Origin of the sequence: Rhizobacter sp. Root1238, assembly GCF_001425825.1 — a bacterium.
Classification (GTDB): Bacteria; Pseudomonadota; Gammaproteobacteria; order Burkholderiales; family Burkholderiaceae_C; genus Rhizobacter.
In genome coordinates this window covers 1-57671 of the sequence record NZ_LMDM01000022.1, presented here as the reverse complement: position 1 = coordinate 57671, position 57671 = coordinate 1, and the positions used below count along the sequence as shown (strand labels likewise).

The window sequence follows — 57671 nt, the reverse complement described above, 5'->3', positions numbered from 1 at the left end:
CGTGAACCCGCTCGCCGAGCTGGGCGACAAGGTCACCAAGCTGACCACCGAACTCGGCATGAAGGCCTTCGGCAACGCCGACGAAGTGGGTGCCGCGGCGGTCGACTACCTGCGCGTCGCGGGCCACCTGGTGTTCGCGTACTTCTGGGCCCGCATGGCCAAGGTGGCGCTGGCCAAGCTCGACGGCGGCGACCCGTTCTACAAGGCCAAGCTCGCGACCGCGCGCTTCTACTACGCGAAGCTGTTGCCCGAGACCGCGTCGTTGATCCGCACCGCGCGCTCCGGCCTGAAGCCGCTGATGGAGATGGACGAGGCGCTGTTCTGAGCGGCCCGGCCTCCATCGATCGAATCAAAAAACAATCAGGAGAGACAACGCGATGAAGCAACTGCTGTTGGCCCTGGCCGCCACGCTGACCCTGTCGGGCGCTTACGCGCAGAGCACGCCTGCGGGCCTGTGGAAGACGATCGACGACAGCACGAAGAAAGAGCGCTCGCTGGTGCGCATCGTCGACACCGACGGCGTGCTCAGCGGCAAGCTCGAGAAGCTGCTGGACCCCGACGCGAAGCAGGACGCCGTCTGCGACGAATGCAGCGACGACCGCAAGGGCCAGCCGCTGGTCGGCCTGCCGATCATTCGCGGCGCGAAGAAGAGCGCCGACACCGACGGCCTGTGGGACGGGGGCACGATCCTCGACCCGGCCAACGGCAAGACCTACAAGCTGCGCCTGAAGCCGGTCGAGGGCGGCAGGAAACTGGAAGTTCGAGGCTATGTCGGCGCGCCGCTGTTCGGCCGCACGCAGACCTGGGTCCGCGTCGAGTAAACACCATCAAAGGAGAAGAAACATGAGTCGCTTCAACGTCCGCAAGGTCGCCGTCCTCGGCGCCGGCGTGATGGGCGCGCAGATCGCCGCCCACCTGGTCAACGTCAAGGTGCCGGTCGTGCTGTTCGACCTGCCGGCCAAGGAAGGTCCGAAGAACGGCATCGTCACGAAGGCTGTCGAGGGCCTGAAGAAACTGAAGCCGTCGCCGCTCGGCATTCCGGAAGACGCCGCGCTGATCCAGCAGGCGAACTACGAAGAGCACAGCGAGCTGCTGAAGGACTGCGACCTGATCATCGAGGCCATCGCCGAGCGCATGGACTGGAAGCTCGACCTGTACAAGAAGATCGCGCCGTTCATCGCACCGCACGCGATCGTCGCGAGCAACACCTCGGGCCTGTCGATCACCAAGCTGTCCGAGGTGCTGCCCGAAGAGATCAAGCCGCGCTTCTGTGGCATCCACTTCTTCAACCCGCCGCGGTACATGTACCTGGTCGAGCTGATCCCGACCCCGACGACGCGCCCGGAGATCCTGGACCAGCTCGAGACCTTCGTGACGACCGCGGTCGGCAAGGGCGTCGTGCGCGCGAAGGACACGCCGAACTTCATCGCCAACCGCGTCGGCATCGCCGGCATGCTGGCGACCATCAAGGAAGCCGAGAACTTCGGCCTGACCTACGACGTCGTCGACGACCTGACCGGCAAGAAGATGGGCCGCGCGAGCTCGGGCACCTTCCGCACCGCGGACGTGGTCGGCCTCGACACGATGGCCCACGTCGTGAAGACGCTGCAGGACAACCTCGCCGACGATCCGTTCTTCCCGAGCTACGCGACGCCGCCGGTGCTCGCCAAGCTGATCGAGCAGGGCGCGTTGGGCCAGAAGAGCGGCGCCGGCTTCTACAAGAAGGTCGGCAAGGACATCCTGCGCCTCGACCCGGCCAAGGCCGACTATGTGCCCGCGGGCGGCAAGGCCGACGAGATCGTCGCGCGCATGCTGAAGAAGGCCGCGCCGGAGCGCCTGAAGCTGCTGCGCGAATCGACCAACCCGCAGGCGCAGTTCCTGTGGGCGATCCTGCGCGACAGCTTCCACTACGTCGCGGTGCACCTGGCCGACATCGCCGATTCGGCGCGCGAGGTCGACTTCGCGATGCGCTGGGGCTTCGGCATGCAGCAAGGCCCGTTCGAGCTGTGGCAGGCCGCCGGCTGGAAGCAGGTGGCCGAATGGGTGAAAGCCGACATCGACGCCGGCAAGGCGCTCAGCAAGGCGCCGCTGCCGGCCTGGGTGTTCGACGGACGCGACGGGGTTCACACCGCCGAAGGCTCGTGGAGCGCCGCGCAAGGCAAGTACATCGCCCGCAGCACGCTGCCGGTGTATGCCCGCCAGCACTTCCCCGAGGCCGTGCTCGGCTCGGGCGCGACCGACCCGCTGAAGGCCGGCACCGAAGAGTTCAAGAACGAGGAAGTGCGCGTCTGGTCGCTCGACGGCGAGGTGCTGGTCGCCAGCATCACCGCGAAGCTGCACCTGATCAGCCCGACCGTCACCGAAGGCCTGCTGAAGGCGGTCGAGATCGCCGAAGCCAAGTACAAGGGCCTGGTGATCTGGTCACCGGACGACGTGTTCTCGGCCGGTGCCAACCTCGAGGCGCTGATGCCGGTCTTCATGAAGAGCGGCGCCAAGGGCATCGCGCCCGAAGAGAAGAAGCTGCAGGACGCGATGCTGCGCATCCGCTATGCGCAGGTGCCGGTCGTCTCGGCGATCCGCGGCATCGCGCTGGGCGGCGGCTGCGAGCTGTCGGTGTATTCGGCGAAGCGCGTCGCCGCGATGGAGAGCTACGTCGGCCTGGTCGAGGTGGGCGTGGGCCTGATCCCGGGCGGCGGCGGTCTGGCGTACATCGCGCGCCGCGCGGCCGAGATGGCGAGCGCCGCGAACGCGAACGCCGACATCCTGAAGTTCCTGACCGACGGCTTCACGAATGCCGCGATGGCCAAGGTCGGCACCAGCGCGATCGAGAGCCGCAAGCTCGGCTACCTGCTGTGGAGCGACGTGATCGTCCCGAACAAGGACGAGTTGCTGTTCGTCGCGATCCAGCAGGCCAAGGCGATGTTCGACAGCGGCTACCGCGCACCGGCGAAGACGCTGTTCCCGGTCGCGGGCCGCAACGCCATCGCGACCATCAAGGCGCAACTCGTCAACATGCGCGACGGCGGCTTCATCAGCGCGCACGACTTCCACATCTCGGCACTGATCGCCGACGTGGTGTGCGGCGGCGATGTCGATGCCGGCTCGCTGGTCAGCGAGGAGTACCTGATGGCGCTGGAGCGCAAGCATTTCTGCGGGCTGCTGGAACACCCGAAGTCGCAGGAACGGATCATGGGCATGCTGCAAACGGGCAAGCCTGTTCGCAACTGAGCGGAGAACACAACATGAGCAAGCAAGTGCAAGACGCCTACATCGTCGCCGCGACCCGCACCCCGATCGGCCGCTCCGGCCGGGGCTATTTCAAGAACACCCGCCCGGACGACCTGCTGGTCAGCGCGATCCGCAGCGCGATGGCCCAGGTGCCGACGCTGGACCCGAAAGCGATCGAGGACGCCATCATCGGCTGCTCGTTCCCCGAGGGCGAGCAGGGCATGAACATGGCCCGCATCGCGGTCGCGCTGGCCTTTGCGCACCCGGTGGGCGGCGTGACGGTCAACCGCTTCTGCGCGTCGGGCGTCACCGCGATCCAGATGGCCGCTGACCGCATCCGCGTCGGCGAGGCCGACGTGCTGATCGCCGGCGGTGCCGAGTCGATGAGCCTGGTGCCGATGGGCGGCAACAAGCCGTCGTTCAACCCCGAGGTGTTCGCGAAGGACGAGAACGTCGGCATCGCGTACGGCATGGGCCTGACGGCCGAGAAGGTCGCCGCGCAATGGAAGGTCAGCCGCGAGGCGCAGGACGCGTTCGCGTACGAATCGCACATGCGCGCGCTGAAGGCGCAGAAGGCGGGCGAGTTCACGGACGAGATCACGCCGATCGAGATCGTCGAGCGCTTCCCGAACCTGCTGACCGGCGAGCAGGGCGTGAAGACCCGCACCGTGAGCCTGGACGAAGGCCCGCGCCCCGACACCTCGCCGGAAGGCCTGGCCAAGCTGAAGGCGGTGTTCGCCGCGAAGGGCAGCGTGACGGCCGGCAACAGCTCGCAGACCAGCGACGGTGCCGGTGCGCTGATCCTCGCGAGCGAGAAGGCCGTCAAGCAGTTCGACCTGAAGCCGCTGGCCCGCTTCGTCAGCTTTGCCGCGCGCGGCGTGCCGCCGGAGATCATGGGCATCGGTCCGATCGAGGCGATCCCGGCCGCGCTGCGCTATGCCGGCCTGAAGCAGCAGGACATGGACTGGATCGAGCTGAACGAAGCCTTCGCGGCGCAGTCGCTGGCGGTGATCAACAGCGTCGGGCTCGACCCGGCGAAGGTGAACCCGATGGGCGGCGCGATCGCGCTCGGCCATCCGCTGGGGGCGACCGGGGCCATCCGCGCCGCAACGGTGATCCACGCGCTGCGCCGCCACAACCTGAAGTACGGGATGGTGACGATGTGCGTCGGCACGGGTCAGGGCGCCGCAGGCATCTTCGAACGCGTCTGACGACCCACCCCCGAGGCGCTGACGCGCCTCCCCCTCAAGGGGGCGACCCCAGTGGCCTGGCGGAGCCAGTTCCACGGGGTCCGCTGGATCGGGCCGCTGCGGATCGCGAAGGAGTGCGTCATGGAAACACTGAAGCTCGAGACCGATGACGGCAGCCGCCTGTCGCTGCGCCTGTACCCGCCGACCGGCACCGCGAAGGCCGCGGTGCTGATCGGCGGCGCGATGGGCGTGCGGCAGGACTACTACCAACCGTTCGCGCAATGGCTGGCCGGGCAGGGCTACGCGGTCGCCACGTTCGACTACCGCGGCATGGGCGAGTCGCGCGTGACGCGGTCGCTGCGCGGCCTGAAGGCCGACCTGTTCAGCTGGGCCCGCGACTACGACAGCGCGATCGACGCGCTGCGTGAAGCGTCGCCCGGCGTGCCGCTGTACCTCGTCGGCCACAGCCTCGGCGCACAACTGCCCGGCCTGCTGCGCAACCGCGCGCAGGTCGACGGCCTGATCTCGGTGGCCGCCGGCAGCGGCTACTGGCGCGACAACGCGCCACCGCTGCGGCGCATGATCCTGTACTTCTGGTACGTGCTGGTGCCGGTCGCGACCGCGCTGTTCGGCTACTTCCCCGGCAAGCGGCTGCGCAAGGTCGGCGACCTGCCGAAGGGCGTGATGCTGCAATGGCGGCGCTGGTGCCTGCACCCGCGCTACCACGTCGGCGCCGAAGGTGCGGCGGTGCGCGAGCAGTTCGAGGCGGCGCGCTTCCCGCTGGTCGCGCTGTCGATCACCGACGACGAGTTGATGACCGAGCGCGGCACCCGCGTGCTGGTCGACTGCTACCCGAATGCGCCGCGCCGCATCGAGCGCATCGCGCCGGCCGACGTGCAGGCGAAGCGCATCGGGCATTTCGGGCTGTTCCGCGAGCAGTTCCAGGCGACACTCTGGCCGCGCATGACCACCCTGCTGAACACGATGAAGGAGACGACATGAGCATCAAGACGGCCGTGCTGAACGGCGTATTCACCCTGGAGATCGCGCGCCCCGAAAAGAAGAACGCGATCACCATCGACATGTACCAGGCGATGGCCGACGGGCTGAAGGCCGCGCAGGCCGACGCTGCCGTGCGCGCGGTGCTGATCACCGGCCAGCCCGGCATCTTCACGTCGGGCAACGACCTCGAGGATTTCATGAAACGCCCGCCGAGCGGCGCCGATTCGCCGGCCTACCAGTTCATGCAGGCGCTGAACGGCTGCGAGAAGCCGGTGGTGGCGGCCGTCACCGGCGCGGCGATCGGCATCGGCACGACGATGCTGCTGCACTGCGACCTGGTCTACGTGGCCGACGAGGCGCGCCTCGCGATGCCGTTCGTGAGCCTCGGCCTGGTGCCGGAGTTCGCGTCGAGCCTGGTGGTGCCGCAGCTGATGGGCCGCGTGAAGGCGGCCGAGAAGATCCTGCTCGGCGACCCGTTCACCGGCGCCGAGGCGGTCGAACTCGGCATCGCGAACGCGGTGCTGCCGACCGGCGAGGTCGCGCTGCATGCGCGCCGCGTCGCCGAGCGCTTCAACGCGATGCCGCCGGGGGCCGTGCGCGACACCAAGAAGCTGCTGCGCCGCGCGAGCACCGAGGCCACCTGGCAGGCCATCGAGGCCGAGGCGGCGGTCTTCGGCGCGCGGCTCACCAGCCCCGAGGCGCGCGAGGCCTTCAGCGCGTTCTTCCAGAAGCGCAAGCCCGATTTCTCGCAGTTCAGCTGAAGACGGCCCGCTCGATGCTCTCCGCGGCCAAGGTGCTGCTGTCGCCGCTGCTGCTGTGGCAGGGCGCCCGCGTGCGGCGCCTCGCGCTGCGCCTGCCGGAGGCCGAAGGCTCGCGCGAAGGCGTGGCCGGCACCGGCCGCGTGCGGCTGCGCGTGCTGATCGTCGGCGATTCGTCGGCGGCCGGCGTCGGCGCGCCGACGCAGGGCCAGGCGCTGGCCGGCCGGCTCAGCGAGGCCTTGTCGCAGCGGCTGGGCGGTGCGGTCGTGTGGCAACTGGTCGCCCACACCGGCGACACCACCCGCGACGCGCTGATCGCGCTGGAGAGCGCGGCGCTGCACCCGGCCGACGTGATGGTCACCGCGCTGGGCGTCAATGACGTGATCTCGCAGGTGCCGGTGCGGCGCTGGCTGGCCCAGCTCGACGAACTCGACGGCGTCGCGATCCGGCGTGCCGGCGTGCGCCAGGTGGTGCACAGCGGCGTGCCGCCGATCCATTCGTTTCCGTTGCTGCCCAACCCGCTGCGCTGGGTGCTGGGGCGCGATGCGCGGCGCTACAACCGGGCGCTGGCCGACTGGATCAAGCGCTGGCCCGATCGCTGGTGGCTGCCGGTGCCGTTCGAGAACGAGCGCATGTCCGACAGCATCCTGATGGCCGACGACGGCTTCCATCCCGGCCCGGCGGTGTATGCGCTGTGGGCCGAACAACTGGCCGGCATGATCGCGACCGATCTCGCGCCGCGCCTGCCTGCCACCACCCCCACGCGGAGACCTGCATGAGCCAGTCCAGCAACCTGTCGGGCAAGACCTTGTTCATCACCGGCGCATCGCGCGGCATCGGCCTCGCGATCGCGAAGCGCGCCGCGGCCGATGGCGCGCGCATCGTGATCGCGGCCAAGACGACCGAGAGCAATCCGAAGCTGCCGGGCACCATCCATTCGGCCGCCGCCGAGATCGAGGCGGCCGGCGGGCAGGCGCTGCCGGTGCAGACCGACATCCGCGACGAAGCCAGCGTGCTGGCCGCGGTGGAACAGGCGGTGGCGCGCTTCGGCGGCATCGACATCCTCGTCAACAACGCCAGCGCGATCAGCCTGACGCCGACGACGGCGACGCCGATGAAGCGCTTCGACCTGATGTTCGGTGTCAACGTGCGCGGCACCTACCTGGTGACGCAGGCCTGCCTGCCGCACCTGGCGAAGGCGGCACAGGCGGGGCGCAACCCGCACGTGCTGAACATGTCGCCGCCGCTGTCGATGCGCGAGCATTGGTTCAGCCCGCATGTCGCGTACACGATGGCCAAGTACGGCATGAGCGAATGCACGCTGGGCCATGCCGGCGAGTTCCGGCCGCTGGGCATCGGCGTCAACAGCCTGTGGCCGCGCACCGCGATCGCGACGGCCGCGCTGCAGATGATCCCGGGCGCCGACATCGCCCGCTGCCGCACGCCGGAGATCCTCGCCGATGCGGCGTACCTGGTGCTGACGAGCGATGCGCGGCAGACCAGCGGCAACTTCTTCATCGACGACGAGCTGCTGGCGCGGCACGGCGTGACCGACCTGGAGAAGTACAGCGTGACGCCGGGGACGACGGAGTTCGTGCCGGACTTCTTCGTCGACTGAGGAGATCTCCGTTCGGGCTGAGCTTGTCGAAGCCTGGGTGGCTTGCGAGCAGGCCCTTCGACAGGCTCAGGGCGAACGGGTTGGGGCGGCGATCAACAGGTGTTCAACCGGTCCCAGGCCATCCGCGCCGCGGCCAGGTCCCACGCCGCGCTCCCCACGCTCTTGAACACCACCGGCGCATCGCCTGCGTCGGCAAGCTCCGCGGCTTGCGCCAACCCGCGCACCTTCGACCAGTCGACACCCGCCTGGATCAGGTCGCCGGCCTCTTCCTTTGCACCGTCGAGGTCGTCGACCAGCAACGCAGCCCGCCGCACCAGCGCGGCCGGCAGCTCGCACATCGCCGGCGTGAACGCGCCGACCGCGAACACCCGCGCGCCCGGGCGCAACGCATCGGGGATCACCGCCGAGCGGCTCGTCGTCGCGGTGACGATCAACCCGCAGCGGCCGATCTCGGCGCCGATGTCGTCGACCGCATGCGCCTTCACACCGTGCGCCGCGAGCGTCGCCACCAGCCCGTCGGCCGACATGCGCGAGCGCGCCGCGATGCCGATCCACGCCGGTGCCAGCCCCGCATCGAAGGCCAGCGCATGCGCCAGCGCCTGCGCGCCGGCACCGACGATCAGCAAACGCTCGCCGGCCGGCACCTTCAACGCCAGGGCCGCGGCCAGCGACACCGCCGCGGTGCGGCGCGCCGTGATGGTGACGCCATCGAACATCGCGAGGCGCTCGCCGGTCGCGCGGTCGATCAGCAGCACCTCGCCCTGCACGCGGTCGCGCCCCTGCGCCGGGTTGCCGTGGTTCACCGTCACCAGCTTGACGCTCGCGTAGTACGCATCGCTGGCCGGCATCAGCAGCAGCCTGTCGTCGCCCGACAGCGCGAAGCTGCTGCGCAGCGGCGCCTGCAGCCGGCCTTCATCGCGTTCGATCGCCGCGCGCATCACCGCGTCGGCCAGCGGCCGCCACGGCAGCAGCGCGGCCGTCTGCGCCGCGTCGACCAGGCGCATCGCGCTCAGTCCCTCGGGATCACCCGCGGCTGCCCGTCGCGGTCGATCGCGACATAGGTCAGGTTGGCCTCGGTGACCTTGACCACCTTCAGGTCGGCCGGGTTGCGCTCGGCATACACCTCGACGTGCACCGTGATCGAGGTGCGCCCGATGCGGTCGACGCGGGCGTAGAAGCTCAGCAGGTCGCCGATCGACACCGCCTGCTTGAACACGAACTCGTTGACGGCGACCGTCACGACCCGGCCCTTCGCGATGCGCGCCGGCAGCACGGAGCCGGCGAGGTCGACCTGGGCCATGATCCAGCCGCCGAAGATGTCGCCGTTGCTGTTCGAATCGGCCGGCATCGGCATCACGCGCAGCACCAGGTCGAGGTCTTTCGGCAGGCTGACCGCCAACGCGGGGTCGTGCCGGGGCTGGCTTGTATTCATACTGGACGCCTTCAACTGGGTGCAACCCCACGATTCTTCCACGATGCGATCCCTCTCGACCCCTGTGCCGGCGCCCGATGCCGTGACGCCTGCCGCACCCCGCTCCGATGCGGCCACGCTGCGCAAGCTGCTGCCCTACCTGTGGCGCTACCGCTGGCGCGTCGGCATCGCGCTCGGCTTCATGGTCGGCGCCAAGCTGGCCAACGTCGGCGTGCCGCTGCTGCTGAAGCAGCTGGTCGACAGCCTGTCCCTCAAGCCGGGCGACCTGCAGGCGGTGCTGGTCGTGCCGATCGGGCTGCTGGCGGCCTATGGGCTGCTGCGGCTGTCGACCTCGCTGTTCACCGAGCTGCGCGAGCTGATCTTCGCGAAGGCCACCGAAGGCACCGCGCGCAGCATCTCGCTGAACGTGTTCCGCCACTTGCATGCGCTGAGCCTGCGCTTCCACCTCGAGCGCCAGACCGGCGGCATGACGCGCGACATCGAGCGCGGCACGCGCGCGGTGCATTCGCTGATCTCGTACTCGCTCTACAGCATCGTGCCGACGCTGGTCGAGATGGTACTGGTGCTGACGCTGCTGGCCGTCAAGTTCGACGCCTGGTTTGCCTGGATCACGCTGGCGGCGCTGGCGGTGTACATCAGCTTCACGATCGTCTTCACCAACTGGCGCACGCAGTTCCGCAAGCAGATGAACGAGCTCGATTCGACCGCGCACTCGCGCGCGATCGACTCGCTGCTGAACTACGAGACCGTCAAGTACTTCAACAACGAGGACTTCGAGGCCAGCCGCTACGACGAGAGCCTGGAGCGGCTGCGCCGCGTCGCGCTGAAATCGCAGGCCACGCTGTCGATGCTGAACACCGGGCAGCAGCTGATCATCGCGGCCGGCCTGGTCGCGATGCTGTGGCGCGCGACGCAGGGCGTGGTGGCGGGGCACATGACGCTCGGCGACCTGGTGATGATCAACGCGTTCATGATCCAGCTCTACATCCCGCTGAACTTCCTCGGCGTGATCTACCGCGAGATCAAGCAGAGCCTGACTGACCTCGACAAGATGTTCGCGCTGCTCGAGCGCGAGCGCGAGATCGCCGACACGCCCGGCGCATTGCCGCTGCAGGTTCCGCACGGGCAAGTGCGCTTCGACCACGTCGACTTCTCGTACGAGCCGAACCGCCAGATCCTGCACGACGTCAGCTTCGAGATCCCGGCCGGCAAGACGGTCGCGGTGGTCGGGCCGTCGGGCTCGGGCAAGAGCACGCTTGCGCGGCTGCTGTACCGCTTCTACGACGTGCAGGCCGGCGTGATCACGATCGACGACCAGGACCTGCGCTCGGTCACGCAGGGCAGCGTGCGCCAGCGCATCGGCATCGTCCCGCAGGACACCGTGCTGTTCAACGACAGCGTGGCCTACAACATCGCGTACGGCCGGCCCGGCGCGAGTGCGGCCGAGGTCGAGGCGGCGGCCCGCGCGGCGCGCATCCACGACTTCATCGTGTCGACGCCGAAGGGCTACGAGACGACGGTCGGCGAGCGCGGGCTGAAGCTCAGCGGTGGCGAGAAGCAGCGTGTCGCGATCGCGCGCACGCTGCTGAAGGACCCGCCGATCATGATCTTCGACGAGGCCACCTCGGCGCTCGACTCCGCCAACGAGCGGGCCATCCAGGCCGAACTGCAGGGCGTCGCGCGCAACAAGACCGCGCTGGTCATCGCGCACCGGTTGTCGACCGTCGTCGATGCGCACCAGATCCTGGTGATGGAGCAGGGCCGCATCGTCGAGCGCGGCACGCATGCGCAGTTGCTGGCGCTCGACGGCCGCTACGCCGACATGTGGCGCCTGCAGCAGAGCAGCACCGACGATGCGCTGGCGTGACATCGGTCCGGCCTGGACGCGGCGCCTGTAGGACAGCCGTTCAGGTTCTTGGCCGTTTCGTGACAAACGAGCGTGAAGTCTCGGGCAGTTGTGAGCAATCGTTACGGCGCCGGCGTGCACACATCTTGTTGCACTTCTAGAGTCGCGGCACCGATTCACCCACAGAGGACGGATGCGATGACTGCTCAGAAACTCCCGATGACTTTGAAGACGATGGTCCTGTTTTCGCTGCTGGCGGCTGCCGGCGCGATCTGGACGTCGGCGAGGGCGGCGACGCCCGATGCCGTGTCCTCCGCCAGCCTGCGCCTGCCCGACGCCAAGGTGGTGTGGGTCGACAACGAGAGCTTTGCGTTCGACACCTGCTCCGCCGCCGGCAGCGAGCACGTGGCGGCGGTGATGGGCGCGTTGCGCGAGCGCCTGATGAGCGACCTCGGCCCGATGATGCTGAACAACGGCGTGACGCCGGCGAGCCAGCAGTTCGTCACGCTGACGCCGGTGGACGGCGGCCAGGACTGCAACACGCTGGCCAGCCGCGTGGTGTTCCGCGTCTCGGGTGTCAGCGCGAAGTCGGGTGGCGCGTGGAATGCCGACGTCGTCGCGCAGACCCACGGCCCCACCGCCGATTCGCGCCAGGCGTCGACGCAGCTGGTGAACGACCTGGTCCACGAATTGGACCTGACGCTCAGCCGCAAGTAGGGATCGGCCCCGTCGTTACACTGCCGGCCGTGGAAACCAAGTGGCTTGAAGACTTCGTGAGCCTGGCCGAGACGCGGAGCTTTTCGCGCTCGGCGCAGATGCGGCATGTGACGCAGCCGGCGTTCTCGCGCCGCATCCAGGCGCTGGAAGCCTGGGCGGGGCTGGACCTGGTCGACCGCTCGTCGTACCCGACCCGCCTGACGCCCGCCGGCGAGACCTTCCATGCGCAGGCGCTCGACATCCTCGGCGCGCTGCAGACCACGCGCAACATGATGCGCGGCCACCAGGTCGCCGCGCAGGACATGATCGAGTTCGCGGTGCCGCACTCGCTCGCGTTCACCTTCTTCCCGCATTGGGTGATGGACCTGCGCAAGCGCTTCGGTGCGTTGAAGAGCCGCCTGATCGCGCTCAACGTGCACGACGCGGTGATGCAACTGACCGAAGGCAGCTGCGACCTGCTGATCGCCTACCACCACCCGTCGCAACCCTTGCAGCTGAGCCCCGAGCGCTACGAGATGCTGAGCCTCGGCCACGAGACGCTCGCGGTGTACGCCAAGGCCGACCCGAAAGGCGAGCCGCTGTTCCGCCTGCCCGGCTCGCCGGGCGAGCGCGTGCCCTTCCTCAGCTACGGCACCGGCGCCTACCTGGGCCGGCTGGTCGAGCAGATCGTCAAGCTCTCGCCGGCGCCGCTGAACCTCGACCCGATCTACGAGACCGACATGGCCGAAGGCCTGAAGGCGATGGCGCTCGAAGGCCATGGCCTGGCCTTCCTGCCGGTCAGCTCGGTGAAGAAGGAACTGAAGAGCCGGCGCCTGGTGCGCGCCTCGGCACCCGGCACGCTCGAGCTGACGATGGAAGTGCGCATGTACCGCGAGCTGCCCGAGCTGTCGCGCCACAACGGCAAGCCCGGGGCACGCGCGCTGTGGAACTTCCTGAGGCCCGCGGGCTGACGCGAAGCCAGAGGGTTTTCCCTGGCGCGGCATGCATTCGATGCATGGCTTGCCCGCGAATCCGCATTGGCGTTCCGGCAGGCACGCGCATACAGTCCGCGCCCATCGCCTCTCGAACCTTCATCCGCCTCCATGCCCCGCCGACACTGCGCAAGCGTGATCGATCTCACGCCCACTTGCAGGCACACTGGCGTCCGGCCGTGCGCTGATCGTGGCGGCTTTCACCCACCCCCGCCGACCCGGCTTGTGGCACGAAGGTTGCGAGATTCACCCCATGAAGTACCGCCTGTTCCGCTCCTCGGCATTCGCGTCTGCAGCACTCGTCGCGCTCGCGGCGCTGACCCTTGCGATGCCGGCCGGCGCGGCGCCGCCGGTGGCGGCACCGGTCCCCACGGGCCCGGTGCTCGACCGCATCCGGCAGACCGGCAAGATCCTGATCGCTCACCGCGAATCGTCGGTGCCGTTCTCGTACCTCGATGCCGACAAGAAGCCGGTGGGCTATGCGGTCGACCTGTGCCTGAAGCTCGCCGAGGCGGTGCGCAAGCGGCTCGAGATGAAGGCCCTCGCGCCGGAGTTCGTGCTCGTCACCGCCGGCAACCGCATCCAGAAGGTGGTCGACGGCCAGGCGGACCTGGAATGCGGCTCGACGACCAACAACGCCGAGCGCCGCCAGAAGGTGGCCTTCACGATCCCGCACTACATCACCGGGGCGCGCTACATGGTGCTGGCCGACAGCCCGATCGCCGAGCTGCCGATGTTCGAAGGCAAGAAGCTGGTGTCGACCAAGGGCACGACGCCGCTGAAGGAGGTGGACCGCGCGAACCGCGAACGCCTGCTGCGCATCACCATCCTGGAAGCGCCCGAGCATGCCAAGGCGATGCAGATGGTGCTGGCCGGCGAGGCCGATGGCTTCGTGATGGACGACGTGCTGCTCTACGGCCTGATCTCGTCGAGTGCCGACCCGGGCAAGCTGAAGGTGGTGGGCAAGTTCCTGACCATCGAGCCGCTCGCGATCATGATGCGCAAGGACGATCCCGAGTTCAAGAAGATCTGCGACGAAGAAATGAAGCGCCTGATCCTCAGCCGCGAGGCCTATGCGATCTACGATCACTGGTTCAACAAGCCGATCCCGCCGAAGAACCTGCCGCTGAACCTGCCGATGAACTACCTGCTGCGCGACTTCTGGAAGTACCCGTCGGACCAGGTGCCCGGCTGACCCCGCCACGGCCGGCCCGTCTACGTGGAAGTGCGTAGACCCCGTGTCCCTAGAATTTCGTTGTAGGGGGGTCCCCCCCAACCCCCTCTTTTCCACCCTGAAGGAGATCGTATGAAAAAGGCATGGCTGAGCGTTGCCGTCCTGTTGGCCGTCGCGGGCGTTGCCCAGGCGCAGCAGAGCGACACGCTGAAGAAGATCAAGGACAGCGGCACCGTCACGATGGGCGTGCGCGAATCGTCCGGCGCGCTGGCCTACACGCTCGGAGACGGCAAGTACGCCGGCTTCCACTACGACGTCTGCCAGAAGGTGCTGGCCGACGTGCAGAAGCAGCTGGGCCTGGCCAAGCCGCTCGACATCAAGTACCAGCCGGTGACCTCGCAGAACCGCATTCCGCTGGTGCAGAACGGCACCGTCGACATCGAATGCGGTTCGACCACCAACAACGCGACCCGCCAGAAAGACGTCGCGTTCGCCGTCACCACCTATGTCGAAGAGGTGCGCATCGCGGTGAAGGCCAACTCCGGCATCACCGCCATCGCCCAGCTGGCCGGCAAGACGGTGGCCACCACCACCGGCACGACCTCGGTGCAGACGCTGCGCAAGCACGAGCGCGCCACCGGTCTCGACTTCAAGGAAGTGTTCGGCAAGGACCACGCCGACAGCTTCCTGCTGCTCGAATCGGGCCGCGCCGATGCGTTCGTGATGGACGGCCAGATCCTCGCCGGCAACATCTCGCGCGCGAAGAACCCGGCCGACTTCAAGATCGTCGGCGAAGTGCTGAGCGTCGAGCCGATCGCGATCATGCTGCGCAAGGACGACCCGGCCTTCAAGAAGGCGGTCGACGACAGCATCAAGGCGCAGATCAAGTCCGGCGACCTGGCGAAGACCTACGACAAGTGGTTCAACCAGCCGATCCCGCCCAGCAACACCAAGGTCGGCCTGCCGCTGTCGGAAGCCACCAAGGCGGCCTGGGCGAATCCGAACGACAAGCCGATGGAAGACTACGCCAAGAAATAAGGCGGGCTCTTGCGATGGAGGGGGACTGAGGTAAGCCCTGACGCCACTGGGCGCGACACTTGCTTACAGTCCTCCCAGCGCGGCGCGGGTGACCTGCGTCGCGCTTTTTCTTGGGGCAGCGCGATCGTGCTGCGACCCCTCACAAGAATTGGAGCAACGCCTTGGGCAAGTGGGACTGGCAGATATTCCTGCAGGACACGGGGGGCGGGCAGACCTACCTTGAATGGTTGATGTCTGCCTGGGGCTGGACGCTGTCGGTGGCATCGCTGTCGCTGGTGGTCGCGTTGGTGGTCGGTTCGCTGGTGGGCATCCTGCGCACGGTTCCCAGCAAGACGCTGGTGTTCCTCGCCAATGCGTGGACGGAGTTGTTCCGCAACATTCCGCTGCTGGTGCAGGTCTTCCTCTGGTACCACGTGATCCCCTCGCTGTTCCTGAGCCTGCGCGCCGTGCCGAGCTTCGTGCTGGTGGTGTTCGCGCTCGGGTTCTTCACCTCGGCACGGGTGTCCGAGCAGGTCAAGGCCGGCATCCAGGCGCTGCCCAAGGGCCAGCGCTATGCCGGCCTCGCGATGGGGCTGACGCTGCCGCAGACCTACCGCTACGTGCTGCTGCCGATGGCGTTCCGCATCGTCATTCCGCCGCTGACCAGCGAGTCGATGAACATCATCAAGAACTCGTCGGTGGCGTTCGCCGTGAGCATTTCCGAGATGACGATGTTCGCGATGCAGGCGCAGGAAGAAACCTCGCGCGGCATCGAGGTCTACCTCGCCGTCACGGGGCTGTACTTCATCTCCGCGTTCGCGATCAACCGCCTGGCCTTGTTCATCGAGAACAGGGTGCAGGTGCCCGGCATGATCGGAGGCGGCAAATGAACCTCGACTTTGCCTTCCTGAACTGGAACGTCGTCTCGGCGTTCATCGCCAAGGGCATGATCTTCTCGGTGCAGCTGACGCTGGTCGCGATGATCGGCGGCATTGCGCTCGGCACGCTGCTCGCGCTGATGCGGCTGTCGGGCAAGAAGTGGCTGGTGATGCCGGCGGCGTTCTACGTCAACACGCTGCGCTCGATCCCGCTGGTGATGGTGATCCTGTGGTTCTTCCTGCTGATCCCGCTGCTGATCGGCCGGCCGATGGGCGCCGAGCTGTCGGCCATCATCACCTTCACGGTGTTCGAGGCCGCCTACTACTCGGAGATCATGCGGGCCGGCATCCAGAGCGTGCCGCGCGGGCAGGTGTATGCCGGCTACGCGGTCGGCATGACCTACCGCCAGACGATGCAGCTGATCGTGCTGCCGCAGGCCTTCCGCAACATGCTGCCGGTGCTGCTGACGCAGACCATCATCCTGTTCCAGGACACCTCGCTGGTCTACGCGATCGGTGCCTACGACCTGCTGAAGGGCTTCGAGGTGGCGGGCAAGAACTTCAACCGCCCGGTCGAGACCTACCTGGTCGCCGCGGTCGTCTACTTCGTGATCTGCTTCTCCCTGTCGATGCTGGTGCGTCGCCTGCAGAAGAAGATCGCCATCATTCGCTAGAAATGGAACCCCCGGCTGCGGTGTACCGCAGCCGCCCCCCGAGGGGGCGCTCGGCCGGCTTGGGACGGCCCGGCGCTCGTCCGAGGCGCTAACAAGGAGATTGCCAAGTGATCCAGATCAACAACGTTTCGAAGTGGTACGGCAGCTTCCAGGTGCTGACCGATTGCACGACCAGCATCGCGAAGGGCGAGGTCGTCGTCGTCTGCGGCCCGTCGGGCTCGGGCAAGTCGACGCTGATCAAGACGGTGAACGCGCTGGAGCCGATCCAGAAGGGCGACATCGTCGTCGACGGCATCTCGATCTCCGACCCGAAGACCAACCTGCCGAAGCTGCGCAGCCGCGTCGGCATGGTGTTCCAGCACTTCGAGCTGTTCCCGCACCTCACGGTCACCGAGAACCTGACGCTCGCGCAGATCAAGGTGCTGAACCGCAAGCCCGACGAGGCGAAGCAGCGCGGCATGAAGATGCTCGACCGCGTCGGCCTGAGCGCGCACAAGGACAAGTACCCAGGCCAGCTGTCGGGCGGCCAGCAGCAGCGCGTCGCGATCGCCCGCGCGCTCAGCATGGATCCGATCGTGATGCTGTTCGACGAACCCACGTCGGCGCTCGACCCGGAGATGGTCGGCGAGGTGCTGGACGTGATGGTGCAGCTGGCCAACGAAGGCATGACGATGATGTGCGTCACGCACGAGATGGGCTTCGCGAAGAAGGTCAGCAACCGCGTGATCTTCATGGACGCCGGCAAGATCGTCGAGGACTGCAGCAAGGACAGCTTCTTCGGCAAGCCAGAAGAGCGCACGCCGCGTGCGAAGGATTTCCTCTCGAAGATCCTGCAGCACTGAACGGGCGGGCCCGGGTGTCAAAATCGGCCGATGACGACCGATTCACTCACCCTCACCACGCCCGACGACTGGCACCTGCACCTGCGTGACGGCGCCGCGCTCGCCGCGGTGCTGCCCGACACCGCGCGCCAGTTCGCCCGCGCGATCGTGATGCCCAACCTGCGCCCGCCGGTCACCACCGCGGCACAGGCCGTCGCCTACCGCGAGCGCATCCTCGCGGCGCGCCCTGCGGGCTCGGCCTTCGAGCCGCTGATGACGCTGTACCTCACCGACCGCACGCCGCCCGACGAGATCCGCCGGGCGAAGGACGCCGGTGTCGTCGCGCTGAAGCTCTACCCGGCGGGCGCCACCACCAACAGCGACGCCGGCGTCACCGACCTGCGCAAGACCTACGCCACGCTGGAGGCGATGCAGCGCGAGGGCATCCTGCTGCTGGTGCACGGCGAGGTCACCGATCCGGCGGTCGACGTGTTCGACCGCGAGGCCGTCTTCATCGACACCGTGATGCAGCCGCTGCGCCGCGATTTCCCCGAGCTGAAGGTGGTGTTCGAGCACATCACCACGCGCGAGGCGGCGCAGTACGTCGCGCAGGCCGATGCGCACACCGCCGCCACCGTCACCGCGCACCACCTGCTGTACAACCGCAACGCGATCTTCCAGGGCGGCTTGCGGCCGCACTACTACTGCCTGCCGGTGCTCAAGCGCGAACTGCACCGCCAGGCGCTGGTGCAGGCCGCCACCTCGGGCAGCACGAAGTTCTTCCTCGGCACCGACAGCGCGCCGCACGCGTCGCACCTGAAGGAGCAGTCGGTGTGCGGCGCCGGCTGCTACACCGCGCTGTCGGCGTTGGAGCTGTATGCCGAGGCCTTCGACGCGGTGGGCGCGCTCGACAAGCTGGAGGCCTTCGCGAGCTTCAACGGCGCCGATTTCTACGGCCTGCCGCGCAACGCCGGCCGCGTGACGCTGCGCCGCGAAACATGGACACTCCCCGAAGCCCTGCCGTTCGGCGACGCCACGCTGAAGCCGCTGCGCGGCGGCGAGACCCTCGGCTGGAAACTGGAGACCGCATGACCCTGCTCGACAAGCCCGCCCGCATCGCGCTGCTGATCGATGCCGACAACTCGCCGGCCAGCAAGATCGACGTGATCCTCGCGGAGCTGGCCAAGGTCGGCGTCGCGAACATCCGCCGCGCCTATGGCAACTGGAAGAAGGACGGGCTGAAGGGCTGGGAGGCGGTGCTGCACGAGTACGCGATCCGCCCGGTGCAGCAGTTCGACTACAGCAAGGGCAAGAACGCGACCGACATGGGCATGGTCATCGAGGCGATGGACCTGCTCTACACCGACCAGCCCGATGCGTTCGGCATTGTCTCGTCCGACAGCGACTTCACGCCGCTGGTGATGCACCTGAAGGCCAAGGGCGCGCTGGTCTACGGCTTCGGCGCGAAGAAGACGCCGATGCCGTTCGTCAACGCCTGCTCGCGCTTCCTGTACCTCGAGAACCTGGGGCAGCCGGTCGAGGTGGTCGAGGCCGACAGCGCACCGAAGCCTGCGAAGGCCAAGCCGGCGGCCGGCCGCAAGACGCGCAGCGGCGCCAAGGCGGCACCGGAGCCCGCACCGGCGGCGGCCGAGCCGTCCGCGGCGCTGCGCCAGGACACCGCGGCGCTGAAGCAGGACGCGCGGTTGGTGTCGCTGCTGCGCAATGCGGTGGAATCGGCGGCCGGCGAAGACGGCTGGTCGGCGCTCGGCGCGGTCGGCCAGCAGATCGGCAACCAGGCCTCGTTCGATCCGCGCAACTACGGCTACCGCAAGCTGATCGACCTGATCGAGGCGACGCAGCTGTTCGAACTCGACCGCCGTGGCAGCCAGGTGGTGCTGCGCGACAAGCGCCTGGCGAAGAGCAGGGGATAATGCGCGCCGTGAAGCGGACCAGACCGCCGCTGGTGCAAGGCTCGAAAGGGCGCACTGGAGGAAGGTCCGGACTGCACAGGGCAGCGTAGCAGCCAACGGCTGTCCACCGCGAGGTGAGGATCAGAGCAACAGAGACGAGTCGCCGCATCGGCCGCAAGGCCGGCGCGGCGGGTGAAACGGGCAATCTCTACGCGCAGCAATACCAAATAGGCACACGTTGATTCGGCCCGAGGAGTGTGCGGGTAGGTAGCACCGAGCCGGGCAGCGATGCCCGGCCCAGAGGAATGGCGGTCACGGTCGCAGGCTCGCAAGGGTCGGCGGCTGCACAGAATCCGGCCTATCGGTCCGCTTCACACTTTCAACCGGCCATCAGGCCATACACCCGCTCCGGAGGGATCCGCGGGAAGGCGGCTGCGTTCTCGGCCGCGCCTTCGACCGCGAAGCCTGCCTGCGCCGAATCGCGGCGGTGCGTCTCGCCGACCGGCTTGCCGTTCTTGTCGCTCAGCGTCGCGACGATCGGGTGCGGCCCGGCGGTCGCCCGGCGGATCACGACGCCGACCTCGCCGGAGTGCAGCCGCACCAGGCTGCCGGGCGGGTGCACGCCGACGGTCTTGATCATCGCCATCGCCAGTTCATCGCCGGCGCTTTGCTGGAAGAGCTGGCGCGTGGCCATCTGCGGCGTCATCGCCGGACGCCTTTCGCGCGCGCTGATCTTGGCCATGTAGACGTCGGCCGCGCGCAGCACGCGCGCTTCCGGCGTGGGTTCGTGCCCCTGCGGGTAACCGCCGCCGCCCAACTGCTCGTGGTGCCCGAGCACGGTCGCCAGCCAGGTCTCGTCCTCGACGCCGGCGCCTTGCAGCATCGCGACCGAGGCCGCGGGGTGCGCGCGGATCTGCTCCAGCTGCTTGCGGGTGGGTGGCGTGTCCTGTGCGGCCATCGTGGCCTGCAGGTCGACCATGGACAGGTTCATCGTCAGCGCGGCACACCCGAGCGACGCGCATCGCTCCGGCGTCCACCCGAGCTGGCGGGCCGTCAGCAGCGCCAGCACGGCCACGCGAACGGCGTGGCGGAAGGGATAGAGCGCAAAGCGGCGTTCTTCCTGGCGTATGCATTCGAACAGCGCCAGGTCCGGATCGCGGTCGACCAGCGCCTGCAACGCACCGAAGAACGTCGTCACCGCCGTGCCCTGTGCCTCGCGGCGCTGCAGCGCCCGCGGCACCTGGTCGAAATGAAGCATCAGCCGCTCCCAGCGGTCGAAGACCGACAGGGCGGCAGCGGCCTGGGATTTCTTGGCCGCGGCGGCCTGCGCCTGCCGGGCCGCCTCGACCAGCGACCGCTCGGCCCAGGCGCCCCGTTCGTTCAGGCCGTCGAGCTGGCGTTCATCGAGCAGCACCTGCCCGGCGTTCAGCAGCAGCCGCTCGTGCGTGTCGAGGATGCGGAAGGGCAGCGGCTCGCCCACGTGCAACAGATCGCGCACCTGGACCAGCGGAACGCGGTCTGTCGAGGAGCCCATGCGGCGAGTGTGAGGCAAGCGGCGTCGCCGGTCGACCCCGCAAACCCGCACGGCGCCACGGCGTGCCCGCTACACTCGACGCTCCGCATGAATCCCGACGCACAACAACTCTGGCGCGCCCCACGCTGGGCGCTCGCCGCGCTGCTTGCCTGCCTCGGCATGCTCGGCCCCTTCTCGATCGACACCTACCTGCCCGCCTTCACCGGCATCGCGCAGTCGATCGGCGCGACACCGGTCGAGATGCAGCAGACGCTGTCGGCCTACCTGTTCGGCTTCGCGGTGATGAACCTGTTCCACGGTGCGCTGTCCGACAGCCTCGGCCGCCGGCCGGTCGTGCTGTGGGGCATCGCGGTGTTCACACTCGCCTCGGCCGGCTGTGCGCTGTCGCAGCACATCGGCGCGCTGGTGTTCTTCCGCGCGCTGCAGGGCATGTCGGCCGGTGCCGGCATCGTCGTCTCGCGCGCGGTGATCCGCGACATGTTCCCGCCGGCCGACGCGCAGCGCGTGATGTCGCAGGTCACCATCTACTTCGGCATCGCGCCGGCCATCGCGCCGATGGTCGGCGGCTTCCTGTTCGTGAACGTCGGCTGGCATGCGATCTTCTGGTTCCTGACCGGCATCGGCATCGCGCTGTGGATCGGCAACTGGCGGCTGCTGCCCGAGACGCTGCATGCGTCGCAGAGGCAGCCGTTCAACGTGCGGCACCTGATGCGCGGCTACCGGCAGCTCGGCTCGAACCCGCGCTTCCTGATGCTCGCGTTGGCGAGCGGCATCCCGTTCAACGGCATGTTCCTGTACGTGCTGTCGGCACCGGTGTTCCTCGGCGACCACCTGCACCTTCACCCCGGCCAGTTCTTCTGGTTCTTCCTGATCACGATCAGCGGGATCATGGGCGGCGCGTGGTTCTCGGGCCGGCTGGCCGGCAAGATCAAGCCGCACCACCAGATCCGCCACGGCTTCGTGATCATGCTGGTGGTGTCGGTCGTCAACCTGGCGCTGAACCTGCTGTTCGTGCCGCAGGCCTGGTGGGCGCTGCTGCCGATCGGCATCTTCGCGTTCGGCTGGGCGCTGATGGTGCCGGTGGTCACGCTGATGACGCTCGACCTGGTGCCCGAACGGCGCGGCATGGCGTCGTCGTTCCAGGCCTGCATCGGCAGCCTTGCCAACGGGCTGGTGGCCGGCTTGATCGCGCCGTTGGTGATGCATTCCACGCTCTGGCTCGCGATCGCGTCGCTGCTGATGATGAGCATCGGCGTCTTCGCGTGGATCTGGGTCAAGCCGCGCGTCGTGGTGAAGCTCAAGCCGGCCGCCTGACGGTCGATATCGCGACAGGCGCCCCGAATTCCGGTGGCGTGCCGGGAGCGCATCCACCATGTCCACCATCCTGTCAGGCCGCGTCGCTGCGGCCGTGCTCGGCCTGAGCTTGTGCGGCGCTGCGGCGCAGGCGTCCGACGTCCGTGCACCGGAGCTGCGCAGTTCACCGGTCAAGCCGATGAAGGACGCCGATGCCGACAAGCCGGCGGCCGCGAAGGCGGCCAAGGCACGCGGCTTCGAGGATCCGATGGACCGCCTGCGGCAGCGCCTGGCCGAGAAGCTCGGCGCGCAGCAGGCCGAGGCCAACCCCGACATCGTGCGCGTGGCCAACCGGCCTGGCGCGGCATCGACCACGCCGGTGCGCGCGGCGGTGGCGCAGGCGGGCGGTGGCGGGGGCACTGCGGCCGCACTGGATGCCCACCAGCCGGCCGAGCCGCGCGCGATCGCCGCCGGGCGGCCGGCGCGCTCGGTCGTCGCCGCGCACGGTGCCTCGCCGCACTGGGACTACAGCGGCGACGGCGCGCCGGAGAACTGGAGCAAGCTGAAGCCCGAGTTCAGCGCCTGTTCGGCCGGCAAGCGCCAGAGCCCGATCGACATCCGAGACGGCATCTCGGTGCAGCTCGATCCGGTGCAGTTCGACTACAAGCCCAGCAGCTTCAAGGTGCTGGACAACGGCCACACGGTGCAGGTCAACGTGGCGCCGGGCAACTCGATCGAGGTGATGGGGCGGCGCTTCGAGCTGCTGCAGTTCCACTTCCATCGGCCGTCGGAAGAACGCATCAACGGCCGCCAGTTCGACATGGTCGCGCACCTGGTGCACAAGGACCTCGAAGGCAAGCTCGCGGTGGTGGCGGTGCTGCTGGACCGCGGCAACACGCAGCAGGTCGTGCAGACGGTGTGGAACAACCTGCCGCTCGAAAAGGGCGACGAGGTCGCCGCGCGCGCGACGCTGGACCTGAACGCGCTGCTGCCGACCGAGCGCGGCTACTACACCTACATGGGCTCGCTGACGACGCCGCCGTGCAGCGAAGGCGTGCTGTGGATGGTGATGAAGCAGCCGGTGGGGATCTCGTCGGAACAGATCGGCATCTTCTCGCGGCTGTACCCGATGAACGCGCGGCCGATCCAGTCGGCGAGCGGGCGTTTGATCAAGGGTTCCAACTAAGGCGCGCACGACGAGGTCGACAAGACGCCCTGAGAGGCGAGCCATCGCCCTGGTCGCTTTTGGTGCCGCGCCGCCCGCGCTTGGCGCTTCTGCGTCCGCAGCATGCCCCCGTTTGGGATCCTCGCTGCGCGCTCATTCGAGGTCCCACCCCGCTGCGCCCGGTCCGTCCGGCTGGCACGCCCGTTGCATGTATACAAGAAGGTGTTCTAAACGGGGCGGGCGGACAGCGCGTGCTTTCGGGCACGAGTCCTGCGATCCCCTTCATGCGGGCAACGCACAGGAGCGATGTGATGGCGACAGCGGAATTCAATCGTCGGGACGTTCTGAAGGGCGCCGGCGCGGCGCTCGCTCTCGGCGGCTTCGGCAGCCTCGCGAACGCGCAGGCACCGATCACCGTCGGCTTCATCTACGTCGGCCCGAAGGACGACTTCGGCTACAACCAGGCGCATGCCGAGGCGGTGGCCGAGATCAAGAAGCTGCCCGGCATCAAGGCGGTCGAAGAGGAGAACGTCCCCGAGACCACGGCCGTGCAGAAGGCGATGCAGGGCATGATCTCGCAGGACGGCGCGACGCTGCTGTTCCCGACCTCGTTCGGCTACTTCGACCCGCACATGCTGGCGGTGGCGGGCAAGAACCCGAACGTGCGCTTCGCGCATTGCGGCGGCATGTGGACCGAAGGCAAGCACCCGAAGAACACCGGCAGCTTCTTCGGCTACATCGACGAATGCCAGTACCTGAACGGCGTCGTCGCGGGGCACATGAGCAAGAGCAAGAAGCTCGGCTTCATCGCGGCCAAGCCGATCCCGCAGGTGCTGCGCAACATCAATGCCTTCACGATGGGCGCGCGCTCGGTCGATCCGTCGATCACCACCACGGTGATCTTCACCGGCGACTGGTCGATGCCGGTCAAGGAGGCCGAGGCCACCAACAGCCTGGCCGACCAGGGCATCGACGTCTTCACGATGCACGTCGACGGGCCGAAGGTGATCGTCGAGACGGCGGCCAAGCGCGGCAAGTTCGTCTGCGGCTACCACGCGAGCCAGGCGAAGCTCGCGCCGGCCGCGTACCTGACCGGCGCCGAGTGGAACTGGATCACCGCGTACAAGACCATCATCGACGCGGCGCGCAGCGGCAAGCCGCATCCGAACTTCGTGCGCGGCGGCCTGAAGGAAGGCTTCGTGAAGCCGTCGCCGTACGGCTCGATGGTGTCCGCCCCGGCGAAGAAGGCGGCCGATGACGTGAAGGCCGCGATGCTGAAGGGCAGCTTCGACATCTTCAAGGGGCCGCTGAAGGACAACGCAGGCAAGACGATCATCGAGGCGGGCAAGGTCTTCAAGCAGACCGACCCCACCCTCGAAGGCATGAACTACCTGGTCGAGGGCGTCGTCGGCAAGACCGGCGCCTAGTGATGACACCCACCCCCGGAGGCGCTTCGCGCCACCCCCTCAAGGGGGCACCGCCAGTGGCCCGGCAAAGCCGGTTCCACGGCGGTCGCTGGATAGGAACCCTGCGAACTGCCGAATCGCTGGAGTCCGTCGCGCTGCCGCTGCTCGCGATGGGCGGTGCGCTGCTGCTGTTCGGCGTGTTCGTCTGGGTCGGCGGCAAGAGCCCGGTCGACGCGTGGACGCTGCTGTTCAAGGGCGCGTTCGGCGACTGGTTCTCGTGGCAGAACTCGCTGCAGCGCGCGGCCCCACTGATGCTCACCGCGCTGTGCGTCGCGATCCCCGCACGCGCCGGGCTGGTGGTGATCGGTGGCGAGGGCGCGCTGGTGCTGGGCGGCCTGGCTGGCGCGGCCCTGCCGTACGTCGTCACGCCGCCGGCCGGTGCGTTCGGCAGCGCCCTGCTGCTGGCCGCGGCCGGCGTGACCGGTGCGGGCTGGATCGCGCTGGTCGGCCTGCTGCGCCAGCGGCGCGGCGTCAACGAAACCATCAGCAGCCTGCTGCTCGCGTACATCGCCGTTGCGTTGTTCAAGCACCTGGTCGAAGGCCCGCTGCGCGACCCGGCCAGCCTCAACAAGCCGTCGACGCGGCCGATCGCCGACGCGCTGCTGATCGGCGGCATCGGCGGCAGCGACATCCACTGGGGCCTGGCCTTCGGCGTCGTCGCCTGCATCGCAGCGGGGCTGTGGCTGTTCCAGACGCCGTCCGGCTTCGCGACGCGCGTGGTCGGCGGCAACGCCCGCGCCGCGCTGCTGGTCGGCCTGCCGGGCACGCGGCTGATCGTCATCGCCTGCGCGCTGGGCGGTGCGTGTGCCGGGCTCGCCGGCGGCATCGAGGTGCTGGCGGTGCACACCAGCGCAAACGCCGCGCTGATCGCCGGCCTCGGCTACAGCGGCATCCTGGTGTCCTTCGTCGCGCGCCACAACCCGTGGGCCGTGATGCCGGTGGCGGTGCTGTTCGGCGGCTTCGGCGCGGCCGGCAGCCTGCTGCAGCGGCGCATGGACCTGCCCGATGCGTCGGTGCTGGTGCTGCAGGGCTTCGCGTTCCTGCTGATCCTCGCGAGCGAGGCGCTGCGCGGCAAGCTGTTCGTCGCGCGGGCGATGCCGGCCTCGCTGCCCACCGCGACGCCGATCGCTGCCCAGGCGCTGTCATGACGACGACTGAGCTTGTCCTCAACGTACTGATCGCGGTGCTCGGCGGCGCGATCCGCGTCGGCACGCCGTTCCTGATGGTCAGCCTCGGCGAATGCGTCACCGAGAAGGCCGGCCGCATCAACCTCGGGCTCGAAGGCGTGCTGGTGTTCTCGGCGATGAGCGGCTTCGGCGGCGCGTACCTCAGCGGCTCGGCCTGGATCGGCGTGCTGGTCGGTGGGCTGTCGGGCGCGGCGCTCGCGCTGCTGCACGGCCTGGTGTGCTCGCTGCCGCGCGTCAACGACATCGCCACCGGCATCGCGCTGATGCTGCTCGGCAGCGGGCTGGCGTTCTACCTCGGCAAGCCGCTGATCCAGCCGCAGGCGCCGCAGATTCCCGCGCTGGCGCTCGGCGAGTGGAGCAGCTCGGCGCAGATCCGCTCGGCGCTGCAGATCAACGCGCTGTTCCCGGTCGGCGTCGCGCTCGCGGCGTTGCTGTCGTGGGGCTTCCGGTCGACGCGCTTCGGGCTGGTGCTGCGCATGGCCGGCGATTCGAGCGATGCGGCGCGCTCGCTCGGCTACTCGGTCAACGGCATCCGCATCGCGGCCACGGTGGCCGGCGGTTTCATCGCGGGGCTGGGCGGTGCCTCGCTGTCGCTGCACTACCCGGGCAGCTGGAACGAAGGCCTGTCGAGCGGGCAGGGGCTGATCGCGGTCGCGCTGGTGATCTTCGCGCGCTGGAACCCCTGGCGCTGCCTGGGTGCGGCGCTGCTGTTCGGCGGTGCCGGCGCGCTCGGGCCGGCGCTGCAGTCGGTGGGCATCAGCGGCGGCTACCACCTGTTCAACGCGGTGCCGTACGTGCTGACGCTCGCGATCCTGGTGTGGACCTGCTCGCCGACGCGCGCCGTCAAGGGTGCGCCGGCCGAACTGGGAGTTTCTCGATGAGCCGCTTCGTGCAGGCCGACCCGTACCGCTGGCCATTCGACGGCGACCTGCGGCCTGACAACACCGCGTTGATCGTGATCGACATGCAGGTCGACTTCTGCGGCAAGGGCGGCTACGTCGACAAGATGGGCTACGACATCGGCCTGACGCGCGCGCCGATCGAACCACTGCAGCGCCTGATGGCGGCGATGCGCGCCGCCGGCCACCTGCTGATCCACACCCGCGAAGGCCATCGCCCGGACCTGAGCGACCTGCCGGCCAACAAGCGCTGGCGTTCGCGCCGGATCGGCACCGACGGCATCGGCATCGGCGACGTCGGGCCCTGCGGCCGCATCCTGACGATCGGCGAGCCCGGCTGGGAGATCATCCCCGAGCTCGCGCCGCTGCCCGGCGAACCGGTGATCGACAAGCCCGGCAAGGGCTCCTTCTACGCGACCGATCTCGACCTGATCCTGCGCACCCGCGGCATCCGCAACCTGGTGCTGACCGGCATCACGACCGACGTCTGCGTGCACACGACGATGCGCGACGCCAACGACCGCGGCTACGAGTGCCTGATCGTGGCTGACTGCACCGCGGCCACCGACCTCGGCAACCACCTCGCGGCGCTGAAGATGGTGACGATGCAGGGCGGGGTGTTCGGCGCGGTCGCCGATTCGGCTGCGCTGATCGCGGGGTTGGCTGGATGAGCAGGCCCTTCGACAGGCTCAGGGCAACCCTTCGGCAAGCTCAGGGCGAACGGATTGGTTCCGTTCGGGCTGAGCCTGTCGAAGCCGGCGCACAGAAACACATCCCCAGGAGTACGCCACGATGATCACCCGCCGCCGCACCCTGCAGACCCTCGCCGCCGCCTCGCTCGGCGCGGCCTCGTTCGCCCGCGCCGCCGACGACAAGATCCTGATCGGCTACTGGCCGATCGCGAGCGGCCTGCCGCTGTATGCCGGTCTCGAACTCGGCACCTTCAAGGAGGCCGGCCTCGACGTCGAGGGCGTCAAGTTCTCCAGCGCCCAGCAGGTGGCCGAGGCGATGATCTCCGGACGCATCCACGGCTCGGCCAACGGCACCGCATCGGCGGTGCTGGCGCTGGCCGAGATCACCTCGCCCGGCCTGTTCAAGATCATCTGCAGCAACCCGTCGAACCACAAGCTGGTGCTCGACGAGTTCGTCGTCGCGAAGGACAGCCCGATCAAGTCGCTCGCCGACCTGAAGGGCAAGCGCATCGCCAGCGGCCCCGGCATCCAGAACGTCACGCTCGCGAAGATCATGCTCGAGAAGAACGGCGTCACGAACCCGCAGGTCACCGAGCTGCCGGTCGGCCAGCACGTGCCGGCGCTGGTCGGCGGGCAGATCGACGCGGTCTACACGCTCGAGCCCACCGGCACCGCGGGCCGGCTGAAGGGCCTGACGCGCGTGCTCGAGACCGGCGTGATCAGCAAGTACGTGCTCGGCGATGCCGACGCACCGTGGTTCGGCGGCTCGGCCAGCGTGACGAGCACGCTGCTGAAGGAGCGCCCGGCCGACGCGAAGAAGTACATCGCTGCGTATGCGAAAGCCGTGGAGCACGTGCGCAAGAACCCCGACGAATCGCGCAACCACCTCGACGGTTTCACGTCGATCGACGCGTCGCTGGTGAAGGAAGTGCCGCTGTCGGGCTTCACGCTCTACAACGAGTTCAAGACCAGCGACATCGACGCGTTCCAGAAGTTCTTCGACGTGTTCACCGAGCGCAAGATCTTCTCGCGCGCGGTGCCGGTGAAGCCGCTGCTCTACACCGCCTGATCATCCGGAGGGCACGCCATGAACGTCTCGCGCCTGATGGACCGACGGCTGCTGCCGCTGGTCGGCCCGCTGCTGCTGTTCGGCCTGTGGGAGCTGGTGATCTCGGCCCGGTGGATCAAGCCGGTGCTGCTGCCGCCGCCCGGCGAGACGCTGGCCTACCTGTGGGGCGCAGTGACCAGCGGCGCAATCCTGCCGGACCTGCTGTCCACCCTCTGGCGCACGCTGGCCGCGTTCGGCATCGCGGTGCTGGTCGGCGTGCCGCTGGGCGTGCTGCTCGGCAGCTCTGAGCTGGCGTACCGCAGCGTCGAGTTCGTGATCGACTTCTTCCGCTCGACGCCGAGCTCGGCGCTGATCCCGCTGTTCATGTTGATCTTCGGCATCACCGACATCAACAAGATCGCGATCGCCAGCTTCGGCGCGATGCTGATCGTGCTGTTCAACAGCGCGTATGGCGTGATGAACGCGAAGAAGACGCGGGTGATGGCGGCGCAGATCATGGGCGTGTCGCGCTGGCATGTGTTCAAGGACGTGATGCTGATGGAGAGCCTCGCGCAGACCTTCGTGGGCTTGCGCAGCGCGGTCTCGATGGCGCTGGTGATCGTCATCGTCGCCGAGATGTTCATCGGTTCCGAGACCGGGCTCGGCCACCGCATCATCGATGCGCAGCAGGTGTTCAACGTGAAGGACATGTACACCTCGATCCTGATCACCGGCGCGCTCGGCTACCTGCTGAACCTCGCGTTCCTGCTGGTCGAGAAGAAGCTGATCCACTGGAGCGGCAAGGCATGAACGCCCGTCCGATGAACCTGCCGCACGTGACGATCCGCGGCCTCTGCAAGTCGTTCGCCGGCGTGCCGCTGTACACCGGCTTCGACCTCGACCTGCCGCGCGGCGAGATCGTCTCGATCTTCGGGCCCAACGGCTGCGGCAAGTCGACGCTGATGAACATGATCGCCGGGCTGATCCCGCTGGACGCCGGCGAGATCCTGTTCGATGGCAAGACGCTGAAGCAGACCGACATCGGCTACGTGTTCCAGAACTACCGCGACGCATTGTTCCCATGGATCACCGCCTGGGACAACATCGCCTACCCGCTGCGCCGCAAGGGCATGAAGGAGGCGCAGGTGCGCGCGCGGGTCGACGAGCTGGTGGCGTTGTTCGAGATCCGCTTCGACCTGAAGCGCTACCCGTACGAGCTGTCGGGCGGGCAGATGCAGACGGTGTGCATCATGCGGGCGCTGGCGCCGCGGCCGGAGGTGATGTTCCTCGACGAACCGTTCTCGGCGCTGGATTTCGAGATGACGCTGTTCATCCGCGAGAAGCTGCAGGAGGCGCACCTCGCGACCGGCGTGACGATGGTGATCGTCTCGCACGACCTGGAAGACGCGGTGTTCCTGGCCGACCACATCCTGCTGCTGACGCGCCGGCCGACGCGCATCGCCGAGTTCGTGCCCTTCGACATGCCGCGGCCGCGGCTGCCCGAGGCGGTGGCCGACGAACGCTTCGTGCGCGTGAAGGCGCACACGCTCGAGGTGTTCCGCAGGGAGATGAAGGCGTGACCGCACCGATGGACCCGGTGGCGCGACCGACCGGTGCGTTGGCGCTCGACACCTATCAACTGACGAAGCGCTTCGGCGCCTTCACCGCGCTCGACGGCGTGTCGCTCGCGGTGCGGCCCGGCACGGTGCACGCGCTGCTCGGCGAGAACGGCGCCGGCAAGAGCACGCTGGTGAAGTGCGTCGTCGGCTGGCAGCGCGCCGAAGAGGGCAGCGTGCTGATCGACGGCCGCGAGCGCGACATCGCGTCGCCGGTCGTCGCGCGCGAGCTCGGCATCGGCATGGTCTACCAGCACTTCACCGTCGTGCCCGGCATGACGGTGGCCGAGAACCTGCTGCTTGCGCGCGGCCGGCTGCCGGCCGTCATCCATTGGCCGACGGTGCGTGCCGAGCTGGCCGCCTTCCTGGAGACGACGCCGTTCAGGCTCGACCTCGATGCGACGCCGCAGCAGCTGTCGGCCGGGCAGAAGCAGAAGCTCGAGATCCTGAAGCAGCTGCTGCTGAAGCCGCGGCTCCTGATCCTCGACGAGCCGACCTCGGTGTTGACGCCGCAGGAGGCCGACGAGGTGCTGGGCCTGCTGCGCGAGCGCGCGCAGGCGGGCGATTGCAGCATCGTGCTGATCACGCACAAGTTCCGCGAGGTCATGGCGTATGCGGACGATGTCAGCGTGCTGCGGCGCGGCCGGCTGGTGGCGGCGCACCGGGTGGCCGAGACCGATCCGCGGCAGCTGGCGGCCGAGATGGTCGGTGCGGTCGATGCCGATGCTGCCGTGTCGAAGCGCGAGTTCGCGCCGCCGCAGCGGGCGGTGCACGAGCGGGGTGCCGCGCGGCTGACGATCGAATCGCTGACGGTCGACGGCGACCGCGGGCAGACCGCCGTCGACGGCTTGAACCTGAGCGTGCATGCCGGCGAGATCGTCGGCGTGGCCGGCGTGTCGGGCAACGGCCAGCGGGAGTTCGCCGAGGCGCTGGTCGGCCAGCGCCGCCGGGTGTCGGGCCAGGTGTGGGTCGGCCACGGCGAGCAGCGCGAGCGCTTCGCCGCGACGCGTGCGCAGAACCGGCGACTGAAGGTGCGCAGCCTGCCGGAGGAGCCGCTGCGCAATGCCTGCGTCGGCGACCTGAGCGTGTCGGACAACATCGGCCTGCGCGCCTTCGACCAGGCGCCGGCCGCGCGCGGTGGCTGGCTGCGCACGTCGGCGCTGCGCGAGCGCGCACGCCGATTGATTGCAGAGTTCGGCGTCAAGACGCGCGGCGAGCTGGCGCCGATCCGCACGCTGAGCGGCGGCAACGTGCAGCGCGCGGTGCTGGCGCGCGAACTGAGCGACGAGGCCGAGGTGCTGATCGTGTCGAACCCGGTGTTCGGGCTCGATTTCGCGGCGGTTGCCGAGATCCACCAGCGCCTGATGGACGTGCGCAACCGCGGCGGTGCGGTGCTGCTGATCAGCGAGGACCTCGACGAACTGCTGGCGCTGTCGGACCGCATCGCGGTGATGAGCGAGGGGCGCATCGTGCACGAGGCCGATGCATTGCAGGCCGACCGCCACGTGTTGGGCGGGTTCATGGGCGGGAGCCATCGATGATCCAGGTCGACGCCCTGCCGGGCCCGTTCGAGTTCGAGCCGGCGCACACCGCGCTGGTGATGATCGACATGCAGCGCGATTTCATCGAGCCGGGCGGGTTCGGCGCGGCGCTCGGCAACGACGTCTCGCTGCTGGCGCCGGTGGTGCCGGCGGCGGCCGAGCTGGTGGCGCTGTGCCGCGCGATGGGCGTGCTGGTGGTGCACACGCAGGAGTGCCACCGGCCGGACCTGTCCGACTGCCCGCCGGCCAAGCGGCTGCGCGGCAAGCCGAGCCTGCGCATCGGCGACCCGGGGCCGATGGGCCGCATCCTGATCGACGGCGAACCGGGCGCGGGCTTCGTGCCCGAGCTGATGCCCGAGCCCGGCGATGTGGTGATCGCGAAGCCGGGCAAGGGTGCGTTCTACGGCACGCGGCTGGCCGAGCTGCTGCAGGACCAGCAGATCACGCGCCTGATCTTCGGCGGCGTGACGACCGAGGTGTGCGTGCAGACGACGATGCGCGAGGCCAACGACCGCGGCTACGAATGCCTGCTGGTCGAGGAGGCGACCGGGTCGTACTTCCCGCAGTTCAAGGCGGCGACGCTCGCGATGATCCGCGCGCAGGGCGGGATCGTCGGGTGGACGGCGTCGCTGCGGGCTGTTCAAGCGGCCTTTCAAAGGCAGGCCGCAAATTAAAGAAGTCTTTAGTATGATAGCGCCTCATTCAAGGCCGCTTTCATACGATGCGCAGCACCGGCACCTACGTCAGGAGCACCACGGCAGGTGAGGCCGTGCGGGCCTTCGTGCCGCGCCCGCTGCCGCCGGTGCGCCCGGTGCTGGCGCCGGAGTCCTGCGAAGCCCGGTCGCGCGGCGCCGAGCTGGCGCTGGCCCGGCTGTCGGGCGTGTCGGGCCTGGTGCCGTCGGTCGAATGGCTGCTGTACAGCGCCATCCGCAAGGAAGCGCTGCTCACCTCGCAGATCGAAGGCACGCAGGCCACGCTGACGGATCTCTTCGACGACGAAGCGGGCCTGGCCATCGCCAACGCCGACGACGTGGAGGAGGTGACCAACTACCTGCGCGCCTTTCGCCTGGTGCGCGAGAACCTGCGCGACCCGCACGGCCTGCCGGTGAGCGTGCGCCTGCTGTGCGACGCGCACCGCCTGTTGCTGGATGGCGCCCGCGGCACCGGCAAGCAGCCGGGCGAACTGCGCCGCTCGCAGAACTGGATCGGTGGCACGCGCCCGGGCAACGCGGTGTTCGTGCCGCCGCCGCCCGAGCGCGTCGCGGAATTGCTGGGCGACCTGGAGCGCTTCATCCACGAGCCTGAACCGTCGCTGCCGCCGATCGTGCGGGTGGCGTTGGCGCACGTCCAGTTCGAGACCATCCATCCGTTCCTCGACGGCAACGGCCGCATCGGCCGCCTGCTGATCGCGGCACTGATGGAGCAGTGGGGCCTGCTGCGCGAGCCGTTGATGTACCTCAGCGGCTACCTGAAGCAACACCAGCGCGAGTATTACCGGCGCTTGTCCGCCGTGCGCACCGACGGCGACTGGGAAGGGTGGACGGGCTTCTTCCTGGAGGCCGTCGAGGCCGCGGCCAACGAAGCTGAGCGCGGCATCGTCGCGATAGCGAGCCTGGTGGCGGCCGATCGACGTCGCCTGCTGGCGGTGCCGCGGATCGGTGCCGTGAGCCTGCGCCTGTTCGAGCTGCTGCCGGTGATGCCACGCTTCACGATCGAGCAGGTGCGGCAGAAGCTGGACACCACCTTCCCGACGGCGACCGCGGCGGTAAATCTGCTGGAAGACCAGGGGATCGTGACCGAGCTGACCGGGCAGAAGAAGAATCGCAGTTTCAGCTACCGGGCGTACATCGAGTTGTTGGCGCGTTGAATCCAGGAAGGGCTCGGTCGTAGGACCGCCCACGCACTCGGATACGCCTGCTCTTCTATGCCCGCCAAGCGGCACACGTAGTCCGCCATCGGCGCGCCCGCAAGTCGTACTGGCGACAGCCGCGCTCGGTTACTATCAGATACCGCGCTCGGGAGGCGATGGCGAGAACAGTATGACGGTCAAGAATGCTGTAGCGGCTTTTACGCCTGAGGCGCGCATTAAGCGCCATCTTCGAAAGCACCTCATCGACCTAGGCTTCACGAAAGATGAGAGTGGTGCTCTCGTACTGCCTGACGCCTCAAAGGACACCGTGCGAACGCTGCATCGAAAACAGCGTGAGGACAAGCTGGCTGAGAATGCTGCATTTGTCTCCGCCAATCTACCCAACCTCCAGAGGTATTTCGCTTCCGGCGCCGATGTACGACCGGAAGCCATTCGCCCTGTTTTGGAGCCTGTGACGGGAGAAGGGCTACACGCTCGTCTATTTCGGCTAGCTTCACTCACTTGGTCCGTGCCGGTATCGGCTGGTTTCGGTCGCCGTATGCGCTATCTGGTGGTCGACCAGAGCAACGGCAAGCTGATTGGAATCTTCGCAATTGGGGACCCGGTGTACAACTTGGGCGCTCGGGACAGTCATATCGGGTGGAGCATCGCGGACAGAGAGCAGCGGCTCGTCAATTTGATGGATGCGTACGTCCTCGGAGCAGTGCCGCCGTACAACATGCTGCTTGGTGGCAAGCTCGTAGCTTGTCTTGTCCGCACACGTGAGGTTTACGAAGACTTCCGAATGAGATACGGCGGAAAGGAGGGCATCATCTCCGGCGCGTCAAAGAACGCTAGGCTGCTCGCTGTCACAACGTCTTCCTCAATGGGCCGCTCATCCATCTATAACCGACTAAGACTCGGTGACACGTCGTACTTCACGTCTATAGGGTTTACCGGTGGATGGGGGCATTTCCATATACCGGATGATCTATTCGATGAAATGCGGGTCTATTTGCGCAGCATAGATCATGGGTATGCGGATATGCATGCGTTCGGAGAGGGGCCAAACTGGCGCCTGCGAACGGTCCGTGCTGCGCTTCGCGCTCTTGGGTTCAAGGAAGACGTCCTAAAACATGGAATTCAGCGCGAAGTCTTTCTTAGTGCAACCGCGAGCAACAGCCTGAAGATTCTGAGAGGGGAGGCTAAGCGCCCACTCCTGTCCGAGCTGCTTTCGGTAAAGGACGTCGGCGCGCTAGCTGTATCACGATGGATGAAAGGCCGGGGGGAACGGCGGCCTCAATATCATGATTGGAGCAGCAGCGGCCTACGAGATCTCATTCGCCTCGGTTCAACCCAGAGCATGACCGAGGCGGGGCGAAACACAGGAAACACCTAGTTGGGATGAGCTCCATGAACGCCAACTCTTTGGAGCTCCTGCAGGCAGCCGTCGAGAAGCACTTTGACGGGCTTGCCTCCGAGAGGCGAAGTTTTGGATTGCCGTTGTTCACGCTTGAGCACAATCTCAGCAAGAACCAACTTAGAGATGTAGCGAATGGGCTGCGCAAGAGCCTCGAATTCGGCGGGAGATTCTCGTCCCTCTGGCTACTTTGGGTGGTCTACGCCACTGAGCTTGGATACGACTATGACGGCGAAGAGTATTGGCAGTCGTTCGAGAGGAGAACACCCCACTGGACGCAGGACGTAAATCGCCGTCGCTTCCTGCGCAGCTTCTTTGAGCGATTCAAATCAAAATTCGGGGCCTCTACACCTACAGGCTCTTGGGCGCGACAGTTCTCAATCATCGCTTGGCCAATCACGCAGGCGATTTTGCCTCGCGACCTTCAGTCACAGATGGCCCGAGCGCTCTTTGATTCCCGCTATGAGATAGCTGAAGCCACCAATCAACCAGCGGCGCAGCTAGGCTCGTTGGTTGCCCGACACGCAGATGGAGCGTCTGCCCGCTTTAGAAATTTCCTAGAGCACGAAGAGTTGGTGGGGCTCATCGCGCGAGCTTTGCTAGTTCCCGAAGCCGAGGAAGCCGATACAGTCCTGCTTCCTTCCACGCTGGCAAGAATCGTGTCAGACCTCGAGGCCTCTTGGGACGCAAAGGCTTGGTTAAAGGAGGCCCGCGCGGTTGCAAGAGATGTCCGGATACGCCTGAATTTCAAGCGCTCAGAGGACGCCAAGCGGGAGCAGCTCGATAGGAAGAAAGCTGAAGAAGCGGCTGAGGCACTTTGTGTTGTGCCAACAGTCAGCCTTCGCCGGTCCAAGGGTGGCTCATGGGAAGGATTCGTGGAAGTTCCGTCGTTCTCAGGTTGGGCTCGGCACAATCCGAACATCGATGGATTTATCCGGCGCACGCGATGCAAGATAAGAGGTGCAGAGGATGTCTGGCAAACCAGACGATGGTTGCTTTTCGGAGCGCAGCAGAAGCGTCTACTTGATTGGCCAGCGGAAGGTACCTCCTGGATTCGCTTCGAAGAGCGCGAAGAAGGAACGGTTCAACTAATCGACGAGAAGTGCCGCGTTGCTTCTAAGCCGTGGCTCTTTCGTGTCGCCGAAGATGGCGACGCATACCAAGCCAAGTGGGGGAACGTAAGGCCGGGATGCACCTACATCGTAGTGCACTCGGGTGAATTCACAGCGAGCGAAATCCTCGTCCCAGTCGCGGTGGACGTAAAAGGCGGGACGGCTCATCTCCTCAATGTGCCCATTCAAGCGACAGCTGACTCTACCCGTTGCCTCCACGAACTTGGGCTGTCCGCAACTCGAGGACTGCTTGTTTGGTCAGCTGGGCTACCAGCACTCGGACTTGGAAATGCTGATGTTCTCGAATGGTCCGCACGCCTTCCATTGATGCTCGGCATCGAGCACGATGAGACATGTAACGGTTTTTCAGTGAGCATCGACGGCAGGGGCACGACGTTCAGCATCAATGGCCGCAAAGTTTCCTTTGTAGAGCTCGAGAAGCTACCTCCGGGGTTGCATCACGTCGCTATCGCAGCAACGTTCCGCTCGGCTGATGGAACGTCGAAGCTCAGAACGCAGGCAAGTCAACGCTCCTTCTCGCTGGCAGTCCGCACCCCTGTAAGCGGGTACGCCAGCCGACGCCATGCTCCTGTCCTGGTTGTGGCTGCTGACCCCGACGGTGCGAGTCTCGACTCGATGATGAGTGGCTTGGCGACATGCACTGTGCACGGGCCACAGGGACGCACGGTCGACTTCCGACTCGAACTGCTGAATGGCTCAGGGGCTGTCATTCACAGCGAGGAACTTGGCCAGTTGGGGCTGCCGGTGGATCGGGCGGCTTGGCGGCAACTCGTGAACATTCGCCACGACGTTACCGATGCGGTTGGCGAGGCCTACTTCAAAGCATGTGAAGGACGGCTCGTCATTGACGGACATGAACTCGGCAAGGCCACGATCTCGCTAAGGCATTCGGTCTCACCGATTCGATGGCAGGTGTCTCGTAGCTCGAAGCTGGTGCGCCTAAATCTGGTGGACGACACCGACCACACCGACCCCGTCCGTGCCTATCACGCCCCATTCGTGCAGCCATCGCGGCGGCTCTCGTCTTGGGAAGGCCCGCAGGCGGACTGCATCCACGTGGAAGGCGACGGTGGACTTTATGTTGTCGCCGCGAACGGCCACAGAAGCGCCATCATTGTCAACGCGCCCCCCGCAACGATGTCTCTGGCCGATTGGCAGCACAGCGCTCCGATGCTTGCTCCGCACCTGTCAAACGCTCAACAGGTTGTGGAGCTTCTATACTGGATTCGAGATTGGACCGATGCCAGACTTATCGGGCCGCTCGCAGAGCATCGAAAGAAAAAGGTGCTTCGCGAAATGCATCGGCAGTTGTATGCCACCATGTGCGGTGATTGGTGGGCAAGGAGCGAGCTTGCCTTCATAGACTCCGGTGGGCAGCAGTCAGTGAGGGAATCCTTGGAGGCCGCGGTGTGGCACAACCCATCCTTCGCAATTGGATTGGTACGCCAAGCTGAAGCAGTCGTCACCAGCTCAATTCAGGAGACCTGCAACCATCTCCTCGACCACGTCGGTCCATATTCGATATGCAATGACCGTGCTCTGTGCGAACTTGCGCTTCGTCTTGCAATGGCTCCTTGTGGATTTGTCGATTGGGCTGGCGAGGACGCCTGCCCTCGAATTGACGCTATCGTCAATCAGAAGCCTTTGGTGAAGTCGGCCCGGCTGCTGGCGCTTGTCCTCGGCAGCCGTGGTCAACTATTGGCGCGCGATTGGGTATAGCTGTGAGACTGATTTCGCCAGACCAGGTTCTCTCAAACGCTCGCGCGGCACTGGATCTCGCGCCGGCAAAGGACGGCCAGGCAGTTGACGCAGCGATGCTGGCTCAGTTGCTCAGAGCTGTCGCTTGGTCCACCTGCCCCTGCCGGCCCTTCGCCCTGCTGAGAGAAGCTGAGCGGTGCCTGAGGGGCCTAGTTGCAGAGTCTTCCAAAGTGTCAGTCCGACTAACGGAGGTTCTTGAGTCTCTGATTGCCACCGGCGACCTTCTGGAGCCCGGCCAGGTGACCTATGCTGAAGAGTTGCCCAAAGGCTGGCTATTCCCAGCGCCCCCGTCATTCGCGATGCTCTCTGAAGGGGTCGCACAGCTCTTCGGCGTTGCGAACGAGGAAGAATTGGAAGGGCTACCCGCACTACGAGGGCGTGTCGTTCACGAGGGAGCGTCCCGACGGGTCACAGCCCTGTCTGGTGAGGCGTTGGAGGCCACTCTTCGCGTGGCAGGGTTGCGCGAGCTCTCCGTGCAGGCGTGGCTTCGAGAACCGGTCGGCCAATCCGCAACCAACTTCCTCTCCGCGGCAAAGAAGCGCTTGAAGGCGACTGAACCAGTAGATGCTGTTATCGACGGGTTGGAAATCTTCGATAGTGCCGGCGACGGAATCTACTCAGCCTGTTGGGGTGTGCCCGGAAGCAAGAGCGGTCTGTTCATCGCCAGACGCCCTAAAGCCTACGGAAATTGGCAGTGGATGCTCGCCGAGTTGAACGGCGGTCGAGTTGTTCAGAGCGCGCTTCTCCCTTCGCCAGGCTCGTCATTCAGAGGGTGTGACGAAGCCTGGACAACTCAGCTTGCGCTTGACGCCGTACGCGGGCGGCCGCAGAGGTTTCGCGTACGCCAAGACTCTTCAGCGGTGTATCTCGACATACTGTTCCCGGTTCCGCTTTGGGCACACCGACGCCTACTGGTGCTGGGGCAACAGGTAACCCGTCAGAAGAGCATCTGCAGCTTTCAGGTGCCAGCGGAATTGCTAGGCGAAGCCAGTGGCTTCCTTGAGCAACGGCTTTGGCTCAAGAGGACAAGCTAAGGAGGAGACATGAGCGCAACGATTCACGAGACCATCGAACAGCTTCACACGGCGCTCAAGGACTACATAGAGGCCACGTACCACATCGCAGATCCGAAGCTGATCGCGCAGCGAAGAAGGCTTCTTGCCTCTCCCGGCGTTATTCATCAAATTCCATACATCGAGTCGACACCGAAGTACCGCTCGAGCAACAAGCTTCGAGCTATCAAAGGGCTCCCGGCGGGAGCACTTGAGGCATTCGAACTCCTGGCCAACGAGAGTGCCGGTCAGCCAAGAGTGATTCACGATCCGGCGTACACGCACCAAGTTCAAGCCATCGCCAGTTGCCTAGTTGAGCGTCGGAACCTTGTCATCATGACGGGTACTGGCTCCGGAAAAACCGAGTCGTTCTTGTTGCCCATCCTCGGAAAACTCGCGCGCGAAGCCTCCGAGAGCCCGGGGGCGTTTCGTGACCAGCCAGCCATGCGAGCGCTCATCCTGTATCCGATGAATGCACTGGTCAACGACCAACTCGGCCGCCTGCGAGCCATGTTCGGAGACCCGCGGCTGGCCGAACTCTTCTCGAATTGGTCCGGACGCCCCGCTCGGTTTGCGCGGTACACCAGCCGCACTCCATATGCGGGGGTGAGGACACGCAAGAAAGACCAGACTCGCCTCAAGTCCTTCGAGGAGTTCTATGTTGACCTGGAGCGGGCGGCGAGAAATGGTGCCGACCCTGATCATCAACTGGCCACCGACCTGAAACGCGAACTCAAGTCGCGTGGAAAATGGCCGGCAAAGCCTGACTTGCTCAAGTGGTTCGGCGAGAAGAAGTCCCTTTGGGAGGACAAGGACAAGAAGCCCGCGAGGGCGGTAACGCAGCCGCTGGACGTCGAATTGGTCACCCGGCATGAAGTGCAGGCCGCGCCGCCAGACCTGCTGGTCACCAACTATTCGATGCTCGAGTACATGCTCATGCGGCCTATTGAAAGGTCGATATTCGACAGGACGGCAGAGTGGTTGAAAAAAAATCCAGATGAGACCTTTCTTGTAGTTCTGGACGAGGCTCATCTGTACAGAGGGGCGCCAGGCGCAGAGGTTGGACTTCTGCTCAGGCGTCTAAGAGCTAGGCTGGGGATTAAAACTGAACGGCTGCAAGTCATCTGTGCAACGGCTAGCTTCGACGAGAAGTCTTATGCCCCTTCGTTCGGCGCTCAACTGAGCGGCGCTTCTGAAACGACGTTCGTGGCCATTACAGGTGACCTCGCTGAAGCCGAACACGCTGATTGCGGCAGTGACGAGGACGCCAAGGTGTTGGCAAACGTAGACTTAGATGGGTTCTACGGCCCTCCGACGCTTCGTAAGCTGGCGGTGAAGAAGCTCCTAGCCTACTGTAATGTTGCGGAAACGGGCGAAGTTGAACGTGATCTGTACGCGGCCCTCGTCGGCTTCCCTCCGCTTGGACAGTTGGTCAATCTGACGATGGGAAACGCCATGCCGTTGGAGGAGCTGGCGCGAGTTATATTCCCCGACTCCTCGTCAGAGGTGGCCGACCGTGCGGTCACGGCCCTCCTCGCACTTGGCAGCGTTGCTCGCCCCACCCCCACCGCGGCTGGACTGCTGCCATGCCGAATTCACAACTTCTTCAGGGGCCTGCCGGGGCTGTGGGTCTGCCTTGATGCAGACTGCAGCGACTTGACCGACGACGAGAGGAGTGGCATCTGCGGAAGGCTGTATTCCCAACCTCGGGAACGCTGCGGTTGTGGCGCTCAAGTACTGGAGTACTTCACCTGCAGGAACTGTGGATCGTCCTATGCCCGCGGCTACACCGACAGTATTGAGACGCCTCGCCACCTCTGGAGCCATCCAGGAAGCAAGCTCCGCTTGAGCACCGGGGATGTCGAGCCACTTTTCCCGCTCGACCTGCTGCTGGAAGAGCCGCTTCGGGAAGACGTCGTAGAGGTAAAGAGCCTTGATCTAGTTACCGCCGCGCTGGACCCGAACGTCGAAGGGCTTCGCAGGCGGGATGTATTTGTCCGCCGCGACCGCAGGTCCGGCGCGAGCGATGACGATGGCAACCAAGACACAAGGGCCGAGGCGCGAGGCGAGTTCGTGCCATGCGGCATTTGCGGCGGAACCGCGGCGTTCGCCCGTTCAACGGTTCAGGACCATCAAACAAAGGGCGACCAGCCGTTCCAGGCTTTGGTTTCTCGGCAGCTCCAGGTTCAACCACCCGGCCAGCAGGCGAGCACGTCGTTCGCACCGCTTCAAGGGAGGAAGGTGCTTGCGTTCTCGGATTCGCGCCAGGTCGCGGCGAGGTTGGCCCAACCTTCAGATGTATTCGACGCGGGATGCGCTGAGGCCGATGCTCGTTCTCGGCTTTGAGCAGTTGGGCGAAGTAAAGGCAATCCAGCAGAGGCTCAGTTTGGATGATGCCTATCTCGCCGTATTGCTGGCATCTGTAACACGCAATGTGCGCCTCCGGCCCGAGCTCGTACCAGGGGAATCGCTCGCAGGCGCCTACAAAGTGAGGAAGGCCCTCGCAGGGAAAGTCGAGCAGGATGATGACCAATTGTTCGAGCTGTGGCTCGACATGAAAGCCGAAAAGTCGCCATCGTCGTTGCTCGAGGACATCTATAAATCACTCTTCGACAAGCACCTTGGCCTTGAATCATTAGCGCTCGCCTCCGTTTCCCTTAGGAGCGACAAGCTCAAGAAGCTATCCGAGCTCCCGGATATTCCGGAAGTAGCTGTAAGTGCTGAGCAGAAGCTTGAACTGGTCGAGGCGTGGTTGAGGTGTTGGTGGAGATCACCAGGTGCGGGCATTTGGATGCGTGACATGCCAGAGTCGTGGTGGCAGCGCAGCCATGTGTCGGGGACTTCTGTGAAGTCCCACAAGGGTAGCTTCGAGCCGATGAAGAAGTTCCTCGCGAGCAAGGGTCTGGTTAAAGCTTTCACCAACGATTGGCTTCCTAAGCTGATGACCGAGTTGACTGCGGAAGTCGAAGCCGGCCAGCGGCGAATTTTGGCAAGCAACCTTGCCCTTCGGTTTGGCGGGAGTTGGCAGCGTTGCTCCACGTGCAAGTCAGTCCATCGCCCGGTTTCGGCTCTACCCCGTTGTCTGGACTGCGGTAGTGATCGCATTGCGCACTTGGATCCTGACGGCGACGCTGCTTTCGTGGCGCGCAAGGGCAACTATCGCAAGCCAATCATAGAAACCAAGAACGGTGCGCCTTTGCTATCGTTGATCGCCGCAGAACATACGGCGCAGTTGAATTCTGTGGGAAGTGAAGAGGCGTTCTCAAGGGCTGAAGAGCATGAACTGCTGTTTCAGGATGTCGAACTGATCTGGAACGGGATTGTTCGAAGCCCTACAGCAATCGATGTCCTATCAAGCACCACAACCATGGAGGTTGGCATCGACATCGGCGCACTCTCCGGGGTTGCTTTGAGAAACATGCCGCCGGGACGGGCAAACTATCAACAGCGCGCCGGCCGGGCGGGTCGACGCGGAAATGCAGTGGCGACCGTCGTCTCGTTCGGAAGTGCAGACAGCCACGATGAGCATTACTTTTCAAATCCGCAGGGCATGGTGAGCGGGAAGGTCGTTGACCCGAAGCTGGCTCTCGCGAATGCCGACATAGCAAAACGCCATGTCCGCGCCTTTCTGCTGCAGTCCTATCACCAAGCACGGATTCAAGCTGTCAACCCTGCCGACGCACAGGACCTCTTCTCTGTGCTTGGAACGGTAGCGGACTTCAAGTCTCCTTCCGGGCGACTGAATCGTGGCGACTTTGAAGCATGGCTTGTTGACAACACAGAGAGCCTTCAGCATTCGCTTCGTGATTGGTTGCCGCTGGAGTTAGGCGATGCTAGAGAGAGCCTGGTGTCTGACTTCGTTGAGGACTGCCTTCGCGCAATTGATACAGCGCTGGCCGACTCTGAGTCGGACGCCACCTCGGAGCGCAAGGACGAGAACGAGGAGGTTAATGCGATAGAGGGCGAGAACGGATTTGAAGAGGGCGAAGAGCGTCCGACTGTTGGTGCCGCTCCGGCGACGCTATTGAACCGCCTCTTGTACTTCGGAAGTCTTCCGCGCTACGCATTTCCTACCGACGTCGCAACGTTCACAGTCTTCGACGAGAAGTCGAACAGCTTTCGTCACGTCGCAAGGTTCTCTCCGAGCCAAAGCCTGCCCATTGCGCTGTCCCAGTACGCGCCGGGGAAAGAGGTCTGGATTGCCAACAAGTGCTACACCTCTGCCGCGGTCTACTCGCCTATGCGATCGGAGCGCTTTAAGGCCTACAAGGAGCGAATGAGCTATCGGGAGTGCAGTACCTGTGGCTTTGCAGAGACCAAGGATCTTTCAATCGTTTCGCGAGGAACCGTTAGTGACTGCATTGCTTGCGGCGACGCGGGAACCTTCGGGCCCGCTCAGTACTGGATGAGGCCACCAGGGTTCGCTCATCCCTACAACCGCCCTCCGGTGACTTCACCGGATGACTCGCCTGAGACTTCGTACGCGACCCGCGCCAAGTTGATGATTCCGACTCCAGCCGCGGACGCAAGCTGGCTGGGGGTTAACGAGCGCGTCCGCGTGTTCCCGTCTCGACAGCATCTACTCGTCTCCAATACAGGCCCCGAAAAGAAGGGGTACACCTACTGCTCATGGTGTGGAGGCATACAAGCTGAGACTGACCCAACTCCGAGGCTCAGAAGCCCGCACACGAAGCCCTATCCGGACAAGGAGAGTATTTGTGATGGCACCCACGCCACTAGGCATCTGGTGCTGGGAACACAGTTCATCACAGACGTGGCCTTGTTTTCTCTCCAGCTCGCTCGACCCCTAGAACTCCGTCCCGGCACCTACCCGGCCAACGTAGCGCTTCGCACCACTTGCGAGGCGCTGGCAAAGGCCGCAGCGTCGATGCTCGGCGTTGAACCCGGTGAGGTCCTGGCGGAGTACCGACCCGCGATTACCGAAGACTCCGCTGGCCGAGAGGGGCTTCAGGCGGAAGTCTTCCTGTACGACACGCTCCCCGGTGGCGCGGGTTTCGCTCGTCTGGCCGCCGCTGATTCGCAGACGCTTTTCTCGCTAGCGTTGGACGTGATGCGAAACTGCGCAGATGGATGCGACTCCTCCTGCTATCGCTGCCTGCGAAGCTTCAAGAACAAGATCGAGCATCGTCTGCTGGACCGACACGTTGGAGCGGAACTGCTGGAGCACCTTCAGACTGGCAGGGTGCCGCAGTTCGACGGGAAACGGATTGCGGCGGCAACTGGCCTGTTGCTGGCTTCGCTTCAGCAGCAGGCAGACGGCGAGACCTATGCGCGTGACGTAGACGTGCCGTCGATCGGGCTGGTCCCCATCGTCGCGACTCGCGTCGATGGAACTACTGTCGCCGTCTTACTCTCGGCCCCGTTGTCGGGAGATGTAGCGCTCAATGAATCAGTCCAAGAGCGGCTTCTTGCTACGGCGAAGTGGTCGGTCGTTGTCGTGAACGAACTACTCGTTCGACACCACCTGCCGGCGGCGTGTGAGCGTGTTCGGGAGGTGGTGGCATCTCGTCAGTAGGTGACGGAGTACTGACCGGCACGCAAGCGAGAGGTTGCATACCAAACGCTTTGATGAGACGCGATTGCCCCTTGAACTAAACCCCGCGCCGCAGCGCCTCGATCAACTTCTCCCGTTCCTTCCCCGCTGCCGCGTTCTCCGCCAGCAGCGCGATGAACTGCTCCTGCGACTGCGCCTTCGCCAGCGCCTTCTTCACCAGCACCCCGGCGATCGGCCCGAGGTGCGCCGTCAGCACCTTGCGCGACTGCGTGACCATCTCGTCGGTCAGCGCGTGGTGGCCGGTCGGCAGCGACGGGTTCGCCGGATGCTGCAGCGCCTGCGTGCCGGTCGCGCCGAGCTTCGCGGTGAAGCGCGCCCGGTCGGCATCGCTGCCCAGGTGCTCGCAGACCTTGGCCGCCAGGCTCGGCAGGTCGGTGCTGAAACGCGCCGCGTTGCGCACCAGCACCTTCGCGACCGGCCCGACGAACGAGGCCAGCGCCAGCTCGACGCGCGCCAGCGCCTGCGGATCCCAGCCGGTCAGCGGCGTGGTCGTGCGGGCCGATCCGGCCGACATCACCACCGTCGGCGCATGCGGGTCGGCCGATGGCGGCGCGGCCACGCGCGGCGGCGCCATGATGATGGTCGTTTCGGATTCGTCGTCGGTGACCGGCAGCACGCGCTTCGCGAGCGCCTGGCGGAACAGCGCCGCGCTCGCGAAGCGGTCCTGCGGCTTCTTCGCCATCGCGCGCGCGACGATGCCGTCGTAGAACTCCGGCCGCGGCGCGATGTCGATGCGGCTCGGCGCGACCGGCTCGTCGTTCATCACCTTGTACATCACCGCCTCGGGCGAACCGCGGAACGGCGACTGGCCGACCAGCATGCCGTACAGCAGCACGCCGGCCGCGAACACGTCGACGCGATGGTCGACGCTCTCGCCGACGTACTGCTCCGGCGCCATGTAGCCGGGCGTGCCGATCGTCGAGGTCATCTGCGTCAGCACCTGCGACTCGATGCGCGCGATGCCGAAGTCGGTCACCTTCAGCTGGCCGGCCGTCGTGACCATCAGGTTGGCCGGCTTGATGTCGCGGTGCCACACGCCATGGCGGTGCGCGCAGTCCAGTGCGTCGAGCAGCTGGTCCATCAGCTTCAGGATGTCGACCTCGGGCAGCCGGGGCGTGGCCGCGAGGATCTTCGACAGCGTGCGGCCCTCGACATACTCCATCGCGATGAACGCGGTGTCGTCGTCTTCGCCGTACTCGTAGATCGGCACGATGTTCGGGTGTGACATGCGCCCGACCGCCTGCGCTTCGTTGCGGAAGCGATCTGCCGTGGACGAGCCCGACAGGTCCTCGCCGACCAGGTGCTTGCGGATCGTCTTGATCGCCACCGGCCGCTGGATGATCGGGTCGAACGCCTTGTACACCACGCCCATGGCGCCTTCGCCGATCACGCCGGTGATCGGGTACTTGCCGAGTTGCTCAGGGTGCTTCATGTCGGTGTTGCATGCAGTGATTTACCCAGCGGACCCCGTGGAACCGGCTTCGCCGGGCCACTGGGGGCGCCCCCTTGAGGGGGTGGCGCGAAGCGCCTCCGGGGGTGGGTCCATCCTTACTCGAGGAGTTTGAGCGCGTGAACCAGGCTCTTGCGCATGCGCGCGAAGGATTCGGCCAGAACGCCGATTTCGTCACGCGATTTCGTGTTGAACTCCGGCGCGTCGAGCTCGCCCAGGCTGACCCGGTCCGACAGCGTCGACAGCCGGCTCACCGGCCGGATCACCAACTGCCACAGCATCAGGTTCAGCGCCAGCACGATCAGCAGGAACACCCCCGCCAGCAGTGCCATCACGACGCGGAACGCCCGGTCGGCGCGCTCCAGCGGCACCGACATCGGCACCGACACCACCTGCGCGCCCAGCACCTCGGTCATGGTCCAGCCGAAGCCGTTGGCCGGGCCGTACTTGTCGACCATCGGCTTGGGTGCCGCGTCGACCGTGCTGTGGCAGCGCAGGCACACCGGGTTCGACAGCTTGATCGGCCGCGCGATGTAGGTGACCGGGCCCGACGGCGTCGCGCGCTGGCCGACGAACTCGCTGCGCTCCGGGTTCTGCCTGAACTGCTGGATCACGTCTTCTTCCCAGTCCTGCGCGCGGTCGCGCGGGTTGGTCGGGTTCAGCATCGCCGGCTTGTAGGCGTATTCCGGGTGGTTCTTGCGCAGCGTGTTCAGCACCTCGGTCGACGAGTAGGCGGGCACCGACTGCGGCAGGAAGGTGTACTTCATCTGCGTCTCCAGCAGCGGCGCGATCTGCGTCGCGGTGTAGGAGCTCACCGCCAGCGCGTTCTCCATCAGCAGCCGCGCGCGGTCCAGCACTTCGTCGTGGGCGTTCTGCTGCAGCAGCCCACGGGCGATGGTGCCGGCGGCGCCCAGGCCGAGCGCGAACACGATCAGGAACACCAGGTTGAATTTGAGCAGCAGCTTCATGGGGCCTCTTGGGGGTGGTGCCGGGATTTACGAGAGTGATGGCCGGACGGACGCATGCCTCGGCGTCAGGGTCGGGTTTCGACCTTCCTGGGCAGGTATTTCTCGGGGAACAGCGTGCGGTCCCATTCCGGGTGGGAGCGCAGCGTGCCGACCAGGCCACGCCTGAAATCGGCGCTGCGCGCCTCGCCCTTCCAGCGCGGCACGAAGCCGGCGCGCAGCCCGGCCTCGGCGTCGATCCAGGCCGACACGTCGTCATAGGCGATGCCCGACAGCCGCGCCGGCTCGACCTCGCGGGTCTTGAAGCGCTCCAGCCGCGACGGCAGCGTGTCGAGGAAATCCTTCGGCACGCGCTGGATGAAGGTGGCGCTGGGCCGGGCCGCGATGCTCGCCTTCGGGGCACCGGCGCGGGTCAGGAACTGCTCGCCCTTCAGCGTGACGTTGCCGAGCGGCCGGCCGTCGAGCAGCTCGACCAGCGCGACCTCGCCGGCCTCGGCGAACACGTAGGCGTCCTGCGCCTGCACCGAAACGACGGCGCGCTGTGCGACGGCGTTCGCATCGAACAGCGGGCTGTTGAAGACCGGGCCGGTCACCGAGGCCGGCGCGGTCACCTTGACCCAGCCCTGCAGCAGGTAGAAGCGGCCCGGCGGGCGGCCGGCCAGCTTCGGCGCGATCTGCACCCGGGTGGCCGGACCGAGGTCGGCGATCAGGCCGTCGGGGAACTCGATGCGCAGCAGGCGACCCTGCGTGCCGGTCTCGACGATGTCCTCGCGCAGCAGCCGCACGCCTTCGGCCGGCGCGTAGCGGGCAGCCTCACGGATCAGCACGGCCTCGCCGTCGACGATGGTCAACGTGGCGAGCGGGGCGGCCGGCGGCGCGGCCGCGGCGAACAGCGGGACGGTGAGCAGCAGGCTCCACAACGTTTTCAGCCACATGGGCATACCTTCGCTTCGTGGGCGTGGGTTTTGGGGCCGACAAGCATAACGGCAGTGGGTGACGGGCCCTTCGGCAGGCTCAGGGCAGGGCTTCGACAAGCTCAGCCCGAACGGAGAATTCCGTTCCAGCCAAAAAACTCCCCTTTCGCCCTGAGCCTGTCGAAGGGCCCGATCATCCTGAGCTTGTCGAAGGACCTGAGCCTGTCGAAGGGCCCGATCATCCTGAGCTTGTCGAAGGACCTGAGCCTGTCGAAGGGCCGGGCTGAGCCTGCCGAAGCCCTCGTCTCACAATTCTCCGGCCGCCGGCCGCGCGCTGTGCAGCTTGTGCAGCGTGATCTTGCGCACCTCGGCCTTGCTCGCCTCGATGTGCGTGCGCAGCATCAGCTTCGCCGCATCGGCGCGGCGCGCGAGGATCGCCTTCAGGATCTTCGCGTGCTCGTCGTAGGTCGCGCTGATGCGCGGCGGCTGCGTGAAATCGAGCCGGCGCACGATCCGGATGCCGTCGGTCACGTCGGCATGCACCCGCGCCATCTCCAGGTTGCCGGCGGCCGACACCAGCGTCGCATGGAAGGCCTCGTCGAGCGCCGCCACTTCGGCGGTGTCGGCCTTGCGCTCCTTCTCGGGCACCAGCCAGGTCGCCTTCAGCAGCCCGAGGTCGGGCATCGGCTCGGCCGCGCACAGCCGGTCGACCGCGGTGGCCTCGAGGACCACCCGCAGGTCGTACAGCTCCTCCAGCTTGCGGAAATCGAACGGCGACACGCTCCAGCCGCTGCGGAACGCCACCTGCACATAGCCTTCGAGCTCGAGCCGGAACAGCGCCTCGCGCACCGGCGTGCGCGACATCTCGAGCCGCTCGGCCATGTCGCTCTCGGTGAAGCCGTCGCCGGGCAGCAGCACGAAGTCGAAGATGGCGGCCTTGATGCGGCGGTAGGCGCCTTCGGCGCGGGTCAGTTCGCGGGGATTGGCGCGCGGGGCGGTCTTCGTGGCCAGCGGTTTCATCCGAGCAAGCTTACATGGGCCGACACCACGCGCCAGCCGGCTGGTGTTCTCATCCAGGTCTGCGTCTGCCGGCCGGGCCGGGTGCCACCCTCGCGCTGGAACTCGATGTGGGTGGTCGCGAAATCCTCGCCGTAGGTCGTGACCTGCGTGCGCAGCACGCTGCGCGCGAGGCCGGTCGCCGGCCGCGCCGTGCGGAACGCGCGGATCGCCTCGATGCCGTACAGGTTTTCGCCGACACCGTAGCGCAGCGTGTGCGGGCTGTCCCAGAACAGCTCGTCGAGCACCGCGACGTCGTTGCCGACCAGCGCCCGCTCGTAGCGCTCGAAGGCCGCGGTGAGCGCGGCCAGCACGTCGGGTCGGTTGATCTCCAGGCCGGTTGCCATGCCCTCAGATCCCGGCCACCGGCGACACCGCCGCGCCGCTCGCCTCCAGAGCGCGCGCGACGCGCAGCGCCAGGTCCTCGCGCCACGGCGCGGCGATCACCTGCACGCCGATCGGCAGCCTCAGCAGGCCGTCCGGCCACAGCGGCGCGGCGACCACCGGGCAGCCGGCGTACGACACCGGCTGCGTCAGCAGGCCCATCGACGGCCGCGTCGGCATCGGCACGCCGTTCAGGTCGAAACGCTCGGCACCGAGCGGCGTGGCCTGCACCGGCGTGGCCGGCGCGAGCAGCACGTCCCAGTCGGCGAAGAGCGCATTGACGCGCTCGCGGTACAGGCGCCGGAAGCGCTGCGCCCGCACGTACCACTCGGCCGGCTGCAGCGCGCCGGCAATGAAGCGGTCGACCGACAGCGGCTCGTAGTCGGCCGCGCGGTCGCGCAGCGTCGGCAGGTGCAGCGCGCCGCCCTCGGCCGCGCTGGTGACGAAGGCGGCGGCCCGCGCCAGCGCGGCGTCGGGCCAGAGCGCGCCCCGTGTCGCGTGCAGCACCTCGGCCGCGATCGCGACGGCCCGCTGCGCCGCCGGCCCGGCGTGGTCGTCGAAGTAGCCGCCCAGCACGCCGATGCGCAGGCCGGTCAGCGGGTGGTTGATCTGCTGCAGCACCGGCTGCACGCGGGTGGCGTGGCAGCCGGGATCGAGCGCATCGGGGCCCTGCATCGCGTCGTAGGTCGCGGCCAGGTCTTCGACGCTGCGCGCGAACGGCCCCAGGTGGTCGAGGCTCGCGACGAACGGAAAGCTGCCGCGCCGCGACAGCCGCCCGAAGGTCGGCTTCAGCCCCCACACGCCGCACAGCGACGACGGCACGCGGATCGAGCCGTTGGTGTCGGAGCCGAGCGTCACCGGCACCTGGCCGGCCGCGACCGCGGCGGCGCAGCCACCGGACGATCCACCGGCCGTGCGTTCGAGGTCGCGCGGGTTGCGGCTCGGACCGTAGTGGCTGTTCTCGGTGGTGAAGCCGTAGGCGAACTCGTCCATGTTCAGCGCGCCGACCAGCACCGCGCCGGCGGCGCGCATCCGCTCGACCAGCACCGCGTCGGCGGCGGCCGGCGGCTCGCCTTGCCGCACCTTGCTGCCGGCGCGCGTCGTCAGGCCTTCGATGTCGAACAGGTTCTTCACCGCATACGGCAGCCCGGCCAGCGCCGGCAGCACCTCGCCGCGGGCGCGCTGTGCGTCGACCGCGCGCGCCTCGCGCACCGCGCGCTCGAAGGTGCCGTCGGTGAAGGCGTTGACGCGCGCATCGCAGACCTCGATGCGGGCGATGCAATGCTCGAGCGCCTCTTCGGCCTGCATTTCGCCGCTGCGCACCGCGCGCACGACCGACATGCCGGTGCCCATCCCGCCGTTGTGCGCTGCATGGCGCGCCGTCATGCCGGGTCCTCGGCCGGGAACGGCGCCGGGCAATAGAGTTCGGCCGGCTCCAGCTCGGCGCCGAGCGGCAGCAGCCGCAGCGGCGCGACCATCGTGCGCGTGCGGGCCAGGTGGGTCGCGACGCGCGCGACCTGCGCATCGTCGAGCGGCAGCTCGAGCAGCCGGGCGCTGGCGCGCACGAACTCCAGGATGTCGGATGGGGCGGCGTCGGTCATGGCGGGAGACCTCCTTGCGCGCAAGTGCAGCAAGGACCGTGCTCAGCCGAGCGACGCCAGGAAGCCGCGCCAGCCGCCGTACGCGGTGATGTCGAGCGCGCTGCCGCCTTCGGCCACGCCGCGCGGCTCGCAGACGAAGCCGCGCTCCTGCGTGCCGTCGGACAGCTCCACCGTGCCGAGCGCGAGCGGCGCGCCGACCATCTGCAGGAAGCTGCCGCCGTGCGCCGCGTCGATCTCCCACACCTCCACGTCGACCGCGCGACCCGCCTCGGGGCCGACATGCACCAGCGCGGGTCGCGTCGGCGCATGGCCGGTCAGCGAGTACAGCCGGTACGCCGGCGCGGTGCGGGTGCGCCGCAGCAGCCGGCCGGCGCGTTCGGTCAGCTGCCAGTTCAGCGACAGCCCGCTCATGTGCGCGCCGACGACGACCAGCCGCAGCGGTTGGGCCGGCGCGCTCGCCGCCAGCACCGGCGCGGCGCCGATCGGCTGGCGCATGAGGCCGGCGGTCGGTTCGAACACGCGCGCCAGCGTGGCCGCGAGGCCGGCCAGTGCGAAATCGCTGAACGCCGGCCCGATCAGCGTCACGCCGGCCGGCAGGCCGTCGCGGCGCATCGGGCCGGGCAGCGCATGGGCCGCCATGTCGAGCAGGTTGACGAAGTTCGTGTAGTGGCCGAGCCGCCGGTTCGGCTCGAACGGATCGGCCTGCAAGTCGGCCTGCGTCGGGTGCGTCGGTGCACTCGGCACCATCAGCACCGCCACCTGCGACCACAGCGCGAGCGCCTGCCGCTGCGCCGCGGCCAGCGCGTACTGCGCGTCGAACAACTCGTGCGCGGCCGGCGCGCGGCCGCTTCGCACGATCGCCGAGACGGTCGGGTCGGCGCCGGCCGGATCGCTGTCGAGGAAGGCGCCGACCGCGGCATAGCGCTCGGCCACCCACGGCCCCTGGTACAGCAGCGCGGCCACCCGCGCGAGCGGCTCGAACGGCACCGGCACCAGCTTGCAGCCGCGTTCGCGCAGATGCGCCAGCGCGGCATCGAAGGCATGGCGCGCCTGCGCATCGCCGAAGAATTCCAGCGGGTCGGGCACACCGACCGCCAGGTCCTGCAGCGCCTCCAGCCGCAGCCGCGGCGGCAGCGCGGTGCGGCTGAACGGGTCCTGCGGATCGGGCCCGGCGGCCTGGCTCGCAACCGCCCAGGCGTCTTCCGGCGTCAGCGCGAACACCGAGACGCAGTCGAGGCTGCGGCAGGCCGGCACGACGCCGGTCGACGGCAGCCAGCCCTTGGTCGGCTTCAGCCCGCTGATGTGGCAGAAGCCGGCCGGCACGCGGCCCGAGCCGGCGGTGTCGGTGCCGAGCGCGAACGGCACCTGGCCGGTCGCGACCACATAGGCCGAGCCCGAACTGGAACCGCCGCTCACCCGCGCCGCATCGAAGGGGTTCGGCACCGCGCCGTACGGCGAGCGCGTGCCGACCAGGCCGGTCGCGAACTGGTCGAGGTTGGTCTTGCCGACGGCGATCGCCCCGGCATCCACCAGCCGCTGCACCGCGGTCGCATGGCGCGCCGCCGGGCCGCTCGCGAAGCCCGGGCAGGCGGCGGTGGTCGGCAGCCCGGCCACGTCGATGTTGTCCTTCACCGCGAACGGCAGGCCGAACAGCGGCAGCCGCTCCCACAGCGCCGCGCCTTCGCCGCGTGCGCGGGCATCGCAGGCATCGGCCTCTGCGAGCAAATCGTCGGCGGGCCGCAGCGAGATCCACGCCGAGGCCGCATGCGATGCACGCTCCTGCAGCACGCGCTCCATCAGGCGGCGCACCGTCAGGGTGCCATCGCGCAGCGCCTGCTGCAGTTCACGCAAGGTCCGTGGCTCGAGGGGCATGGGGGCGGCTCCACAACAGGGCAAGGCAGGCATCGATCCAAGTGAATGCGATCTTGTATGCAAGTTGCGAGCCATGGTTTTCCCTCATGTTGCGCGGGTGCCGATACGCTCCTTCGGGGGTGTTTCAAGATGGCCCGGCGTGGATGCACGAACGTACACTTTTGGATTCACTCACATCAGCACGGCCACGCATGAAGGCGGTCTCGAAGCAGGTCCCCAAGAAGGCCACCCGGAAGGTCCCCTCGAAGGTGCACGCCAAGGCATCTCCGAAAACCACCCCGCCGAGCGGCGCCAGGGCGAAGCGCCGGCGCGCGCCCGCGGCCACCGTGACCGACACGACGGTGACGCTGCAGATGGTGGCCGACGCTGCGGGCGTGTCGTCGAGCACCGTCTCGCGCATCCTGAACGGCAGCGCGAAGGTGAGCCCCGGCAAGCAGGAGGCGGTCGATGCCGCGATCGCGGAACTGGGCTTCATGCCGAACCCGGTGGCGCGCGGCCTGGCCGGCGGGCGCACGCTGAGCATCGGCGTGGTCACGCAGGCGATCGACAGCCCGTTCTACGGCGAAGGCCTGCGCGGCATCGAGGCGGTGCTGGGCGCGGCCGGCTACATGCCGTTGTTCGCGAGCGGCCACTGGACTGCGGCCGACGAGAAGAAGTGCGTCGACCTGCTGCTGTCGCGCCGGGTCGACGGCATGATCGTGTTCACCGGCCGGCTGCCCGACGAGACGCTGATGCAGGTGGCGCGCCGGGTGCCGACGGTGGTGACCGGGCGCCAGCTGTCGGGCCCGGGGCTGTTGAGCATGAACTTCGCGAACGTCGAGGGCGCGCTCATGGCGACGCGGCACCTGATCGAGCTTGGCCACCGGCGCATCGTGCACATCCTCGGCCCGCGCGAGCATGCCGATTCGCGCGAGCGCAAGGAAGGCTATCGCCGCGCGCTGAAGGAGGCCGGCATCGCGTACGACGCGTCGCTGGTGGTGCAGGGCGATTACAGCGAGGCCGGCGGGTTGAAGGCGGTGAGCCACCTGATGGAATCGCGCAAGGATTTCACGGCGATCTTCGCGGCCAATGACCAGACCGCGTACGGCGCGGCGCTCGGGCTGTACCGGCGCGGCCTGCGCATTCCGGAAGACGTGGCGATGGTCGGCTTCGACGACCTGTCGGGCTCGCAGTATTCGATCCCGCCGCTGACGACGATCCGCCAGCCGGTCTACCAGCTCGGCGAGCTGGGCGCGCAGGCGGTGCTGGCGATGCTGCGCGGCGAGGCGCCGCAAGGCGAACTGCCGCCGCCGGTGCTGGTCACGCGTGAGTCGACCCGTCGTTTGCTTCCATGAAGGGTGGCGTGCCGGGATGGCTGCGTCGTTTCGTGAAGGTGAAGGCGGCGGCAACCCCGGCGCCGACAGCATCGCCGGCCGACGACGTCGCGGCATGGCGGGTGCAGGCCGACGATGCACTGAAGCGCGGCGATCTGGCCGGGGCGGCTGACGGTTACGAACGCGTGCTGTCGCGTGCCGCGAACGATGCGTCGACACAGACCAGCCTGGGTTTCGTGCGGATGCAGCAAGGGCGCACGGCGGAGGCTGTCGCGTTGCTCACCTCCGCCAGCCGGGACGAAGGTGTCGCCCACGATGCGCTGTTCATGCTGGGGTCGATGTGCGAGCAGACCGGCGACCTGGCCGCGGCGATCGATCACTACCGGCGTGCGATCCTCAACGCGCCGCGGTTCGACGTCGCGATCGCGGCGCTGGCGCGCGTGCTGGTCCGCAACGGCCAGCGCGAAGCGGCGCGTGCGCTGCTCGAAGAGGCGGTCGAACGGGCACCGCGATTTGCCGATCACCACCTGCTGCTCGGCCGGATCGAGTTGGAGGAGGGCCGGCACGATCCCGCGCTGGCACGCCTCGGAGCATCGGTCGAACTCGCGCCCGGCGATGCCGGTGCCTGGACGGCGCTGGGCCTGGCATTGCGGGGCGCGCGCCGTCCGCACGACGCTGTCGCGGCCTTCGAGAAGGCCGTCCAGCTCGACCCGACCCAGGCTCATGCGCTGCGTGAACTGGGCAGCAGCCGCTACGAACTGGGCGAGCTGCGGGCGGCGGCCGACGCATTGCAGGCATCGCTCGTGCTGGACCCTCGGAATGCGGTTGCCTGCAGCAACCTTTCCAGCATTCTGCTGCAGCTGGGCCGGCTGCAGGCGGCCGAACAGGCAGGCCGGCAAGCCGTCTCACTCGACGCGACGCTGGCGGGCGCGCACAACAACCTGGGCAACGCGCTGATCAAACTGCAACGTGCGCAGGACGCCCTGCCTTGCTTCGAGGCTGCACTGGCCCTGAAGCCGGACTTTGCCGATGCGGCCGTCAACCTCGCGCAGGCGCTGGGCGTGCTGAAGCGGCGCGACGAAGCGCACGCCGTCATCGAGCGGGCGATGGCGCTCAACGACCAGGCGCCGTGGCTGTACGGCACGTGGTTGCACGGCCGCATGGCCGTCTGCGACTGGACCGACCTGCCGTCACGCTTCGATGAACTCGCCCGCCGCATCGACCGTGGCGAGCGCGCGACCACGCCGTGGCCCGCGTTGCCGGTTCCTCTGTCGGCCGCGCAGCAGCTGGCCGTGTCGACGATCTACTCGGCGTCGAACGGATGGCCGCAGTTGCCGCCGCTGCCACCGCATGCGTCGCACGACCGCATCCGGATCGGCTACTTCTCGGCGGATTTCCACCAGCATGCGACCTCGTACCTGATGGTCGAGCTGTTCGAGCGCCACGATCGCGGGCGCTTCGAGGTCATTGCCTTCTCGTTCGGCCCGCGTTCGCAGGATGCGATGCGCCAGCGGCTGGAGCGCGCATTCGACCGCTTCGTCGACGTGCACGACCTCGACGATGCGCAGATCGTGCAGCGCGCGCGCGAGCTGGAGATCGACATTGCGGTCGACCTCAAGGGCTTCACCGAGGACTGCCGCCCGGGCATCTTCGCCGGCCGCGCGGCGCCGCTGCAGGTCAGCTACATCGGCTACCCGGGCACGATGGGAGCCGGCTTCATCGACTACCTGCTGGCCGATGCGACGGTCGTGCCCCCGGGCGGGGCGATCCAGCAGGCGTGCAGCGAGAAGCTCGTCTTCCTGCCGGACAGCTACCAGGTCAACGACTCGAAGCGGCCGATCGCATCGCTGCAGGCGACGCGTACCAACGCCGGGTTGCCGCCGGACGGGTTCGTCTACTGCTGCTTCAACAACAACTACAAGATCACCCCCGACGTGTTCGACGCCTGGATGCGCGTGCTGCAGGCCGTGCCGGGCAGCGTGCTGTGGCTGCTGCAGGACAACGAGGCGGCCGCGGCGAACCTGCGCCGCGAAGCGCACGCCCGCGGCGTGGATCCGCAGCGCCTGGTGTTCGCGCCGCGCGTGGCGATGCCGGAGCACCTGGCGCGCCACAGGCTTGCGGACCTGTTCCTCGACACGCTGTACTGCAACGCGCACACGACCGCCAGCGACGCGCTGTGGGCCGGCTTGCCGCTGCTGAGTCGTGCCGGCGAGACCTTTGCCGCCCGCGTGGCGGCCAGCCTGCTGCGTGCCTGCGGACTGCCCGAGCTGGTGGTGGACGACCTGCATGACTACGAGCAATTGGCGATCCGGCTGGCCGATGACCCGCAACGCCTGGCCGAGTTGCGGCACCGGCTGGCAGAGGCGCGCTCCACTTGCCCGCTGTTCGACACCGACCGCTTCACCCGCGGGATCGAGCGGGCCTATGTCGCGATGATGCAGCGGTTGCGTGATGGTCTCGCGCCCGATCACCTGATGATCTCCGGCGATCCCGTCGCCGCGACTGGTAACGGTTCCATACGCAACTGACGGGGTGCGTCGGCGTCATCGTCCCGATCGATCGAATCCATCGGCTTCTGATGCCGACGTCCTGTCAGGAAACGTGGCAATTCGAGGTTGGAACCGGTTACACCGTGATCTCCGCGCGGTGCGTTTCCTGCATGAGCCGTGTGATCGCGCACGCGCGAACAACTCGACACAGGGGCAGTGGATGCAGAAGCGGTTGATCACGAGAAGCAGGCTGGCGATGCTGGCAGCCTGCGTGGCCCTGGCGGCTTGCGGCGGGGCCAAGGACGACGACGCCGCGCCGGCGCCGAACAGCGGCGCGAACCCGCCCGCGCCGGCACCGGCTCCCTCGCCGTCGCCGGCTCCCGCTCCCGCTCCCTCGCCCGCACCGGCACCTTCTCCTGCGCCCGCTCCCGCGCCCGCCCCTTCACCTTCACCTTCACCTTCACCCGCCGCGCTCGCACTGCCGATCGAAGTGCTCGGCCCCGGCGCCCCGGACGCGCCGACCATCGTCGCCACCGACCTGACGCTCGACGCCACCGCCGCCGCGCAGGCCACCCGCCTCGCGGTGCAATGCCACCGCTGCGGCTTCTACAACTCACCCGAATACCAGGCGCTGGACAAGCCGGTGACGAAGATCGCCGGCAGCCTGCGCATCGTCGGCGCGCGCAACGGCAGCGCGGCGCCGTGGATCGACATCGGCGACTCGACCGTCACGCTGCCCGACGTTGAGCGCTCGCACGGCGGCGTCAACGGCGGGCTGCTGACGATCCGCTTCAGCGTGCCGCTCGATGCCGCCACGCGCGCTCGCCTCGTCGCGTCCGGCGGCAACCGCATCGAGTTCCGCTTCAACGGCACCGACGGCAGCTCCAACGGCTACCGCATCCTCGACCTGCAACTTCAGGACGACAGCGGCAAGAACCTGCTGGCGATGCCGAAGCAGTGGGCCGACATCGGCACCGAGAAGACGGCCGGCCGCACCGCGTCGGCCGATTCGACCGCCGGCCAGGCGCTGTGGAGCGGCACCAACCTGCTGCTGAAGTCGCCGGTCGTCAACGCGAAGATCCGCGCCGCGTGTTCGTCGTGCCATGCGAGCGATGGCCGCGACCTGCAGTACTTCAACTTCTCGAACAACTCGATCGTGCAGC

General features: G+C 67.1%; 47 protein-coding genes, 1 other RNA gene and 1 pseudogene (1 of these 49 running past the window's edge). 38 read left to right on the top strand and 11 right to left on the bottom strand.

Annotated elements, in window-relative coordinates; all coding sequences use genetic code 11:
* From ASC98_RS16755 to ASC98_RS16720, 8 genes are all read left to right on the top strand, one after another.
* Positions 1–325, top strand: partial view of an acyl-CoA dehydrogenase C-terminal domain-containing protein gene (locus ASC98_RS16755; RefSeq protein ID WP_056817337.1) — the 3' end only. It extends 1466 nt beyond the left edge of the window; only the last 325 of its 1791 coding nucleotides appear in the window; its start codon lies beyond the left edge, outside the window; the stop codon is at positions 323–325.
* A 52-nt stretch (positions 326–377) separates the two neighbouring features.
* Positions 378–821, top strand: coding sequence for a DUF2147 domain-containing protein (locus ASC98_RS16750; protein WP_056817340.1), 444 nt, complete (start codon positions 378–380; stop codon positions 819–821).
* Between the two features lie 22 nt (positions 822–843).
* The gene (locus tag ASC98_RS16745; protein WP_056817343.1) at positions 844–3228 is read left to right on the top strand and encodes a 3-hydroxyacyl-CoA dehydrogenase/enoyl-CoA hydratase family protein; all 2385 of its coding nucleotides are present in this window, start codon (positions 844–846) and stop codon (positions 3226–3228) included.
* A 14-nt stretch (positions 3229–3242) separates the two neighbouring features.
* Positions 3243–4439 (top strand): acetyl-CoA C-acyltransferase, encoded by a 1197-nt coding sequence (locus ASC98_RS16740; protein WP_056817348.1) that lies wholly within the window; start codon positions 3243–3245, stop codon positions 4437–4439.
* Between the two features lie 120 nt (positions 4440–4559).
* A complete protein-coding gene (locus ASC98_RS16735; protein WP_056817505.1) occupies positions 4560–5420 on the top strand; it encodes an alpha/beta fold hydrolase in 861 nt (286 codons plus the stop codon).
* Positions 5417–6181 (top strand): enoyl-CoA hydratase, encoded by a 765-nt coding sequence (locus tag ASC98_RS16730; protein WP_056817351.1) that lies wholly within the window; start codon positions 5417–5419, stop codon positions 6179–6181. Before ASC98_RS16735 ends, ASC98_RS16730 begins: the two co-directional genes overlap by 4 nt.
* Before the next feature lie 14 nt (positions 6182–6195).
* A complete protein-coding gene (locus ASC98_RS16725) occupies positions 6196–6957 on the top strand; it encodes an SGNH/GDSL hydrolase family protein (RefSeq protein WP_082541743.1) in 762 nt (253 codons plus the stop codon).
* A complete protein-coding gene (locus tag ASC98_RS16720) occupies positions 6954–7796 on the top strand; it encodes an NAD(P)-dependent oxidoreductase (protein WP_056817354.1) in 843 nt (280 codons plus the stop codon). Before ASC98_RS16725 ends, ASC98_RS16720 begins: the two co-directional genes overlap by 4 nt.
* A gap of 92 nt (positions 7797–7888) precedes the next feature.
* Here ASC98_RS16720 and ASC98_RS16715 read toward each other — a convergent pair whose 3' ends face one another.
* Both ASC98_RS16715 and ASC98_RS16710 read right to left on the bottom strand, forming a co-directional pair.
* Positions 7889–8800, bottom strand: coding sequence for a delta(1)-pyrroline-2-carboxylate reductase family protein (locus ASC98_RS16715; RefSeq protein WP_056817356.1), 912 nt, complete (start codon positions 8798–8800; stop codon positions 7889–7891).
* Positions 8801–8805: 5 nt separating this feature from the next.
* On the bottom strand, positions 8806–9228 hold the full coding sequence (locus tag ASC98_RS16710) for an acyl-CoA thioesterase (RefSeq protein ID WP_056817359.1): 423 nt from the start codon (positions 9226–9228) through the stop codon (positions 8806–8808).
* A gap of 43 nt (positions 9229–9271) precedes the next feature.
* Here ASC98_RS16710 and ASC98_RS16705 point away from each other — a divergent pair, with 43 nt between their 5' ends.
* The 11 genes from ASC98_RS16705 to rnpB all read left to right on the top strand — a co-directional run bounded on the left by ASC98_RS16705 (position 9272) and on the right by rnpB (position 19613).
* Positions 9272–11095: an ABC transporter ATP-binding protein/permease gene (locus ASC98_RS16705; protein WP_056817361.1), complete on the top strand. Its 1824-nt coding sequence runs from the start codon at positions 9272–9274 to the stop codon at positions 11093–11095.
* 198 nt (positions 11096–11293) lie between these two features.
* Positions 11294–11791 carry a hypothetical protein gene (locus ASC98_RS16700; protein WP_056817364.1) on the top strand — a complete coding sequence of 166 codons (498 nt, stop codon included), beginning with the start codon at positions 11294–11296 and terminating at the stop codon, positions 11789–11791.
* Between the two features lie 29 nt (positions 11792–11820).
* On the top strand, positions 11821–12741 hold the full coding sequence (locus ASC98_RS16695; RefSeq protein ID WP_056817367.1) for a LysR substrate-binding domain-containing protein: 921 nt from the start codon (positions 11821–11823) through the stop codon (positions 12739–12741).
* A 349-nt stretch (positions 12742–13090) separates the two neighbouring features.
* Positions 13091–13957, top strand: a complete 867-nt coding sequence (locus tag ASC98_RS16690) for an amino acid ABC transporter substrate-binding protein (RefSeq protein WP_056817506.1) — start codon at positions 13091–13093, stop codon at positions 13955–13957.
* A gap of 111 nt (positions 13958–14068) precedes the next feature.
* Positions 14069–14974 (top strand): transporter substrate-binding domain-containing protein, encoded by a 906-nt coding sequence (locus tag ASC98_RS16685; protein WP_056817369.1) that lies wholly within the window; start codon positions 14069–14071, stop codon positions 14972–14974.
* A gap of 161 nt (positions 14975–15135) precedes the next feature.
* Entirely contained in the window at positions 15136–15843 is a 708-nt protein-coding gene (locus ASC98_RS16680) for an amino acid ABC transporter permease (RefSeq protein ID WP_056817372.1), read from the top strand.
* Complete coding sequence (locus ASC98_RS16675) at positions 15840–16505, top strand: amino acid ABC transporter permease (RefSeq protein ID WP_056817374.1); 666 nt, start codon at positions 15840–15842, stop codon at positions 16503–16505. The genes ASC98_RS16680 and ASC98_RS16675 overlap by 4 nt, the downstream gene beginning before the upstream one ends.
* A 107-nt stretch (positions 16506–16612) precedes the next feature.
* A complete protein-coding gene (locus ASC98_RS16670; RefSeq protein ID WP_056817377.1) occupies positions 16613–17347 on the top strand; it encodes an amino acid ABC transporter ATP-binding protein in 735 nt (244 codons plus the stop codon).
* Positions 17348–17377: 30 nt separating this feature from the next.
* Entirely contained in the window at positions 17378–18418 is a 1041-nt protein-coding gene (gene pyrC / locus ASC98_RS16665) for a dihydroorotase (RefSeq protein ID WP_056817380.1), read from the top strand.
* The gene (locus ASC98_RS16660; RefSeq protein ID WP_056817383.1) at positions 18415–19257 is read left to right on the top strand and encodes an NYN domain-containing protein; all 843 of its coding nucleotides are present in this window, start codon (positions 18415–18417) and stop codon (positions 19255–19257) included. The genes pyrC and ASC98_RS16660 overlap by 4 nt, the downstream gene beginning before the upstream one ends.
* 10 nt (positions 19258–19267) lie before the next feature.
* Positions 19268–19613: RNase P RNA component class A (gene rnpB, locus ASC98_RS16795), an RNA gene on the top strand.
* A 2-nt stretch (positions 19614–19615) separates the two neighbouring features.
* On the opposite strand, the gene ASC98_RS16655 is transcribed toward rnpB, so the two are convergent.
* A complete protein-coding gene (locus ASC98_RS16655) occupies positions 19616–20770 on the bottom strand; it encodes an HD-GYP domain-containing protein (RefSeq protein ID WP_056817386.1) in 1155 nt (384 codons plus the stop codon).
* Positions 20771–20857: 87 nt separating this feature from the next.
* Here ASC98_RS16655 and ASC98_RS16650 point away from each other — a divergent pair, with 87 nt between their 5' ends.
* From ASC98_RS16650 to ASC98_RS31320, 16 genes are all read left to right on the top strand, one after another.
* Complete coding sequence (locus ASC98_RS16650; RefSeq protein ID WP_056817387.1) at positions 20858–22084, top strand: multidrug effflux MFS transporter; 1227 nt, start codon at positions 20858–20860, stop codon at positions 22082–22084.
* A gap of 58 nt (positions 22085–22142) precedes the next feature.
* Positions 22143–23249: a carbonic anhydrase gene (locus tag ASC98_RS16645; protein ID WP_082541745.1), complete on the top strand. Its 1107-nt coding sequence runs from the start codon at positions 22143–22145 to the stop codon at positions 23247–23249.
* Between the two features lie 290 nt (positions 23250–23539).
* Positions 23540–24655, top strand: coding sequence for a BMP family ABC transporter substrate-binding protein (locus ASC98_RS16640; RefSeq protein ID WP_056817390.1), 1116 nt, complete (start codon positions 23540–23542; stop codon positions 24653–24655).
* Positions 24656–24804: 149 nt separating this feature from the next.
* The gene (locus tag ASC98_RS16635; RefSeq protein WP_056817394.1) at positions 24805–25842 is read left to right on the top strand and encodes an ABC transporter permease; all 1038 of its coding nucleotides are present in this window, start codon (positions 24805–24807) and stop codon (positions 25840–25842) included.
* Positions 25839–26762 carry an ABC transporter permease gene (locus ASC98_RS16630; protein ID WP_056817396.1) on the top strand — a complete coding sequence of 308 codons (924 nt, stop codon included), beginning with the start codon at positions 25839–25841 and terminating at the stop codon, positions 26760–26762. Before ASC98_RS16635 ends, ASC98_RS16630 begins: the two co-directional genes overlap by 4 nt.
* On the top strand, positions 26759–27451 hold the full coding sequence (locus ASC98_RS16625) for a cysteine hydrolase family protein (RefSeq protein WP_056817398.1): 693 nt from the start codon (positions 26759–26761) through the stop codon (positions 27449–27451). Before ASC98_RS16630 ends, ASC98_RS16625 begins: the two co-directional genes overlap by 4 nt.
* A 121-nt stretch (positions 27452–27572) precedes the next feature.
* Complete coding sequence (locus ASC98_RS16620; protein WP_056817401.1) at positions 27573–28541, top strand: ABC transporter substrate-binding protein; 969 nt, start codon at positions 27573–27575, stop codon at positions 28539–28541.
* 18 nt (positions 28542–28559) lie between these two features.
* Positions 28560–29330: an ABC transporter permease gene (locus tag ASC98_RS16615; protein ID WP_056817404.1), complete on the top strand. Its 771-nt coding sequence runs from the start codon at positions 28560–28562 to the stop codon at positions 29328–29330.
* Positions 29327–30100: an ABC transporter ATP-binding protein gene (locus ASC98_RS16610; RefSeq protein WP_056817408.1), complete on the top strand. Its 774-nt coding sequence runs from the start codon at positions 29327–29329 to the stop codon at positions 30098–30100. Before ASC98_RS16615 ends, ASC98_RS16610 begins: the two co-directional genes overlap by 4 nt.
* Before the next feature lie 8 nt (positions 30101–30108).
* Positions 30109–31677, top strand: coding sequence for an ABC transporter ATP-binding protein (locus ASC98_RS16605; RefSeq protein WP_056817411.1), 1569 nt, complete (start codon positions 30109–30111; stop codon positions 31675–31677).
* Positions 31674–32351, top strand: a complete 678-nt coding sequence (locus tag ASC98_RS16600; protein WP_056817413.1) for a cysteine hydrolase family protein — start codon at positions 31674–31676, stop codon at positions 32349–32351. Before ASC98_RS16605 ends, ASC98_RS16600 begins: the two co-directional genes overlap by 4 nt.
* Before the next feature lie 47 nt (positions 32352–32398).
* Positions 32399–33544, top strand: a complete 1146-nt coding sequence (locus ASC98_RS16595; RefSeq protein ID WP_056817416.1) for a Fic family protein — start codon at positions 32399–32401, stop codon at positions 33542–33544.
* Positions 33545–33716: 172 nt separating this feature from the next.
* Complete coding sequence (locus tag ASC98_RS16590) at positions 33717–34925, top strand: Druantia anti-phage system protein DruA (protein ID WP_056820241.1); 1209 nt, start codon at positions 33717–33719, stop codon at positions 34923–34925.
* A gap of 14 nt (positions 34926–34939) precedes the next feature.
* Positions 34940–37798 (top strand): hypothetical protein, encoded by a 2859-nt coding sequence (locus tag ASC98_RS30530; protein WP_157597805.1) that lies wholly within the window; start codon positions 34940–34942, stop codon positions 37796–37798.
* Between the two features lie 1082 nt (positions 37799–38880).
* On the top strand, positions 38881–41235 hold the full coding sequence (locus ASC98_RS31325; RefSeq protein ID WP_200952981.1) for a DEAD/DEAH box helicase: 2355 nt from the start codon (positions 38881–38883) through the stop codon (positions 41233–41235).
* Positions 41186–44425, top strand: a complete 3240-nt coding sequence (locus tag ASC98_RS31320) for a DUF1998 domain-containing protein (RefSeq protein ID WP_200957064.1) — start codon at positions 41186–41188, stop codon at positions 44423–44425. The genes ASC98_RS31325 and ASC98_RS31320 overlap by 50 nt, the downstream gene beginning before the upstream one ends.
* A gap of 76 nt (positions 44426–44501) precedes the next feature.
* On the opposite strand, the gene ASC98_RS16580 is transcribed toward ASC98_RS31320, so the two are convergent.
* The 8 genes from ASC98_RS16580 to atzF all read right to left on the bottom strand — a co-directional run bounded on the left by ASC98_RS16580 (position 44502) and on the right by atzF (position 52706).
* Positions 44502–45896 (bottom strand): serine/threonine-protein kinase, encoded by a 1395-nt coding sequence (locus tag ASC98_RS16580; protein WP_056817419.1) that lies wholly within the window; start codon positions 45894–45896, stop codon positions 44502–44504.
* A 116-nt stretch (positions 45897–46012) separates the two neighbouring features.
* The gene (locus tag ASC98_RS16575; protein WP_056817421.1) at positions 46013–46882 is read right to left on the bottom strand and encodes a DUF3365 domain-containing protein; all 870 of its coding nucleotides are present in this window, start codon (positions 46880–46882) and stop codon (positions 46013–46015) included.
* A 65-nt stretch (positions 46883–46947) separates the two neighbouring features.
* A complete protein-coding gene (locus ASC98_RS16570; protein WP_056817423.1) occupies positions 46948–47814 on the bottom strand; it encodes a hypothetical protein in 867 nt (288 codons plus the stop codon).
* 285 nt (positions 47815–48099) lie between these two features.
* Positions 48100–48813, bottom strand: a complete 714-nt coding sequence (locus ASC98_RS16565) for a GntR family transcriptional regulator (protein WP_056817425.1) — start codon at positions 48811–48813, stop codon at positions 48100–48102.
* Positions 48810–49196, bottom strand: coding sequence for an oxalurate catabolism protein HpxZ (gene hpxZ, locus ASC98_RS16560; RefSeq protein WP_235581298.1), 387 nt, complete (start codon positions 49194–49196; stop codon positions 48810–48812). The genes ASC98_RS16565 and hpxZ overlap by 4 nt, the downstream gene beginning before the upstream one ends.
* Positions 49197–49200: 4 nt before the next feature.
* Positions 49201–50619, bottom strand: coding sequence for an AtzE family amidohydrolase (locus ASC98_RS16555; protein WP_235581297.1), 1419 nt, complete (start codon positions 50617–50619; stop codon positions 49201–49203).
* Complete coding sequence (locus ASC98_RS16550) at positions 50616–50834, bottom strand: AtzG-like protein (RefSeq protein ID WP_056817429.1); 219 nt, start codon at positions 50832–50834, stop codon at positions 50616–50618. Before ASC98_RS16550 ends, ASC98_RS16555 begins: the two co-directional genes overlap by 4 nt.
* Before the next feature lie 42 nt (positions 50835–50876).
* Entirely contained in the window at positions 50877–52706 is a 1830-nt protein-coding gene (gene atzF / locus ASC98_RS16545) for an allophanate hydrolase (RefSeq protein WP_056817431.1), read from the bottom strand.
* 326 nt (positions 52707–53032) lie between these two features.
* Here atzF and ASC98_RS16540 point away from each other — a divergent pair, with 326 nt between their 5' ends.
* The 3 genes and pseudogenes from ASC98_RS16540 to ASC98_RS16530 all read left to right on the top strand — a co-directional run.
* Positions 53033–54040, top strand: coding sequence for a LacI family DNA-binding transcriptional regulator (locus ASC98_RS16540; protein ID WP_235581296.1), 1008 nt, complete (start codon positions 53033–53035; stop codon positions 54038–54040).
* A gap of 8 nt (positions 54041–54048) precedes the next feature.
* Positions 54049–56547, top strand: coding sequence for a tetratricopeptide repeat protein (locus ASC98_RS16535; RefSeq protein WP_162249247.1), 2499 nt, complete (start codon positions 54049–54051; stop codon positions 56545–56547).
* A 217-nt stretch (positions 56548–56764) separates the two neighbouring features.
* Positions 56765–57671, top strand: a pseudogene (locus ASC98_RS16530) (hypothetical protein); the annotation flags it as partial.

Bases quoted from the DNA above. Each gene is read 5' to 3' on its own strand.
- ASC98_RS16750 (WP_056817340.1), top strand. From the start codon at position 378: ATGAAGCAACTGCTGTTGGCCCTGGCCGCCACGCTGACCCTGTCGGGC.
- ASC98_RS16745 (WP_056817343.1), top strand. From the start codon at position 844: ATGAGTCGCTTCAACGTCCGCAAGGTCGCCGTCCTCGGCGCCGGCGTG.
- ASC98_RS16740 (WP_056817348.1), top strand. From the start codon at position 3,243: ATGAGCAAGCAAGTGCAAGACGCCTACATCGTCGCCGCGACCCGCACC.
- ASC98_RS16735 (WP_056817505.1), top strand. From the start codon at position 4,560: ATGGAAACACTGAAGCTCGAGACCGATGACGGCAGCCGCCTGTCGCTG.
- ASC98_RS16730 (WP_056817351.1), top strand. From the start codon at position 5,417: ATGAGCATCAAGACGGCCGTGCTGAACGGCGTATTCACCCTGGAGATC.
- ASC98_RS16725 (WP_082541743.1), top strand. From the start codon at position 6,196: ATGCTCTCCGCGGCCAAGGTGCTGCTGTCGCCGCTGCTGCTGTGGCAG.
- ASC98_RS16720 (WP_056817354.1), top strand. From the start codon at position 6,954: ATGAGCCAGTCCAGCAACCTGTCGGGCAAGACCTTGTTCATCACCGGC.
- ASC98_RS16715 (WP_056817356.1), bottom strand. From the start codon at position 8,800: ATGCGCCTGGTCGACGCGGCGCAGACGGCCGCGCTGCTGCCGTGGCGG.
- ASC98_RS16710 (WP_056817359.1), bottom strand. From the start codon at position 9,228: ATGAATACAAGCCAGCCCCGGCACGACCCCGCGTTGGCGGTCAGCCTG.
- ASC98_RS16705 (WP_056817361.1), top strand. From the start codon at position 9,272: ATGCGATCCCTCTCGACCCCTGTGCCGGCGCCCGATGCCGTGACGCCT.
- ASC98_RS16700 (WP_056817364.1), top strand. From the start codon at position 11,294: ATGACTTTGAAGACGATGGTCCTGTTTTCGCTGCTGGCGGCTGCCGGC.
- ASC98_RS16690 (WP_056817506.1), top strand. From the start codon at position 13,091: ATGCCGGCCGGCGCGGCGCCGCCGGTGGCGGCACCGGTCCCCACGGGC.
- ASC98_RS16685 (WP_056817369.1), top strand. From the start codon at position 14,069: ATGAAAAAGGCATGGCTGAGCGTTGCCGTCCTGTTGGCCGTCGCGGGC.
- ASC98_RS16675 (WP_056817374.1), top strand. From the start codon at position 15,840: ATGAACCTCGACTTTGCCTTCCTGAACTGGAACGTCGTCTCGGCGTTC.
- pyrC (WP_056817380.1), top strand. From the start codon at position 17,378: ATGACGACCGATTCACTCACCCTCACCACGCCCGACGACTGGCACCTG.
- ASC98_RS16660 (WP_056817383.1), top strand. From the start codon at position 18,415: ATGACCCTGCTCGACAAGCCCGCCCGCATCGCGCTGCTGATCGATGCC.
- ASC98_RS16655 (WP_056817386.1), bottom strand. From the start codon at position 20,770: ATGGGCTCCTCGACAGACCGCGTTCCGCTGGTCCAGGTGCGCGATCTG.
- ASC98_RS16650 (WP_056817387.1), top strand. From the start codon at position 20,858: ATGAATCCCGACGCACAACAACTCTGGCGCGCCCCACGCTGGGCGCTC.
- ASC98_RS16645 (WP_082541745.1), top strand. From the start codon at position 22,143: ATGTCCACCATCCTGTCAGGCCGCGTCGCTGCGGCCGTGCTCGGCCTG.
- ASC98_RS16640 (WP_056817390.1), top strand. From the start codon at position 23,540: ATGGCGACAGCGGAATTCAATCGTCGGGACGTTCTGAAGGGCGCCGGC.
- ASC98_RS16635 (WP_056817394.1), top strand. From the start codon at position 24,805: ATGGGCGGTGCGCTGCTGCTGTTCGGCGTGTTCGTCTGGGTCGGCGGC.
- ASC98_RS16630 (WP_056817396.1), top strand. From the start codon at position 25,839: ATGACGACGACTGAGCTTGTCCTCAACGTACTGATCGCGGTGCTCGGC.
- ASC98_RS16625 (WP_056817398.1), top strand. From the start codon at position 26,759: ATGAGCCGCTTCGTGCAGGCCGACCCGTACCGCTGGCCATTCGACGGC.
- ASC98_RS16620 (WP_056817401.1), top strand. From the start codon at position 27,573: ATGATCACCCGCCGCCGCACCCTGCAGACCCTCGCCGCCGCCTCGCTC.
- ASC98_RS16615 (WP_056817404.1), top strand. From the start codon at position 28,560: ATGAACGTCTCGCGCCTGATGGACCGACGGCTGCTGCCGCTGGTCGGC.
- ASC98_RS16610 (WP_056817408.1), top strand. From the start codon at position 29,327: ATGAACGCCCGTCCGATGAACCTGCCGCACGTGACGATCCGCGGCCTC.
- ASC98_RS16605 (WP_056817411.1), top strand. From the start codon at position 30,109: ATGGACCCGGTGGCGCGACCGACCGGTGCGTTGGCGCTCGACACCTAT.
- ASC98_RS16600 (WP_056817413.1), top strand. From the start codon at position 31,674: ATGATCCAGGTCGACGCCCTGCCGGGCCCGTTCGAGTTCGAGCCGGCG.
- ASC98_RS16595 (WP_056817416.1), top strand. From the start codon at position 32,399: ATGCGCAGCACCGGCACCTACGTCAGGAGCACCACGGCAGGTGAGGCC.
- ASC98_RS16590 (WP_056820241.1), top strand. From the start codon at position 33,717: ATGACGGTCAAGAATGCTGTAGCGGCTTTTACGCCTGAGGCGCGCATT.
- ASC98_RS30530 (WP_157597805.1), top strand. From the start codon at position 34,940: ATGAACGCCAACTCTTTGGAGCTCCTGCAGGCAGCCGTCGAGAAGCAC.
- ASC98_RS31325 (WP_200952981.1), top strand. From the start codon at position 38,881: ATGAGCGCAACGATTCACGAGACCATCGAACAGCTTCACACGGCGCTC.
- ASC98_RS31320 (WP_200957064.1), top strand. From the start codon at position 41,186: ATGTATTCGACGCGGGATGCGCTGAGGCCGATGCTCGTTCTCGGCTTT.
- ASC98_RS16580 (WP_056817419.1), bottom strand. From the start codon at position 45,896: ATGAAGCACCCTGAGCAACTCGGCAAGTACCCGATCACCGGCGTGATC.
- ASC98_RS16575 (WP_056817421.1), bottom strand. From the start codon at position 46,882: ATGAAGCTGCTGCTCAAATTCAACCTGGTGTTCCTGATCGTGTTCGCG.
- ASC98_RS16570 (WP_056817423.1), bottom strand. From the start codon at position 47,814: ATGTGGCTGAAAACGTTGTGGAGCCTGCTGCTCACCGTCCCGCTGTTC.
- ASC98_RS16565 (WP_056817425.1), bottom strand. From the start codon at position 48,813: ATGAAACCGCTGGCCACGAAGACCGCCCCGCGCGCCAATCCCCGCGAA.
- hpxZ (WP_235581298.1), bottom strand. From the start codon at position 49,196: ATGGCAACCGGCCTGGAGATCAACCGACCCGACGTGCTGGCCGCGCTC.
- ASC98_RS16555 (WP_235581297.1), bottom strand. From the start codon at position 50,619: ATGACGGCGCGCCATGCAGCGCACAACGGCGGGATGGGCACCGGCATG.
- ASC98_RS16550 (WP_056817429.1), bottom strand. From the start codon at position 50,834: ATGACCGACGCCGCCCCATCCGACATCCTGGAGTTCGTGCGCGCCAGC.
- atzF (WP_056817431.1), bottom strand. From the start codon at position 52,706: ATGCCCCTCGAGCCACGGACCTTGCGTGAACTGCAGCAGGCGCTGCGC.